Consider the following 57,671-nt stretch of genomic DNA (forward strand, 5'->3'; position numbering starts at 1 on the left):
GCGAATCCCCGCTCGACGAGCAGGTCGATACACTCCAACGTGGGAGTTTCGTAACTAAATCTCTTCATTATTCTTGTGATTGATATAGGCACGTAAACGAACAAGCCGCGCGTATCGACAGATACACGCGGCCAGCTTAGCCGGATATTTCAAAAACAGGATCGTCCGATAGCGAAACGCTATCTCATGGGGGGGGGAATTTGCACGCCCTTATCCTGCCGCGGAGCGCGGCAGGACTTCATCGGTGTATCGTTTCGGGCAAGCACGGCCGCAAAGGTAGCTAAAAATTCCCATCCAACCAAATGATTCTCACCCGCAACGCTTTTCGGGCACACGATCCGGGCCGGGGTCGCCCGGCAACCGCCCGCAAAAAAAAGAGGCCCGCCGCAGCGGACCTCCCTCTCCCGGCCGGGGGCCGGACATGGCTTGAACGATTATTTTTGCTCGCCGAGGATACGCATCGCAACGTCGAGAATCGTCGTGTCGTCCAACGTGACTACGCCGCCGTCGGGGCCGGGTTCGAAATGCACACCCACGCACTCCTTGGCCTCGTGCTTGCCGCCGAAGTAGTTGCGGACGGTGTCCACGTCGATTCCTAACTCATCTGCAATGCGTTGCGAGCTGCCGCTGGGCAGCCTGTCCTTGATCCGACGCAATTCGTTAAAGGTGATAATCATATCGCTTGATTTTAAGTTGAGAGTTCCTGACAACTAAGATAGCACTATTTTATCGAACTGCAAAATTTCTGCCCGAAAAAAACGTAACCGGAACGAAATGAAAACGAAAGGTGCAAAACCCCGTCCGTTTTTCGGATGAATACAACTGTTTCGTGCCTTTTTTGGACACTAAGCGGCAGCGAGGAAGGGGGGGGGCAATACGCCGGGCGGGATTGGCAGAGGCGACGCGAGGCAGATGGCAGGTGGCTGCAAGGCTGGCAGGAGGGCGGCTGGCAGGGCAAGCGGCTGCGAGGCTGGTGAAGACTGTGGAGAGGGACAGGACAGGAGGAGGCAGAGACTATAGTTTTCGGGCAGCAGCTTGCGGAGGGACGCGATCAGCGGGCCTTCGCGGGGCGAGGCTGCGGCCCGCCGGTTCTTCGAGCCGAAACAAGGCAAACCCTATTGCGGCCCGCCGACCTGACGGTCGAAAAAAATTGCAGCCCTCGCAAAACAGCGAACCGCATATCCTCCGCAAGAGACCTTGACAGCACCCTTTCCGCCGCAGGCGGATATAAGTCCCCTCCGAGGAGGGGATTTAGGGGTGGGTCAGATTTGCAAACGCGGCCTTGGCCGCGAGGATTCAACGGTCAGAGGCGGACCTGCGCTATCGGGACGCAAGACCGTTCGTATTTTCGAATCTTCCGGGCCTCCGCTGCCGGAGGCTGCTGCCCGCAGGTTCTTCAAACCGAAATTCCTTGCCCTTTCTTTAAAAGAAAGGGCGAAAGAACCGCGCACGCAGAAAACGGCGGTCGGCCGTCCTCCGCCTCGCTGAACGGGCACGAAAGCTAAAGCATATCGCACGCCCGTTCCGGGCGCTCGGCGTCGGACAGCCGCAAGTCCCGCCGTTTCCAGAAGTGCGCGAGCAGGTGCGGTGCGCGGCGCCGCAGATATTGATTGTAATGGTTAGGGCGACAGTCTGCGAGAAATCCCTTCGGAAAGTTTTCGGGCAGCAGCTTGCGGAGGGACGCGATTGAGCGGACCTGCGCTATCGGGACGCAAGACCGTTCGTATTTTCGAATCTTCCGGGCCTCCGCTGCCGGAGGCTGCGGCCCGCCGGTTCTTCGAACCGAAACAAGGCAAACCGTATTGCGGCCCGCCGACCCGAAGGTCGAAAATAAACGAGACAAATCGGCCCGCACGGTTCGGGAAGCCGCAATCCGGACAAGCCAGCAGGCCGACAACCGAGGAGACCCGACAGACCCTTTCCGCCGCAGGCGGATATAAGTCCCCTCCGAGAAGGGGATTCAGGAGTGGATCAGATTTGTTATTTCGGCGGCACGCCGCAAGGATTCGGCAATCGAGCGTGATTCAACGGTACTGCCGCTCGCACAGCTTCGATGATGGAGCAAACCTGCCTTTTCTTGAATAAATTTCGATCCATACTATCCCTTCCCCCCGTCCGCAGACACAAAAACGATCGCCGCCCCGGCAAAGGGCGGCGAAAGGCGTAACGCATCCGAATGCGAACCGTTATTTGGGTTCGACGTAGAACTGGAAGATCAGCGGCGCGAACGAGGGTATCTCGGTGGTTACGGTGGTCGTGGTGGTCGTGGTCGAATTGTAATTCGAGCCGTAGTAGTCTCCGTAGTAACCGCCGTAATAGTCGCCGTAGTAATTACCGTAATAATTGCCGTAGTAATTATCGTAATAGCCGCCGTTGTAGCCGCCGTAATAGTTGTTGACGTAATTGAGGTAGTTGATGTAGTCGAGCGAACCGGCCGAACTGCCGCCCGAAGTGGAGGTCGAGGTGCTTCCGCTCTTGCCCGACGATCCGTAGGCGTTGGTCGAGGTGGTGATCAGCGTCGCCCACTGGCCGTACTGGAGGTGCGGCACGGTGTAGTAGAACGCCTGGATCAACCCGCCCGAGCTGGGCGTATAGGAGAGTGCCGATCCGGCCGCGTAGCCCTTGTCGTAGATCAGCTCCTTCACCTCGTCGATGTTCGTGTCGAAGATGAACCCGTCGAGGAAGCGGCCGATGTACCAGATTTTAGCCGTGCCGTCCAGCCCCACCGAGTCGGCCTGGAGGTTGGTTGGGTCCAACCCGATCCCGGCGTACTCCTTGTCCGCGTGGAAACGCTTGACCAGCGCCTCGGAGATCTTCCGGTCCAGATCGGGATCGTTGTAGGGCGCATACCCCACGTTGTAAGGCTTGGGGAAGGTGAAGCGGTCGTTATTCGGGTCGTAGCGGTAGTTGACGTAGAGCTGCGCCACCGTGTCGCAGGCCGACACCCAGCGTTTGGAGGCGGGGTTGTAGGGGTGGCGCGGGTCCGAGGTCTCCTCCGGAATCTTGTTGTCGGTGGTGTTAAAGGTCTCCCGGCCGCCGTTCCGGTCGCAGAAATCGTCCACCTCGTTGCCCTCCACGCGCAGCGGGTTGTCGACCGTATCGCGGATCTCCATCGTCACGCGCATCGGCCGCTTGGCCGCCAGCGTGGCTCCGCCCTCGTAGCCGCCCGAGCCGGAGACGCCGTTTTCGCCGATCAGCAGCGACGGCAGGTAGAGCACCACGCGGGACCCTTCGCGCAGCCGGATTTCGCGCGAATCGAAGCCGCGCTCGGCAGCATACTTATTATAATAGTTCTCGCTCAGCGTAAGCGTGCTGCGCATGGCCAGATAGGCCCCCTCCAGCAGGCCCGAATTGGTCGAGCCGCAGAAGCGGTAGTAGGGCACGTAACGCGTGTATTTGGTAAAGGTGTTCAGGAGCTTGGCTTCGTCGGCGCTGCGCGTGAGCACCACGTTGCCGCTCATATCGCGCCCCGAGAAGTCGAACGATACCCACATGTCGCCGTCACCGATGGGGTTGGACTCGTTGCTGCCCGGCTGGAGCACGTCGTAGTAGAACCCGGAATCGCCTACGGGCAGGAAGTTCTCGGAGACGTACTCCGGCGCATGCTGCGTCACCCACGCCTCGAGGGACATGGATTCGTACCGGTCGTAGTTCTCGTCCTGCTGCTCGGCACACGAGACTAAAACCGCAAGGCCGGCCATCGCCGCTGCATAAAGCCAACTTCTGGTCAATTTCATATTGAGATGCTTGTTTTTACTCCACACTGTTCACGGTAAAGAAGATCGCCACGGGGCTTTCCCGGGGGATGATGCTGAAATTCTTGTCCCCGTAGGCCATGTTGTAGGTCATATAGGCCTCGACCTGATCGCCCTGACGACAACCCACTAACGCCAGATAAAGCCCCTTTATTATGTCGGTCGAAGCCATGTCGACGGCCAGCGGGGTGAACGACCACTCGCCGGGCGTCAGGCCGATGTCGTAGAAAGCCTTTTCGAGCAGCGGATCGTTGGTGAAAAAGGGGATCGTCTTTTCGGTGATCGTCGAATAGTTCGCAAACAGGTAGGCGCGGAAAGTGATCGTGACTTTCGACTCCTCGGTCACGACAGGCCAGTTGACCCGGTCGGGGTTGTAGTAACTTTCGATGTAGCGGTAGACGGCATCCCCCGCCACCGTATAGAACGGCAGCTGGCTGTTCTCCTCCAGCTCGGCCTCGGACACCAGCCGCGGGGAGTGGCTCGAGGTGAGGAACGAGACGATGCGCTTCTGCTGGTCGGGCAGAATCTCGTCGTCCTGCTCGCAGCCGGCCAGCAGCCAGGGCGTCAATAGGAGAATGGCTAAGAGTCGTTTCATCGGCATATAGATCGTGCAAATTTACAAAAACAATCCGATTTACACCCTAATTAACGCAAAAATTCGCCGGCGCGACATTCCGACGGCTCCCGAACGGGCAAAAAAAAGATAGCCGAAGCTATCTGCGTTCCTTGAGATAATCCCGATGCGGGTCCTTGAGCCGCTGCACCCTGCGTTCCCGAAGCGTATAAACGGCTACGGTGACCAGGAGCGCTCCGGCAAGAACCCCCAGAAGAATCAGGATAAATCCAACAGGCACTTCTTCCATGATAGATAAGTCGGTTTGGCTGCATCTGAATTGATGCAACGAAAGTAGATCAAATATTTTGCCAAACCAAGTGAGAATGATTTTCAGAACGAAATGGGACCGTTTTGCAGCATTTCGGGCAAAATACGCTTTTTACAACCTTTTCAGAGCCGTTCGCACGATCTGCTCGACGGATGCCTCCGGAGACTCGCGGATCACGGTCCGGAGCACCTTTTCGGCCGCGGCCTTCGCAAAGCCCAGCATGACCAGCGCGGAGAGCGCCTCTTCGGCCGCTTCGGCGGCGGGCGCGGCTTCCGCCGCATCGACTGGCCCGGCCGCGGCCAGCTTGCCGCTCAGCTCGACGATGATCTTCTGCGCAGTCTTCAGCCCCAGCCCCTTGACGTTCTTGAGCAGCACGGCGTTCCCGGCCGCGATGATCCCCTGCAGTTCGCGCGGCGAATAGGTCGAAAGGATCATCCGGGCCGTGTTGCCGCCCACGCCCGAGACGCTGATCAGCAGGCGGAACAGCTCGCGCTCGGCTTTGGTGGCAAAGCCGTAGAGCAGCTGCGCGTCCTCGCGCACGATGTAATGGACATAGAGCCGCGCTTCGCGCGCATGTTCGATCGCGGAATAGGTTTCCAGCGAGATGTGGAGCAGGTAGCCCACCCCGCCCGCGTCGAGAACCGCATGGGTCGGGGCCGCTTCGGCGACCGTGCCGCTGATATATTCGTACATACAGATCGTTTTTATCGGGTTCGATCCCGCGATATGGGCCGTCATTCCACGGCGTTTCGGACTCTTTTTCGCGCTTCGTCCGTCTTGGAAGTTCCGCGCCGCCGGAGCGGCTTTGCCGGCCCGTCCGGAATCGTTGCACCGAAACAGGGGGTCGCGTTCAAATTTTATCGGGAACGAGGCAAAAATAAAGATTTTTCTTTATCTTTGTGGCTCAAAAGCAGAATAAATCACTAAAAACGCAGAACGATATGAAAAAAACGCTTTTTACGGCTGTCGTCGCTGCCCTCGCCCTGACGGCCTGCGGCACGCAGCCGGCCGAGACGGCGGCCGCGGAGGCGGAAACCCGCGAAGTGGGGACGAGCGACATGGCCTACGTGCAGGTCGAGGCCGTGCTGGCGCAGTGCGATCTCTATCTGAACGAGGGTGCGGCTTTGCAGGAGAAGACCCAGAAGGCGCAGAAGAGCTGGGCGCAGCGTGAGAAGAACCTTCAGGCCGAAGCCGCCCAGCTGCAGGAGAAGTACCAGAAGGGGCTGATCACCACGCTCGACGCGCAGGCCAAGCAGAAGAGCATCGAGCAGCGCGCGGTCTCCTATCAGAACTCGGCTCAGAAAGAGGCGCAGGCGCTCGACGAGGAGAATTACGTCTTCACCAACCGCGCTCAGGACCTGTTGCAGCGCGCCGTGCAGGCCGTCAACGCCGACCGGAAGTACAAGCTGATCATCAACGCTTCGGCCCTGATCGACGCCGATTCGACGCTCAACATCACCCCCGCGGTGCTGGCCAAGGTCAACGAGTTGTACGCCGCCGAGAAGAAAGAGAGCAAGAAATAGGGGTTTTCCCCGCCGCAAGGCAATCCGGCTTTCCGTTTTCTGCGGGAAGCCGGAATTTTTTTATACATTTGTCCTGTCAAATCCGGATAGCAGCCGGGAGGCCGATGCCGTGCGTGGGAAAGGATGTGTGCCGCATGCGGCAGAGGGGCCGCGGCCTGCCGCCACGCCCGACCGCGCCCCGCCCCGTAAGGAAGCTATCCGCCGAAAACAGCAAGCAATGGGTTTCGTACCGTTCACGTTCGTCGATCTGATCGACATCATTCTGGTCGCCGTGATCATGTTCTGGATCTACCGCATGACCAAGGGGACCAATGCCCCCTATATCCTTTCGGGCATCATCGCCGTCTACCTGCTGTGGGTGGTGGTGCGGACGATGAACATGGAGCTGCTCTCGACCATCCTCGGGCAGCTCATCTCGGTGGGAGCCATCGCGCTGATCATCGTCTTCCAGCCCGAGCTGCGGCGTTTTTTGCAGATGATCGGCATGCGGCAGAAAAACTTCAACTTCATCACCCGCTTTTTCTCCACGGGCGAAGACCGCGTGCAGACCAACGTGATGCCCATCGTCACGGCGTGCCGCGAGATGGCCGAGACCAAGACCGGAGCGCTGATCGTCATCGGACAGCAGAGCGACCTGACGCTCATCGCCGAGGGCGGCATCGCTCTCGACGCCCGGATCTCCACCCCGCTGCTGAAAAACATCTTTTTCAAGAATGCCCCGCTGCACGACGGCGCGGCGCTGATCGAGGGCGACCGCATCGTGGCAGCCAAATGTATCCTGCCCGTGACGCAGAGCGCCGTTCCGAAGTCGTACGGCACGCGCCACCGTGCCGCCATCGGCATGAGCGAAATTTCGGACGCCATCATCGTCGTGGTCTCCGAGGAGACGGGCCATATCTCCGTGGCGCAAGGCGGCCAGCTCAACAAGGACATCGACCCCGTACGGCTGCAGCAGATCCTCCAACGCTACCTGACGGTCAATTCGCGCAAGCGCTCCAAAAAAGAGGTGGCCGAATAGTTCGGCTGCCCGGCTGGCGGACGAGAGGGGGGGGGCATGGGGCAACGCAACCGTCCTGCACAGTCCGACCGCACATTTCCAATTTCCAGCGTCTTACCGAACGGTCCGGGTTCCCGACCCGACGGTTTCACCCGTTTCGCCCGTTTCATCCTTCACGATAACCCAAATCCTCCCCCGTGATCCGCATCGAAACACCCCGTCTGGTGCTGCGTTCGTGGCACGACGACGATCTGCCCGCTTTCGCGGCCATGAACGCCGATCCGCGCGTCATGGAGTTCTTCCCCTCTCCGCTCACGCACGCCGAGTCCGCAGCCTTTCTCCGCCGTCTGCGCGAAGAATCCGCCGCAGAGGGTTTCGGCGTATACGCCGTCGAACGACGCTCGGACGGGGAATTTCTGGGTTTGACCGGACTGCACCGGGTGACTTTTTCGGGACCGCTGCACAATCAGGTGGAGATCGGCTGGCGGCTGCGGGCCGAAGCCTGGGGGCAGGGTTATGCCTCGGAGGCTGCTCGCGCATGCCTCGATCGGACGGCGGAACGCGGCATCGGAACGGTCGTCGCTTTCACTGCCCTCGGAAACCTCCGCTCGCAGCGGGTCATGCAGCGTCTGGGCATGAAGCGTGTGGGAGAGTTCGACCATCCGGCGCTGCCGGCCGGCCACCCCCTGCTGCGGCATGTACTCTATCGCATCGGTCTCGATAAATAGATCGCAGGGATAAGGCGGTTCGAGCATCATTGCCGATACGCACTCCGCGACAAGAATATCTTCCTGCAACGGCAAAGCACCGTTCCTCTCCCCGAACGCAAGCATACCCCGATAAGGTCCCCGGCAGTCCCACCCGAACTCCTTAGTAAGGAGATGGCAAGCCTCGGCCACACTACCCGAGCAGTCCGCTCCCTCCTTCATAAGAGATGGGAAGCCTGCAGCCCCTACCCGGGCAACCCCCTCCCCTCCTTTGTAAGAGAAAGCAAAACTCGGCAAGCCCACCTCCCGAAACAGCAGCCCCACCCGGACCTCTTCCCGAAAAACACGACAAGCCCCGGGCACTCTACCCAAGCAACCCCTCCAGAACTTCTTCGTAAGAAGATGGCAAACCGACAAACCCCTCTCCCCTGCCGGACCTTTTCATAAAAGCCTCGGCCACCCCTACTCCGAACAGTCCTTTCGAACCTCCTAAATGATAAGGCGGCAAGCAACCGCAACGCTCACACTCAATTTATAAAGGCGTCCCCGGCAAAGGTACGCCCGCAAAAAAGCCCGTGGAAAAATCCACGGGCTTGTTCTTTCCGGCTCAGCCGAAACTATTTCGGAAGCTGCTCTTGCCGCCCTCCCTTATTCGGCAGGCTGCTCGGCGGGTTCGGCAGGCTCGGCGGGCTGCGCTGCGGGAATCTCGGCCTGCGGTACGGCGGGAGCCGACTCCATCACGCGCTCCTGAAGCGCCTTGGCATCCTTCGAAATCTCCGAATTGCTCTCGGCCACCAGCCCCTTGTCCATGGCCAGCGTCGCTACGAGGCTCAGCACCACGATGGCGATGGCCATCGACCAGGTGAACTTCTCCAGGAAATCCGACGTTTCGCGCACGCCCATCACCTGGTTCGATGCGCCGAAATTGGCGGCCATGCCGCTCTTGGGATTCTGCACCAGCACCGCCAGGATAATCAGAATGCTCGCAATGACGATCAGGGCAATGCAAATCGTGTATAACATATCGTAGAAATTTTAATTGTTATTCGCTATTCGGTCAATCAACTCGGCAAAGTAAATACTTTTTTCGGGATTTAGCAAACTTAATTTGCGATAAATCGCTATGGCCTTGTCCGAAAGCCCCTGCGCGAGATAGATTTCGGCCAGCTGCTCGCTGACTACTTCGTCCTCCTCCTCCAGATCGGGCGCCAGGCGCACCTCCCCGTCAGGACCCTCCTCCGAGGCCACGATGCGCAGGTCCTCCTCGCGCAGGAAGCGGTCGATCAGTTCGTCGGGCGACACCCCGGTCATGGCAGCCGCGTCGATCGACTCCGCGCACAGAACGCTTTCGGCCCGCCACGGAGCCGTGACGGCCAGCCGCGCGTCCGCACGGCCCGTCGCCCGCTGCCGCAGGATGCGCGCCGGTGAGAACCACTCGCAGCGGGCGACCCATGCGTCGAGCTCCGCCTCCGAAGGAATTTCGGCGTGAGGGTCGTACAAGCACTCTTTCAGGTCGGCCATCGCAGCGCAGGGTTTACCAGTTGGAGGCCGAAGCCTGGAAGATGTCGGTGACGATCTTGTCGACGATCTGCGGAATCAGCTCGCCCTCAACCTCGGTAAGCAGCTTGGTCGAGTTGTAATCCTCGTAGGCCGAGAAAGTCCGGTTCCACGACGCCTTCTCGTCGACGGCGTTCGTGAAACGCACCTTGACGGTGATCGTCAGCCGGTTCAGCAGCGCGTAGTCGTCGCTCGACACGGAGGCCGTGACGGAGGTGTAGTTGACGATCTCGCCCTCGAAGGCGAAGTCGCCGCCCTCCTCGGTCTGCGTCAGGCGCGTACGGCGCGAAAAGATGTCGACCAGCGCGTCGGTGAGCGTCGAAGAGAGGATCGGCGAGACCATCGTGGCGTTGTTCGGGAAGTAGGCCACCGAAAAGGTCTTGGCATCGGGCGGAATCGAAGCGCCCGACAGGGAGTACTTCACGGCCACGCCGCAGCCGCTCATCGCCCCTGCCAGAAGCAGCAGCGAAAACCGGAAGGCGAGTGATGAAAAAAGCTTTTTCAATTCTTATTTTTTTAATTAACCCCACTTGCGTGGGCTTTTCCTCCTCCTCATAAGGCATAGCCGAATAAATTCGTCTCTGCGCTTATTTCGTGCGTCGGTTCTTAATTCTTAATTGTCCTCGATGCCCAGCTCCTTGATCTTGCGGTAGAGCGTCCGCTCGGACATGAACAGCTCGGCGGCGGCTTCGCGGCGGCGGCCGTTGTTGCGGCGCAGCGCCCGGAGGATCTGCTCGCGCTGCATGTCGGCCTTGGTCATGCCGCGAGGCGGTTCGTCGGTCACCTCCTCGCTCTCGGCAAACACCGGAGCGGAGGCGGGTTCGCCGCCGGGAACGTATGCGCCCGGATAGGAGGCGTTGTGGACCGGGGCCTGCGGCACATAAGCCGAGCTTTGAGCCGTGGTCGGCAGCAGCGCCTTCACGTCGCGGACCGGCTCGCGGAAAGTCGCACCCTGCATCAGCTCGGTCATCATCCGCTTCAGGTCGTTGATGTCGGAGCGCATGTCGAAGAGCACCTTGTAGAGCAGTTCGCGTTCGGTCGACATATCAGCGTCGAACCGCGGCCCGGCGGGCATCGGCGCTCCGCCCGTCTGCTGCGGCAGGTACTTGGCCAGCACCCCGGGGGTGATCAGGCGGGTCTGTTCGATGGCCGAAATCTGTTCGGCAACGTTTTTCAGCTGGCGGATATTGCCCCGCCAGTAGTAGTTCTTCAGCATCTCGCGCGCCGCATCGTCGAGCGTGACGGCGGGCATGCGGTACTGCTCGGCCACGTCGGAAGCGAACTTGCGGAACAGGAGCGGAATATCCTCGGGCCGCTCGCGCAGCGCCGGAACGGTGATCGGAACCGTTCCCAGACGGTAGTAGAGATCCTCGCGGAAGCGGCCGTGAGCGATCGCCTGCTGCAGGTCGGTATTGGTGGCGGCGACCACGCGCACGTTGGTCTTCTGCACGCGCGACGACCCCACGCGGATGAACTCGCCCGTCTGCAGCACGCGCAGCAGGCGCGCCTGCGTGGGCAGGGGCAATTCGGCCACCTCGTCCAGAAAGATCGTCCCCCCGTCGGCCTCCTCGAAGTATCCCTTGCGGGCTTCGAGCGCCCCGGTGAAAGCCCCTTTCTCGTGGCCGAACAGCTCCGAGTCGATGGTCCCCTCGGGAATCGCGGCGCAGTTGACGGCGATATATTTATTGTGTTTGCGCGCCGAGAAAGCGTGGATCACCTGCGGGAAGAACTCCTTGCCCACGCCGCTCTCTCCGGTGACGAGCACCGTCAGGTCGGTCGGGGCCACGCGCAGGGCGACCTCCAGTGCCCGGTCCAGAAGTTCCGACGTGCCGATGATGCCGAAACGTTGTTTTACGGTGGTTATCTGCGTCATTTATCGGTTTGGTTCGGGTTGTGTACGCCGTCCGCACGGAGTTCCGGCTGCGGGGGCGGCAGTAGTTCGTACCGCGGATGCGGGCTGTGCGGCAGGGGCGTCGGTGGGCGCGGCGGGTGTGGCGGCGGGTGCGTCCGAAGCAGCCGAGGGTTGCACGGCGGTGTCGGCCGGGATGTTGGAGGCGGCCGGGACAGCGGATTGCGCGGCGGGATTAGCAGCCGAGGATTGCACGGGGGCTACCCGCTGCCCGACAGCGAGGGCCTGCGCGACGGGGACCGCCTGCCCGTCTTCGGGCTGCGCGTCGGTCGCGGGCGTCTGCAACGCCTGCCCGGTCGGCTCTTCCGAGGCTTCGGCCTTCCGCTCCTGCATCTCGTGCCAGTAGCCGAACGCGATGGCGGCCACGGCAAGCCCCGCCGCGAGGATCGCCAGCCACAGGAAGCGGTCGAAACGGCGGCGCGGCGGACGGTCGACATAGCGGTAGGCATCGGTGGTCTTGTGCGGCTTGCCGTATTTCAGCCCCCGCACATAGGGTTCGGGATTCATCTTCACCGACGGCGACACGCGCGGATCGGCAAAGGCCGTCTCCACCGCTTCGGCCACCTTGTCGGGACGGATCGCCGAACGGCCGTTCGGGTTCTTTGACGCTGCGGCAGCGGATTCCTCCGACGGCCCGGCAGTCGAGGCGGACGGCCCGGAGGTTGTTTCGGACGACCCGGAGGTCGCGGCCGATTGCCCGGAGGTCGCGGCGGACTGCGTGGCGGCGTGATCCGCAACGGATTGCTCCATCGACCCTTCCGGGAAGGTCTGGAAGACATCGGCAGCGTTTTGCGGCGGAACCTCCGGCGCGGGCCGGTATTCGAAAGCGATGGTCGCATTGGGTCCGGGCGAGAACACGCCGAACCCTTCCAGTTCGCAGGGCTTGCCGTGCTCGACGGCGTGGCGCACCTCGAAGACGAAGCGGTCAATCTCGCCGGCAGCTTCCAGCTCGCCCAGCCCCTCCTCGCGCAGTAATCCCCGCAGAACGCCGTCGTCGCGTTTGAGCAGTTCCGAAAACAGCACGCTCACGCCCGGCTCCTTGACCAAGAACGCCCCGAGCTGGGGAACGACCAGCCGCTTGTGCGATAGCAGATATTTCGAAAGGATCGAGTTCAGCACGACGGATCAACTAAAAATTATGGGTCAAAATTACCCTTTTTAGCAGAAAAAACCAAAATCGCGCCGACTTTTTCAAAATAATCGGTCAAAGTGTCGCCGAACCGGAAAATAATCGTTTACTTTGCATCCCGCTTTTTTCGCAAATCCGGCCGAGCTACTTTGTCCCGGATTTTGCAATGTAGCGAAGACGGATCGAAATTTTAGTACCGAACGAGCCATGAAAGACAAGTACATCGACCTGATCGAACAGTCGTTCGATTTCCCGCAGGATGAGTTCACGGTCGAAGACAACGAGCTGAACTTCCACGACATTCCACTCATGGAGTTGATCAAACAGTACGGAACTCCGCTCAAGATCACCTACCTGCCGAAGATCTCCCAACAGATCAACCGGGCCAAGCGCATGTTCAACGTGGCGATGGCCAAGGTCGACTACAAAGGGTCTTACAACTACTGCTACTGCACCAAGTCGAGTCACTTTTCGTTCGTGCTGGAGGAGGCCATGAAGAACGACATCCACCTGGAAACCTCGTCGGCCTACGACATCCACATCATCAACGCACTCTACGAGGGGGGCATCATCGACAAGGACCGCTACATCATCTGCAACGGCTTCAAGCGTCCGCAGTACGTGGAGAACATCGCTCAGCTGGTCAACGACGGCTTCGTCAACACGATCCCCGTACTCGACAACAAGGAGGAGCTGGACCTGTTCGAGGACGCCTTCACCAAGAAGTGCAAGGTGGGCATCCGCATCGCCTGCGAGGAGGAGCCCAAGTTCGACTTCTACACCTCCCGGCTGGGTATCCGCTACAACGACATCGTGGATTTCTACAAGGCCAAGCTCAAGAACAGCAAGAAGTTCCAGCTGAAGATGCTCCACTTCTTCATCAACACCGGCATCAAGGACACGGCCTACTACTGGAACGAGCTGTCGAAGTGCATGAACGTCTATTGCGAGCTGAAAGCCATCTGCCCCGAGCTGGACAGCCTCAACATCGGCGGCGGCTTTCCAATCAAGAACACGCTCAACTTCGAGTACGACTACGAGTACCTGACCGAGGAGATCGTGGCGCAGATCAAGAGCATCTGCCAGCGCAACGGCATCGAAGAGCCGAACATCTTCACCGAGTTCGGCTCGTTCACCGTCGGCGAAAGCGGCGCGGCGCTCTACTCGATCGTCAACCAGAAGCAGCAGAACGACCGGGAGAACTGGTACATGATCGACTCCTCGTTCATCACCACCCTGCCCGACACGTGGGGCATCAACCAGCGCTACATCATGCTCGCGGTGAACAACTGGGACAAGGAGTACCAGCGCGTGTTCCTCGGGGGACTGACGTGCGACAGCGAGGATTTCTACAACTCGGAGTGCCACACCAACGCCATCTTCCTGCCCAAACTCGAAGCGGGCAACACGCAGTATATCGGTTTCTTCCACACGGGGGCCTATCAGGAGTCGCTGGGCGGCTTCGGCGGCATCCAGCACTGCCTGATCCCCGCGCCGAAGCACGTGATTATCGACCGCGACAAGTCGGACAACGAGTATTACACGCGTCTTTTCGCCAAGGAGCAGTCGTACCGGTCGATGCTGCGAATACTCGGGTATTAACGCGCGCAATTCGGACAATCATCAAGCCCTCCTCATCAAAGGAGGGTTTTTTGTGGCGTTCTTTCGGGCAGCAAAATGCAATGCCTCGGGCATTGCCGCGTTGTCCGGCTCGCGCCGAATGCCCCCCGCAGCCGGACAACGCGAATATTCCCCAGATGATCAGCTGCCGAATTGCATGTTCGGCAGCACGGATAACGCGATTGCCTTCGCCCGCAAGCGTCCCGGACAAGCCCGCAGCAGCAGGAAAGCCGAATCGCAGCCGGACAACGCGATTTTCCCGCAGGCAAGTCGGCAACCGAATCGCATCATCGAAAGCACCGGGTAACCCTAAACAAAAGCCGCGGCATCCCTGCGGCGGCTTGTTATTCGGACGAACGGGGTTCAGACCCCGAACAGGAACGAGAACGGTTTGGCCGACGGCTGGAATTTGCCCGTGGCGTCGCCCGTATAGACCTGCCCCTCGGCCAGGCGCAGCACCCGTTCGGGCGTGCCGGGAGCCAGGTCGACCGCCATAAGGTCGACCCAGAAGGTCTCCATCGCCAGCGTCGGTTCGAAGTAGTAGACCCGGTTTTTCTGGTCGCAGACCGTCCGCCAGCGCGTCGAAGAGATATAGGGTTTGTCGGGCGTGGAGATTCCGTAGGGAACCGAGACGTTGCGCATCACGGACAACACGGCCGGAACGGCGATCCGCGGATCTGCGCTCCGTTCCACGGCATTGATGTAGAACGACGCGCGCACGAAGCGGTCCGACGACCGGTTGGTCCCGGGCAGCATCGCAAGGCCGCCGATCTGCTTCCAGTAGTCGTTGATCGCCAGCTGCCGATCGTAGACGGGCGAATTGGTCAGCACCTGATACTCCCGGCCGTGATGGATCGTCAGCTCGCCGTCGAGGTATTCGAAGATGGCGCTGTCGCCCGAAGGGTCGGAAACGGCCAGATGCAGGGTCGACTTCTTGCCGCCCGGCAGATCGGGCGCATCGATGCGGAACGTCTCTTTTCGCAGCTCCGCGACCGCCTCGTCGACCGTGGCGAAGTTGTCCAGCACATACTGCGTCCAGATACTCAGTCCCATCACCGGACGCGTATCGTCCGGCCGGTCGTAAACCGTCTCGGGCAGGAAGAGCAGGTTGGCGACCAACCCGGCTTCGTTCATGCCCTCCGTAATGCCGATGTCGTAGCCCGCGGCCGAGATCGAGCCGTATTTCGAGGTCCAGAAGATGGTGTTGTCGCTCCTGGCTCCGCGACGATCGACGCCGCGCGGGAAGAGGTAGAGGTTGGTGTGCAGGTCTTCGGCCCAATCCATCGTGCGGCCCGTGGCGGTCATTCCGTCGGGACCCAGGTAGACGGCGCGCGTACAGGCGTCGGTGCGGAGCGGAGCGGCGGCCAGCGCCGCGAGACAAAGAAGGCTTGCGAGTTGCATTTTCATAGGTATTCCGTTTTTGGTTTGGAAATCCCCTGCAAATAGGATGCTGAAAGGGAGGAAAAATCGTTATTTGTAACCCCCGCACCCCCTCCGAATCGGGAAATGTTGGTATCTTTGCCCCATGCAGATCCACAAAGCCGAATTTCGCTGTTCGTCCGAGCGCATCGGACAGGTTCCCAAAGACGACCTCAAAGAGATCGCCTTCATCGGGCGCAGCAACGTGGGCAAATCGTCGCTGATTAACATGCTCACCGGGCGCGCCGGGCTGGCCAAAGTCTCGGGAACGCCCGGCAAGACGCGGCTTATCAACCACTTCCTGATCGACGGTCGGTGGTATCTGGTCGACCTGCCGGGCTACGGCTACGCCCGCACATCGAAGAGCCGGCGCGACGAGTTCGCCAAGATCATCACCGACTACGTGCTCCGCTGCGAGAAGCTGCACTTCCTGTTCGTGCTGATCGACATCCGGCTCGAACCGCAGAAGATCGACCTGCGCTTCATCGAGATGCTGGGCGAAAACGGCGTCCCGTTCGGAATCGTCTTCACCAAGGCCGACAAGCTCTCCGCTACGCAGGCCCGCCGCAGCGTCGCCCGCTTCGCGGAGGCCCTTTCGGAGCAGTGGGAGGAGCTGCCGCCGATGGTGGTGACCTCTTCCGAAAAGGGGACCGGGCGCGAGGAGCTGCTCGAGCGGATCGGCGACTGCCTCGACGCATAGTCCGGCCATCGCATCCGCCGCGAAATCCTACCCCGGAACCCTACCCCGAAGCCCCGCCCGCCTTTCCGAAATTTTTAACCGATTGTTGAAAAAAGCCCGCCCGCCCGGCACGTTTTTTCGTCGCATTATCCTATCTTTGCATCGTCAAAATCCCCTTACCCTATGGCTATCCACAAAATCAAGATTTTCGCCGGCCGCGGCTCGGAGTACCTGGCCGCCAAGATCGCAGCCAGCTTCGGCACGACGCTCGGTCAGTCGGAGGTGCTGCAGTTCAGCGACGGCGAATTTCAGCCCTGCTACAACGAATCGATCCGCGGCTGCACGGTTTTCATCATCCAGTCGACCTTCCCGCCCTCGGACAACCTGATGGAGCTGCTGATGATGATCGACGCGGCGCGCCGCGCCTCGGCCTACAAGGTCGTGGCCGTGATCCCCTACTTCGGCTGGGCGCGCCAGGACCGCAAGGACCGTCCCCGCGTGCCGATCGGCGCCAAGCTGGTAGCCAATCTGCTGATGGCCGCAGGCGTCGACCGCATCATGACGATGGACCTGCACGCCGACCAGATTCAGGGATTTTTCGACGTCCCGGTCGATGCGCTCTACGCCAGCGGCATCTTCGTGCCCTACATCCAAAGCCTGCATATCGAGGACCTCTCGATCGCCGCACCGGACATGGGCGGAGCCAAGCGCGCCAATACCTACGCCAAGCTGCTGGGCACGCCGATCATCATTTCGCATAAGGAGCGCGCCAAACCCAACGTGGTGGGCAAGATGACCGCCATCGGCGACGTCGAGGGGCGCAACGTGCTGATCGTCGACGACATGATCGATACGGCCGGCACGATCTGCATGGCCGCCGACATGCTCATGTCGCGCGGGGCGAAGAGCGTCCGCGCCGCCATCACCCACCCGATCCTCTCGGGTCCGGCCTATGAGCGGATCAATGAGAGCGCACTGCAGGAGGTGATCGTCACGGACACCATCCCCCTCAACCCGGACAAGGACCTGCACAAGTTCACGGTCCTCACGATCGCCGACATGTTCGCCGACGTGATCGAACGCGTCCACAACTACAAGGAGATCTCCTCGATCTTCTTCAAATAGGCGCAACCTGATAAATATAAGGGGCCGGCAGCATTGCCGGCCCCTTTGTTATGGGGAACCGATCCGTCACTTCACCCACTTGGGATAGTCCGTCTGCATGGTGGCGTAGTCGTCCAGCAGCGTGCACGAACGGAACGTGCCGCTGGTCGAGGAGGCGGGAACGGCCGGGAACGCATCGGGGTATTTCGAACGCTCGTAAAGGTGCACCTTCGCCCCGTCCACCATCGTATAGGGCGACTCGCCCTTCCAGGCCGAGCAGAGGCGGAAGGTCTGCGTGCAGGCCGTGATCTTGCGGCAGTTGTCGAACAGCGACACCGGAACCGACTCGATACCCGTGCAGTCGGCGAACGTGAAGTTGAACTTGACCGCATCGGGGCACTTGTCGAACAGCCCCTCTGGAATGCTTTCGATCGCTGCGCAGTCGATGAACGTGCTCTGGAAACTCTCGATCAGCGGACACGGATTGAACAGTCCAGCGGGAATCGTCCTGAGGGCGAAGCAGCCCGAGAAGGCGAAAGCCACGCTTTTGGTCGCGCCGCACCCCTCGAACAGATCGGCCGGAATCTCGCGCAGCGCCTCGCAGGCGTTGAACACGTTGGAGTGATCCGTGACTTTGGGCATTTTGGCGAACAGCTTGCCCGGGATGGTCTCGATCTTGCGGCAGTAGGCGAATACGCTCCCCAGCTTCTCGACGTTCACGCAATCGTCGAATAACCCCGCGGGAACGCTCGTCAGGCCGTCGCAGTCGTTGAAACACGAACTCAGATCGGTCACGGCCCCGCAGCCGGCGAAGAGGTCCGCCGGAATTTCGCGCAGCGCGTCGCAGCCGTTGAACGCTTTCGAGAACGTGGTCACCCGCTCGAACGAACCCTCCGACACGGGCGAGGGGATCGACTCGAGCGCCGCGCAGCCGAAGAACGCATATTCCATGCTCTCCAGCCCCGTACTGCCCCACGCCTCGACGGCTTTCAGCCGGGGCTGCAACTGCTCGTTGAGCAGGATGGCCGAAAGGGCGGGCACATGGCCCTGCACCGCCACCGAATACTTTCCGGCCCTGGCATAGCTGTGCGTCGGATGACCCGTCGAAAGGCCGTCGATATTAGCGGCGAAAGCCTCCACGGCTCCGTCGCCCCAGTCCACCGAGCAGTCCACCTGTCCGAAAATCGGAATGGCCGCCGCAGCGCCGTCCGCCTCGATCTCGACCCGGAAAATCAGCGCGCCGTTGCTCTGCGACACGGCGAGCGAAGCCGACACATCGGGCGTCGCACCCGTGATGCGCACCACGCCCCTGCGCTGCGGACCCTGCCGGTTGTCGCGGGCCTGCAGCGTAATGCGCTCGCGGAAAGCCGTCACCTCCAGCCAGTCGGGTTTCCCGGCGACCTGCCACGTTCCGTCGGCAACCACCGCCACGTCGACCGTGCGGCCGCTCACGGGGAATACGACTTCCTGTTCGGCGAACGACAGGCTCGTCGCAAGGGGGGGGGTATTCCCGCCCGGTTCTTCCGGATTCATCGCATCGTCGTCGCTGCTGCATCCCCACAACGTCATCGCTAAAGCAAGGGCAAATAGAATCTTTCTCATCGCTTCGTCATTTTAAAGGTTACTATCGGCAATCCGGCCAGCCGGCCGGATACAGCGACAAGGTAGACAGAAATCGCCCTTTTCGGAAAAAACCGCGGTGGACAAATAGTAGACAAAGGCATTTTTATCTATTTTTACGGCATGAAATACCTCCTCATCTTGGCGTGCGCGCTGCTCGGCGGCTGCTCTTCGTCGGGCGGCGATCTGCAGGCGAACTGGGTCCCGATCGACGGGATATACGACGCGCTGGCGCAGCAGCTCGAAAATCCGCCCGGCGAAGGCCGGTCGGCCGAACTGCTCGACAGTATGCGGCTGCGGCGCGACCGGCGCCCCGGCGTGCAGGCGCTCGTCTGGCGCACCCGCTACTGGGAGGCCCGCATGCTGGTTCCGCAAGGTCGCTGGGACGAAGCGCTCGCTCTTTTGGAGCAGGCCGCCCGGGAGGTCGACGCCTCGAAATACGCCTACGACCGCATCCGCATCCTAAGCCTCGAGAGCCAGATCCGCCTGCTGCGGGGCGACTACCCGGCCAGCTACCGCGGCTACCGCGAGACGGGCGACTACTACCGCCGCGTCGGGGACAACCGCATGCTGGCCAGCATCTACGTCAATTCGGGGGTTATCATGCAGGCGCTCGCCGACTGGCAGCGGGCGATCGAGTTCTTCGAAAAGGCCGACAGCCTCTTCGCCCTCTCGGGCGCAGACGCCTACCGCATCAAGAACCGGCTGAACTTCTCCAACGCCCTCTACCGGCAGGGCGAGCGGGAGAAGGCGGTCCGCATGCTCGACACGCTGCTCCGAACGCCCGAATGTCTGGCCGACACGCTCTTTCGGATCAACGTCCTGCTGTCGCACTGCTCCTACGCCGAGACGCACCGCGGAGAGGCTGCCGAGGCGTACCGCCTGGCGCGGTTGTGCGGCGACGGCAAGCTGACGGCCAAAAGCGCCGCCAACCTGGGAATCGAGCGGCTGAACGAGGGACGCCCCGAAGAGGCGCTTCCCCTGCTGCGGCAGGCGCTCGACTACGCCGCGGCGGCCGAAGACAACGAATTTCTGCTCCCGGCACTGGAGAACACGGCCCGGGCGCTCTACGCCACGGGGCGCATCGACAGCGCCTACCGCACGCTCAACGAATTTTCCGCCGCGCGCGACTCGCTCGATGCGGCCGGCAGTCTGGCCGAAATCCGGCTGATGGAGAACCGCGCCGACATCGAGCAGTACGAAACCCGCCTGAGCTACCTGCGCGAGCGGGCTACGTGGCAGCGGCGGCTGACGGCGCTCATCGTCGCCTCGATCGTCTCCCTGGCGGCCTTCGTCTGCTACGTCTTCTGGGAACGCCGCCGCCGGGAACGTATTCTCAAGCAGCTGCGCGAAACGGAGAACAAGGAGCTGAACATGCGATTGGAGCACGAACGGCTGCGCAGCGAACACCTCCGCCGCGAAGTGGACCTCCGCAACCGGGAGCTGGCCGACCGCGTAATGGCGATCAACACGCGCAACCGCATGCTCGGCGAGTTGCAGCAATGTATCGAAAAGGAGCGGGCCGATGCGCAGCTCCCGGCCGCCGTGGCCAGCCGTCTCGAGCGGTGCATCCGCCTGCGGCAGACCCACCCCGAGGAGGAGGACGCCTTTTTCCGCGTCCACTTCGAGGGCATTTACCCCGGGTTTCTGGAGCGGCTCAAGCAGGCGCACCCCGATCTGACGGAGCACGAACTTCGCTTCTGCGCCTACCTGAGGATGGGCATGGAGAACAAGACCATCGCCCACCTGCGTTCGGTCCAGCCCGACAGCATCAAGAAACTGCGCTTCCGCATCCGCAAGAAGCTCGCTTTCACCGCCGACTGCTCGCTCGAGGAGTATCTCCACGCCGTATAGAAAGGGGCCGGACCACCGGCCGCCACCCGGTATCCGCCCCCCTGTTCTCGGCATCTGTTATCTATCCTGCTCCGCTCCAACGCGCTCTTTCCGACCGCCTGGCTTTGGCCGGCCTTGGCCACTCGACCGCTCAGGCCGCCCGGGCCCGTGCTGGCTCCTCTGCTCCGCCGCTCAGGCCGCCCGGGGCGGTCCCGCGCTGTCCTTTCCGCCCTTATCCGCTCCAGCCTTATTTCCGCGCCCGGCCGTCCCCGTCCGGCCGCTCCCCTACCCGTTCTCCCGCTCGGCCTTGCGGCTGCGGACATACTCCGTGGGCAGGCAGCCCACGTGCTTCTTGAAGCTGGTGGCGAAGTACGACGGCGAGTTGAAGCCCACCATCGCGCTGATCTCCGCGATGGAGTGTTTGCGCTCCAGCAGCAGCCGGCAGGCGTAGTTGAAGCGAATCTTGCGGATGAATTTGGTGGCCGACTCCCCCGTAATGGACTTCATCTTCAGGTGGAGGTTCGAACGGCTCATGCAGAGCGCCTTGCTGAAGTCGTTCGACGAAAACTCTTCGTTGTCCATATTCTCCTCGACGATGCGGATCGCCTTTTTGAGAAACTCTCCGTCCATCGAGTTGGAGGTGATCTTGTCGGGGTCGATCTCCGCGTCGTCGGAGTAGTAGTGACGCATGCGGTAGCGTACCTTCAGGAGGTTCTGCACCTTGGCCCGCAGCAGCGACACCGACAGCGGCATCGGCAGGTAGCCGTCGGCTCCGGCCTCGATGCCCGTGATCTGCTCCTCGACCCCGCCGTCCGGGGCGAGCAGCACCACGGGGATGTGGCACGTGCGGATGTTCTGCTTGACGGCCTGACAAAGTTTCAGCCCGTCCAGCCCCGGCAGGATGCGGTCGGCGATGATCAGGTCGGGTTCGAAGGTCTTCAGCTTCTCCAGCGCCTCGTTGCCGTCTGCGACCACCAGCACGTCGTAGTGGCGCTTGAAATGGTCGGCGATGTAGCGGCACACCTCCGCATTGGGTTCGGCCAGCAGGATCGTTTCGCGCTGACGCTCCGCCTGCTCGTCGGCGGGAACCAGTTCCGCACCCCCGTCGCCCGACCACTCGTCGGGCAGAAACTGCTCGGCGTCGCGGATGATCGAGCCGCGCACATCGTCCTCGCGGGCGCGCTTCTCCGCGGGGTAGACCTCCAGATCGGCAGGCAGCGTGATGACGAACTCGCTGAAGCGGCCCGGCTCGCTCAGCAGCGCGATGGTTCCCTGGTGCAGTTCGACGATGCGGCGCACGATCGAGAGGCCCAGCCCGCCGCCCGAAGCCGATTCGTCGGCCTGATAGAAGCGGTCGAAGGCGTGCCGCTGCTGCTCGGCGGTCATGCCCGAGCCGCTGTCGCGCACCGAGAGGCGGAACGCCCCATCGACGCGCTGCAGCGCCACGCGGATGATGCCGCCGTCGGGGGTGAACTTGAATGCGTTGGACAGGAGGTTCGTGAGCATCATTTCGAGGAACATGCGGTCCACGGGCAGCGCCTCGCCCCGCAGGTCGGAGCTGAGGATGTAGTCCATATCGCGGTTCTGCGCCACCTCCTCGAACATCGAGAAGACCTCCCCCACGATGGCGTCGACGTCCTGCACGGCGACCTTCATGCGGAAAACGCCCAGCTCGGCCTTGCGGTAGTCGAGCAGCTGGTTGACGATATGCAGCAGCTTGAGGCTGTTGCGGTAGATGTAGTTCAGCCGCGAGGCGACGTACTTGTCCGCCGTGCCGTGCTCGCGGATCTCCTGCAAGGGCGAGAGAATGAGCGTCAGCGGCGTGCGCAGTTCGTGCGAGAGGTTGATGTAGAAGCGGATCTTCTCCTGGCTCAGCTCGCCGATCTGCTCCTTTTCGCGCCGTTCGAGTCGCAGTTCCATCTTCATCTTCAGCCGCCCCAGCACCGCTGCGATCACCCCGCCGATGGCCCCGAGCAGGAGCACCACCCACAGGATGCGGGCCGCGAGCGTCTGCCACCACATGGGCAGCACGCGGATGTCCACCGAGGCGATGTCGTCGCTCCAGCGGCCGTCGCTGTTGGCGGCCCGCACGCGGAACGTGTACCGGCCCGGTGGGAGGTTGGAGTAGGAGGCTTCGCGGTTGGCGGTTTCGTACCAGCGGGTGTTGAAGCCTTCGAGCTTGTAGGCGAACGTATTGCGGCCGCCCGAGAGGGGATTCACCGCCACGAAGCGCACCGAGAAGATGTTCCTCACGGAGGGGAACGCCGCCTCAAGCACGCGGCCCAGCGAGTCGCGCTCGATCCTTACGCGGCGGTCGTCCGCCGCATCGGCGACCTCCACGCCGACCACCTGCGCCGCGGGGGCGAAGGGGTTGTCGACCAGCTCGTGGGGCCGGAACCACGTCAGGCCCCCGATGCCGCCGAAGTAGAAGACCCCGTCGCGCCCCTTATAATAGGCGTAGGGGTTGAACTGGTTGTTGGCGATGCCGTCGCGGCTGGTGTAGGTGCGCAGCGCATTGCGCTGCACGTCGAAGCACGCCAGTCCGCCGTTGGTCGAAATCCACAACCGCCCCAGCTCGTCCTCCAGAATGCCGTATACGATGTCGTTGGGCAGGCCGTCCGCCACGGTGAAGCGCGTGAAGGAGTGCTCGTGCTCGTTGAAGCGGTAAAGCCCCGAGCGGGTCCCGACCCAGATGTTGCGGCGCGCATCTTCGGCCACGCACATAACGGAGAGCTCCTGACCGAGGGGGGGGGAGAGCGTCTGGTCGCGTCCGCTCAGCGGATCGAGCATCCGCACCTCGTGCGTCTCGGGCAGGTAGAGGTAAAGCCCCGAGGCGGTTCCGATCCAGACACGGCGCTTCGAGTCGCGCAGCAGCGTATTGATCTGCAGCGAAGCCAGGCGGGGCTGGTAGTCGGCGCACGGATGACGCCCGAAAATCCCCGCAGCGGTGTCGAACGAGAGCAGGCCGCTCAGCGTTCCCACCCACAGCGTCCCGTCGCCCCCATCGAGCAGGGCGTAACAGCTGTTGTTGATCGGAATGTCGGCATTGATCCGGTAGTGGCGCGTGCGGCGCGTGGCAATCTCCATGCGGCTGAGTCCCCCGGCGTGGGTTCCGATCCAGAGGTTGCCGCGCCCGTCGGGCAGGATGCACTTGACGTTGTTCGACAGCAGCGCGCCGTTGTCGGCGTTGTACTCCGTGAACCGTTCCGTCGGGCGGTCGTAGCGATTCACCCCGTCGTCGTTGGTTCCGATCCAGAGCGAGCCTGCCGGCTCCTCGACGATACAGCTCACCGTATTGTCGCCCAGCGAGTTGCGCGAGGGAATGTTCCGCAGGATGCCGAAGCGCCGCGCCAGCGGGTGGTAGTAGTTCGCACCGCCGTAGTAGGTCCCGAGCCAGACGCCCTGCTGGGAGTCGATGAAGATCGAGCGGATCGAATTGTGGCTCAGCGATCCCGGCGAGGCCGTGTGGACCCACTGCTCGAAGCGGCCCGTCCGCGGGTCGCGGATCGACAGACCGTCGAAAGTACCGATCCAGAGCCGCCCTTCGGCGTCGGTTTTCAGTACGCGGATGTAGTCCGAAACCAGCCCCGGGTGCTCGGCAGCGGTGTAGTGCGCCGTGACCTGCAGCGCCTCATCGAGCCGGTAAAGCCCGTTGCCGTGCGTCGCGGCCCAGAAGCCGTCGCCGTCGGCGATGATGCTCGCCACGTCGTAGCGCGCCATCTGCGACAGTACGCGCACCACGTTGCCGTAGGTGGCCGAATAGGTGTAGACGCCGTTCGACGTGCCGACCAGATAGCCGTCGCGGAAAGGGCAGAGCGTGTGGACGCTGATGCCCGTCAGGTAGGTCTTGATCTCCATCGTGCGCGTCGCGCGGTCGAAGAGCACCACCCCCAGATCGGTGGCCAGCAGCAGCTTGCCGTCATCAAGGGCCGCCAGGTCGAAGACCTGCATGGCGCGCCCCTCCAGCCCGAAATTCTCGAAACGGTCCGTAGCGGCGTCGTAACACGAAAGGCCCGACGAGGTTCCCGCCCACATCAGCCCGCCCTCGGCCAAAAGGGCGTTGACGTAGTTGTCGCCCAGGCTCGCGGCCGAGCGTTCGTCGTGGCGGAAAACGGTGAAGGTGTAACCGTCGTAGCGGTTCAGTCCGTCCTGCGTACCCAGCCAGATGCGGCCCAGCGCATCCTGCGCGATCGCCAGTACGGTACTCTGCGACAGCCCCTCGTCCACCGACAGGGAGCTGAACTCGATTCGGGCGGCCGAGACGGGAAGCAGGGCGAACCACCCCGCCGCCAGGAGCCAATATTTGATTTTCGTCATAGCTTATCCGTATGACCGGCCTTCCGGAACGCCGGTTTATCGGATAAATATAGCGATTTTTTTGCAAATACGGGCCGGGGTGCCCGATTTTTCCCGGGACACGAACGACGGCGGCCGGTCCCTGCTGCGGGACCGGCCGTCATACGTCCTTCGGATCGAAAGGGCGGAGATGCTCCCGCCTGCGGCGATCGCCTCAGCGCACCGACACGGGAAGTTCGTCCACCAGTTCGCGCGCGCCGTCCGGCGTGCAGACCACGGTGCTGCCGCCGATTTTCAAGGCCGGGGTGTTGTAGAGCACGGCGTTGCCTTTTCGGTCCGTCACCGTGAGCGAGGCGGGCCGGGCCGCGTTCAGCTCCGCTTCGATCCGCCATCCGCCGACCGTGACGCGGCCCGCGGCGTCGCGCGTCAGTTCGAGCGGCGCGGCCCCGTCGGGCGTGATGCGGAAGACGGCCAGAAAGCGCTGGGCGGGGGTTTTCTCCGCCGTCAAGAACTCGGCGTGGCCCTGTTTTTCGTAGACGAGCGGTTTGCCGTCGGCCCCGGCCCGCTGTTTCCAGTTGACGGCCTCGCTGAAGAAGCGGTCGTGCACCTCCGTGCGCAGCTCCCCGTCGGTAAAGAGATCCATGCGCCCCGCGGCGGCGTGGTTCGACGCCTCGACCGCCCGGTCCGAGAGCTGCCGCAGCCCGTTGCGGCTGTGCAGCAGCCAGGTCCAGACGACCGGTTCGCGGGCCGCAAGTTCGTCGTAGATGACCACGATGTCGGGTTTGAGGAAGAGGAAGTGGCGGCGGAAGCGTGTAACGCCCGGATCGCCGATGCCGTTTTCGGGCGTCAGCTCCACCCCGGCCCGCTGCATGCGGTCGATCCAGAACGGGGTGCGCATCTCATCGTAGGCGTGCGTGGCGTCGCCCAGCGTATAGGTCAGCGCCTCCGTGTCGGCCCAGCGGGCCAGCCAGCCGTAGCCGTTCTCGCCGATGACCTGCGCAAGGCCGTCGGCCAGAATCGTATTGTGGCCGCGCGAGCGGTAGTGCAGCAGGGTGTGCCGGTCGCTGAAATCGGAGTAGTAGCCCGTGCCGCCGAAGAGGGGACGGCCGCCGTAATTGATCGTGAAGCCGTTGTGCGCGGCGTGGGCGTGTCCCGTCGCCCCGAACGGCAGCGCGAAGAAGGCCGCCATCAGATCGTCGCGGCAGTCGGCCGGATCGGTGTGCATCAGCGAAAAGCCCGCATCGGGATAGAAGCGCGAGGTGTTCCGCCGCGGCGCTTCGGGAGCGACCGAATCGACCGGCTTGTCGGTCAGGATGCGGTAGAGGCGGAAGGTTTTGGCCCGGTAGAGGTTCTCCGGATCGTCGCCGATCAGTTGGTCGGCATACCACCGCGCCTCGGGGCTGTTCAGTTCGCGGGCCAGCGCGTCTGCAAACCCCATGTACTGCGCCGGGGGATTCTTCAGCTTGTCGTAGTCGTCGCCGAACTCCGTGGCGCTCGACCCCTTGGGGAACGAGTAGACGAGGAACCCGGGCAGCTTCTCGAACCACGGCAGGTCGAAGAAGTCGACGCCCGTGAGGCGCGTCAACACGAACGGCACGTAGACGAACGTCACCAGATTGGCCTCGAAGTAGCTGTTGCCGTCGTGCCAGCCGCCGTCGTCGCCGCCCAGGATCGGGAAGCGGCCGCACCACACCTCGTAGCCGTAGCGCACCCACTTCTCCGCCTCGGGCAGGTCGCCCAGCGTGGCGATGGCCGCGAAGAAGAAGTTGCGGAAGGTGTGCTGCCAGACATGGTTGTCCATCGAGTGGCACTCGAAATCGCGGACGTACTGGCGGTAGAAGTGCTCGCCCCGCACGCGGATCGCATCGAGCACCAGCTCCCGTTCGCCGCGGGTCATGTAGTCGCAGGCCGTGTCGTAGGCCACCGCCAGCCCGTACATGATCGCCGAGCGGTTGAAATCCTCCGACGTGGCGTCGCTGTCGACGGGCAGCGCCGCGGCGTGCAGCGCGTGCCGGACCGCTTCGCGCGCGAACTCCGGCTCACCCGAGATGAGGTAAGCCAGCGAGCAGTCGACCGCGGGCTGGGTGACCACCTCGCCAAACTTGTGCCACATGAAGCGGATCATGGCGTTCTTCTGGAAGGGGGTCATGCCCGTCGTGTCGCGCGGCCGCGTCGGGACCACCGGAACCACGTCGCGGCCTAACTGGCTGCGGGCCTGCCGCACCAGTCCGCGGGCCTCGGGGTTTTTGCGGGCCCGCTCGCGGAACGCCTCCACGGCATCGCGCGTCACGTAGAGGCGGTGGTGCGGCGCGGAGGCGATCCGGCGCACCAGCTCGTCGGCGGTCGGGGTCGCAAAGGTGCGGGCCGAATCCGGCACGACGAATCGATAGGTGTCGGAGACGGTCGCCTCGCGGCCCGGGACCGTCGTCGTCACGCGCCAGTACCAGCGGCCCGCCGCAAGCGGCGCATGGGGCGTAAAGACGGCCCACTCCTGCTCGGAGACGGTGGTACAGTCGGACCGAAAGTCGGGCGCGGAGGATAGCTCCACGCGGTAGAGGGCCTCTTTTTCGTCGCCCGCGGGCCACAGGAGCGCCGGGGGATTCTGCCGCACCTCCACCCCGCCTGCGGGCGAGGCCCAGGCGCGGTAGCGGGGGCGGAGCGCCGTCTTGTCGAGCCGGATTTCGGCGGGCGGCAGGTCGGCGGAACGGGGTTGGGTCTGTTGCGCGGAAGCTGTGCCGGCGCAGGCGAGCGCGGCGGTCAGCAGCAGGAGCGATTTCATGCTTTGGAGGTTTTGAAGAGTTCGGCCAGCCGCACCGTGCGGTTGCGCACCAGCGGGCGGGCCCAGAAAGCGATGCTGACGATGTAGCTGATCGTCAGACAGATGAACAGCAGCGCATAGCGCAGTCCCACCAGATCGCCCAGCCACCCCACCACGAGCGGACCGAGCGCCCCGCCCGCGATTCCCGAGCAGAGGATGCCCGCGAACGAGCCGTGGTAGCGCTCCACGGAGTTGAGCGCCGTGGACATGACGATCGAGAACATCACCGAAATCGAGAAGCCGACGGCCGGAAAGGCGTGGACGGCCATCGCGGCATTGCCGAACAGCGCCGTGAGCAGCGAAGCGACCGCCAGCGCGCCCGAGACCTTGAGCACCTGTTTCGAATCCCAGAGTTTGAGGGCGAAAAGCCCCACCAGACACCCCACGGACATGAAGCCCCAGAAGCGGCCCACCACGGGAGCGCCGACGGTCTGCGGATCGAGACCGTGGTACTGGCGCAGGAACTCGGAGATCCAGTTGGCCACGCCCTGCTCGGAGGCCGTGTAGGCCAGCATGCCGAAGAAGAAGAGATAGACGTATTTGTTTCGGAGCAGTTCGCGGTAGGAGTGCAGCCCGCCGCTGCGCTCGTCCTCCTGCAACTCGATGCGCGGGAAGCGCACGCAAAGGACTACGACGATCACCGCTGCCAGGATCGCGGCGAACAACCAGTAGAGCGACGTCCACGGCAGTTCGGGCGGGGTCAGCCGCTGGAGGAGGGCCGCAAGGCCCGTCAGCTCCCGGCCCGAGGTGAGCCGCTCGACCAGCCCGGCGTAGACGAACGGACTGACGAACGACGCGGCCCCGAAGACCAGCTGCCCCATCACCGAGAAGAAGGCGAAGTTCTCCTCGCCGCCCGCCACGCGCGTCAGCGGGTTGATCGTGGTTTGCAGCATGGCCATGCCCAGCCCGATGGTGAACGACGAGGCCAGCAGCACGGGGAACGAGGGAAAGAGCGCGAAGAGGAGCGATCCGAGCAGCGGCAGGGCGAACCCCGCCGCGAGGACCGTCTTCTGGCTGAAGCGCTCGATCATCAGCCCCGCGGGAATCGACATGATGCCGTAGGCGACGAAGAACGACATGGGGATGAAGCCCGCCAGCGCGAGGTGCGTCAGGTTGAAGTTGTCGATAATGTCGGGAATGAGCGGCCCGATGATGTTCGTAATGAACGAGATCACGAACCAGAAGCCCATAATCAGGGCGACGATGGCGTAGTTGCGTTTCATGCTCCGGTGTTTTCGTGCAGAAACAGTCCCGCCGCACCCAGACAGCCCGCGCTGTTGCCCAGCTCGGCGGGCACGATCTGCGTGTGAGAGCCGCATACGGGCATCGCATAGCGTTCGACGCGGCTGCGCAGCGCCTCGAAATAGAAATCGCCCGCCTCGGAGATGCCGCCACCGACGACCACTTTCTGCGGCGCGAAGAGGTTGATCATCGAGGCGATGCCGTGCGCGAGGTAGTCCCAGTGCTCCTCCAGCGCCTGAACGGCCGCCGGAACGCCCTCCCGGTAGCAGAACACCACGTCCTTGCCGTCGACCTCCGCTTCGTTGCCGTCGCCCGCCAGCTCGCGGAAGCGGCGCACCAGCGCCGAGGTCGAGGCGTAGTGCTCCAGACACCCAACGCTGCCGCAGGCGCACCGCTCGCCGTCGCTGCGGACGGTGATGTGGCCCATCTCCATGCCGCGGTCGCGGTAGCCGCGGTAGAGGCGGCCGCCGATCAGCACGCCGCAGCCGATGCCCGTGCCCACGGTGACGAAAACCACGTCGTCGGCCCCTTTCGCGGCCCCGAACAGCGTCTCGCCCAGCGCCATCATGTTGGCGTCGTTGCTGGCGCGGACACGCAGCCCCGAAGCGGCCTCGATCGAGCGGGCCAGCTCGATATGTTCCCAGCCGGGGATGTTCTCCGCACCGCCCACTACCGTCCGCCCGTCGGGCGAGACGACGCCGGGCGTACCGACACCGATCCCCTCCAGGTGCAGCGACTCGCAGGCGGCGAACTCCTGACAGCTCGCAACTCCGCGCAGCAGCTGGTCCATGACCGACTGCGCGCCCTCCGAAGCGTTCGTGGGGAGTTTGCCGCCGAAGCGGAACGCCCCGCACGAATCGACCACGGCGTACTTCACCGAAGTGCCGCCCAGGTCTATACCGATCGCATACCGTTCCATCCTCAGGCCCTTTCCACCCAGACCGGCGTCGACCAGCCCCACTGTCCGTCGCGCTGGCGTACGCGCACGTAATAATAATCGGTATCGCGCTCGGGCGTGTCGTCGACCAGGTAGTGGCCCACCGTGAACCCCGTCTCGGGCACGGCGCGGCTGAACTGCACGGCCTCGGAGAGCCAGCCGCGCAGGAAGTGCGCGCGGGCGCCGGCGAACAGCTCGTCGAGCGTATGTTCGTAGGCGTGGCCGTTGAACTCGGCGACGATCTTCGCGCTGCGGGGCATCTCCACGTCGAGGATCACGCCCTGCATGGCGGGGGTCATCACGTTGGGGTTCTTCGAGGAGTACATGTCCAGCGCCACGCTGCGTTCGTCGCGCCCCAAGACGCGGTTCACGCGCGTATGGAACTCCGTCTCGCCGGGCTGCGGCGAGGTGAAGGCCGCCCCGCGGAAACAGGTCTGCAGGTCGTCGATGCGGCCGTCGGTCAGGCGCACGCGGCCCTGCCAGCGGACGTACTCCTCCTCGCGGTTCCAGCCGAAGTCGATCTTCACTTTGGCGCGCACGACCTCGCCCTCGGGCGCGGCGATGCGGTGCGGAGCGCCCAGGCGGGCGATGCACTCGCCGTTCTTGATGATATCCACGTAGTCGATCTGGTTCTGCGCCTCGACATTGAGGTAGATTTCGCGCTTCCCGGCCCGGATCACCTCGCCCGGAAGCCCCTCGTTGACACGAAGGTCGATCTTGATCTTGTCGCCCGTCACGCCGCAGACGCGGCGCCGGCCCATCGCCTCCCAGATCGCATCGCGGTCGAGCGACGGAGCGTAGACGCCGATGCGGCCGTCGCCGTAGCTGCCGGGGTAGCCGGCGTGCTGGTCGGTGGAGCACATCAGGCCGAACTTGTGGCCCTGCTCCAGTCCGTAGAGGATCGAACCCTCCCAGACGCGCGGACCCATGTCGTGCAGGTAGTTGTAGTCGCCCGAATCGCTCTCGGCCAGGCCGTGGCGCGAGAACATCTCCACGAACGGCGTCTGCCGGTCCTCGCGGAACGCCGCCCAGTTGTAACCGCGAAAGCCCGTGATATAGCCCATGTGGTGGGGCGTGATATAGACGTTGTAATCCTTGAGCTTCTCTTTCAGGTCGGGAACCGACTCGCACTCCACCAGCGGGGCGTTGAAGTCGTGGAACAGCGCCACGTGGTCGCCGTGCTCCATGCTGTGGCACTCGTAGGAGGGGAAGGTGAGGAACTCGCCGGGACGGTTAGCCGCCTCGACAGCCTTGAGGTACTTGTCGTAACCGCCGCGGCGCAGGCGCCTGAACGCCTCGGTGTGGTAGCCGATGACCCAGCCCAGCCGGGGGTCGTTCTCGCCCGGAATGTCGGGCCAGAGGGCGTGGGGCGTCACCGACGCGAAATCGAGCTGCTGTTCGGCGGCGGCCAGCGCGTCCTTCAGATCGCCGTGGCCGTAGGTGACGTTGCAGTGGTTGTGCACGTCGCCCCAGAACACCTTCATGTCCTTGAGCGAAGGAAAGCCCTTCTTCACGTGGTCGGGCAGCGACTTCGTGTCGCCCGTAAAGGAGGTGCAGCCGGGGATGGCGCTGACGGCCGCAAGCCCCAAAAGGCTCCAGCCGGAAGTTTTCAGAAATTCTCGTCTATCCATATCATAACGCGAGTCCGACGAATTGGTTAGTGGTTTCTCGGTGCAATTTCAAAGATAAAAATCCGTCGGACTCACGTTACGGCGTTTTGCAAACGCCGATTTCCATCTTTAAAATCCCTCTAAATCTCTCTTTGTAAAAGGAGACTTACTATTTTTGGTTGTATATGTTTTGTGTCCGTCCGTGATGCTCGTACCGCAAAGAGCCGGTAGATTTCTCGAATCGAACGTCTTTGGGTCTTGTTAACGTCAACCCGCTTCGACCTGCCGGAGTCTCGCGGCCTTTGGCCGCGTATTCAATTCTGACCCCACCCCCGACCCCTTCCTCGGGAGGGGCGAAGAACCTCAGGTACGAGGTTCAGCCTTTTAGGTCCGGTTTTGCGGCTCTCTGAACCGGCGGGCCGCGATTCTATTTATCTGTTTTCGACCTTCAGGTCGGCGGGCCGCAGCCTCCGGGCGCGGAGGCCCGCTCAAGCGCGTTCCTCCGCAGGCTGCCGCCCGAGCCACACCGGACATTCTCCTCAAGCTGCATCCCTGCCAATCAGGCATCGGAATTTCCAGGTCGCGTCCGCCTTTCGCCGCCCGCTCAAAGGTTCTGCGCGCCCCGGAAGAACTCGTACTCCTTCTCGTCGGGATCGGTGTCGCCGCACTCCTGCTGCAAGGCTTCGAGCTGCCGGTGCAGGTCGGCGCGGACCTCGGTGTAACCGGGGTCGTTGTAGACGTTCTGCATCTCGTGCGGGTCCTTCTTCAGGTCGTACAACTCCCACTCGTCCACGTCGTTGTAGAAGTGGATCAGCTTGTAATCGGCCGTACGCACGCCGTAGTGGCGCTTCACGGAGTGCCACGAGGGGTATTCGTAGTAGTGGTAGTAGACCCCCGTACGCCAGTCGGCGGGGGTCTTGCCGCCGGAGGTCAGCACCCCACGCAGCGAGCGGCCCTGCATGTCGGCGGGGACCTCCAGCCCGGCCATGTCGACGAACGTGGGGGCCAGGTCGATATTCATCGCCAGCGCGGCGGAGCGCGACCCCGCCTCGACGGCCTTCGGATAGCGCACCAGCAGCGGCGTGCGCTGGCACTCCTCGTACATGAAGCGCTTGTCGAACCAGCCGTGTTCGCCCAGGAAGAAACCCTGGTCGGAGGTGTAGACGATGATCGTGTTGTCCAGCTCGCCGATCTTCTCGAGATAGGCCATTAGACGCCCCACGTTCTCGTCCACGCCCTTGATGACGGCGCAGTAGTCCTTCATGTACTGCTGGTACTTCCAGCGGACCAGCTCCTCGGGCGAGAGCGTCTCCCGAATGCGCCGCCACTCGGCGATGCGCGGGGCGTAGGCCTCGTTCCAGCGCGCCTTCTCGGCTTCGGTCATCCGGTTGTAGGCCGCCTGGTACTGCATCACGCTGCTGCGCCAGTCGTTGGCGCGCTTCACGTCGTCCTTGTTGGCGTCGCCCGAGTCGTCGAGCGCATAGGATTGCTCCAGCTCCTCGGGGCCCATCAGCTTGAGGTCCCACTCGGGCCACATGTCGCGGCCGATCTCCATCGCCTGCTCGCGGGCGGCCGTGCCGCGGCCCGCATAGTCGTCCACGAGGTTGTACGGTTCGGGGAAAACCCGGTCGTCGTTGATGCCCAGATGGCGCTGCGCGGGCATCCAGTTGCGGTGCGGCGCCTTGTGGTAGTAGAGCATGGCGAACGGCTTCGCGGGGTCACGGTGCTTCAGGAAGTCGATCGCCTTGTCGGTGATGATGTCCGTTACGTAGCCCGGGCAGGTAATCTCCGCCCCGTTCTCGATGAACAGCGGCGAGTAATATTCGCCCTGCCCGACGAGGATGCTCCAGAAGTCGAAGCCCTGCGGTGCGGAGTTGAGATGCCACTTACCGATCATGGCCGTCTGGTAGCCCGCCTCGTGCAGCAGTTTGGGGAAGGTCTGCTGGTCGCCGTCGAACGTGCGCGAATTGTCCGTGAAGCCGTTCACATGGCTGTATTTGCCCGTGAGGATGCAGGCCCGCGAGGGACCCGAGATGGCGTTGGAGACGTAGCAGCTCTCGAAGAGCATGCCCTCGCGCGCCAGCCGGTCGAGGTTCGGGGTCTCGACCAGCAGGCTGCCGTAGCAGCTCATCGCCTGTGCGGTGTGGTCGTCGGTCATCATGACCAGAATGTTGGGGCGCTTGGGCTGCGCGTCGCTGCAACCCGCGAGGGCTGCCAGCGATAACGGCACGGCGGCGTAGCGCGCCCCCTGTGTCAGGTAGGAAAAGTTTCTCATGGATCGGGTTATGTCAGGTTGTTCGTTGCTGTTTCATAAGGCGTTGCAGGCCGGTCCGCGCGGTCACTCCGCGGCGAAAGGCGCCGTGTTGCGGATCAGGGGCTTGTCGCCGGTGCGGACGGCCCAGGCGTGCATCTTGCGGCGCAGGCGCTTGAGTTCGGGCGCGTAACGGCGGTCGACGGCCAGGTTGACCATCTCGCCCCGGTCACGCTCCAGGTCGTAGAGCTGTTCGCGGTTGCGGCCCCACTGGTAGAGGACGTATTTGTAGCGCCCCTCGATGATGCTCCAGCCGCGGATGCCCGCGCCCGAGAGCAGCGTTTCGACGAAAACCTCGTCGTGGAGCGTGCGCTGCCGCCCCTCGGCCACCGGACGCAGGCTGCGGCCCCGGTAACGGGCCGTGTCGAGCGCGACGCCCGCGTAGTCGCAGACCGTGGCGTAGAGGTCCAGCCCCACGCTCGAGAGCGCCTCGTCGTTGCGCTCGCCCGCCAGACCGCGCCCCCGCGGCGACTTGACCACCAGCGGCACATTGACCACCTCCTCGAACAGCGCCCACTTCTGGTTCCAGCCGTGGGCGGCCACTCCGTCGCCGTGGTCGGAGAGCAGGATGATCGCCGCATCGTCGTAGATGCCGCGGCGCTTGAGCACCTCGACCAGCCGGCCGATCTCTCGGTCGACACGCTCCACCAGCCGGTAGTAGGCGTAGAGGTAGCGCCGCCAGTCGTCCTGCGTATAACTATATGTGTCGTGGTAGCGCGGCGAGGCGTCGTGTTCGAGGCGCAGCGCCTCCGATTCGTAGGTCGAGGGCATGAAGTTGGCCGGCAGGTTGGGACAGTCGGCCGTTTCGAACGGATTGAGTTCGCCGTACTGCAAGGTTTCGAAGCGGCCGTATTCGCAGATTTCGTGGGGATCGAGCAGCGAAGCGACCAGAAAGAGCGGTTTTTGTCCGTCGTAGGCCGCCAGCGCCTCGTCGCAGGCGTCGGCCAGCGTGGGGTCGTGCATCTTGGCGATGCCCCGGAAGCCCGTCCCCTCGGCGGGCAGGTTGACCTCCGGCACGTGCCACTTCCCGGCGTAGAGGCATTCGTACCCCGCCGCGGCGATGCGGTGGCCGATCCCCTGCCGCATGTCCTCGTCGCGGGGCCGCACGGCGTTGTCGGTGGCCCCCACCTCCGAGGGCATGCGTCCCGTGATGAGCGAGGCGCGGCACGGTCCGCTGAGCGGGTAGGGGCAGTAAGCGCGCGTGAAGCGCACCCCGTCGGCGGCCAGCGCGTCCATCGCCGGGGTCCTCACATAGGGATTTCCGGCGGAGGACATGGCCCCGGCGGTCTGCTGGTCGGTCATGATGACCACGATATTAGGGCGGAGGGATTCCGACGGCTTCTTCGGTGCGGCGGCACGGGCGTCGGCGGCGGCAAGCGCCAGCGTGGCGAGCGAGCCGGCGAAGGCCGGCGCACAGCAGTTTTTGAGGTTGGTCATAGGTTCGGTCGTTTCGGTTTCGGGCCTTTTCAGGCAAGAACAAAATTACGCATTAAAAGCGCGCACGCACCTGCCGATTGTCGCCAAAAACGCCACGCGTGTGCAAAAGCCTTTCGTTTTTGTAGAATCGAACCTTAAATTTGTCCTACCGGAGGGGTTCGAAGGGGCGGATAGGACAAATTCGGCATCGGGTTGCACAAATTTGAGAGCCTCCGGAAAAATATTGCACAAACTTCCGTCATTTGTGAAAGCGCGATCGGCCGCCTTGCCCTACCTTTGTACTGTCGGGAGCGGCCCGTCCGCCCCGCCGACCGAAACCACCCGCCATGAAAACCTTCCGACTGCTTCTCATCCTGCTGACCGCCGCGCTCTGCGGACCGCGGACCCTGGCCGCGTCCGCCCCGGCCGATGCGCAGGCCGACACCACCCTCTTCGCACTGCTCGATCTCACCCGGCCCGGGCTGGAGCGCGTGGCCGAACGGCACGCCGCGGGCGACGACCGTGCGGCCGCCGAGGCGCTGCTCGACTACTACCGCACGCGGCAGGGGGTTCGCTTCCCCGACGTGGACCTCGGGCACGTCGTACTTCCGGACGAGGAGCGGCGCTGGGCCGACGAGGGGCTGGAACACCGCTTCTTCGTCCATGCGGGCTACCAGCCCTCCTATTTTTACGGGGAGGATATCGACTGGCAGCTCTGGCCCGTCAGGGACAACGAGCTGCGCTGGCAGCTGCACCGCATGAAGTGGTGGGTCCCGATGGGCAAGGCTTACCGTCTCACGGGCGACGAGCGCTACGCCGCGGAGTGGTGCGCGCAGTACACGGACTGGATGCGCAAGAACCCGCTGACCGCCTACGACGAGCGGGAGGTCCGCAGCTGGACCGAGGCCGACAACGTCTACTTCGCGTGGCGCCCCCTGGAGGTGAGCGACCGGCTGGAGTTCCAGATTCACCAGTTCCTCTACTTCCTGCCGGCCGAAGCGTTCGACGCCGATTTTCTGCTCCGCTTTCTGGAGAACTACCACCGCCATGCGGTCCATATCACCCGCCACTTCTCCGAAAAGGGCAACCACCTGCTCTTCCAGGCGCAGCGGCTCATCTTCGCCGGGGTCTTCTTCCCCGAGTTCCGCGAGGCGGCGGCGTGGCGCGCCACGGGCGTGGAGATCCTCAACCGCGAAATCCGCAAGCAGGTCTACGACGACGGCATGCAGTTCGAACTGGACCCCCACTACCACCTCGAGTCGATCAACATCTTCTTCAAGGCGCTGCAGCTGATGGACGCGAACGGCTACCGCGGCGATTTCCCCGCCGAATACCTCGCCACGGTCGAACGCATGATCCGCATCCACATCGAGTGTCTCTTCCCCGACTGCACGACCCCGCTCTTCAGCGACAACCGCCAGCAGGGGAAAGAGGTGCTGACGGCCTGCTACCGCGCGTGGGCCGAGGTCTTTCCCGATAATCCCGTCATTCGCCGCCTGGCCACCGAGGGGCGCGAGGGCGCGCTCCCCGACCACCTTTCGCAGGCGTTCCGCACCTCGGGATTCTACGTGCTGCGCAACGGCTGGGACGCGGAGGCGACCGTGATGATCCTCAAGGCCGGGCCGCAGGGGTTCTGGCACTGCCAGCCCGATAACGGCACGTTCGAACTGTGGTCGCGCGGACGGCAGTTCTTCCCCGACTCGGGCAGCTACGTCTATGGGGGCGACAAGGAGGTGCAGGCGCTGCGCGACTGGTTCCGCCAGACGCAGGTGCACAACACGCTGACCCTCGACGACCGCAACCTCGCCCGCACCGATTCGCACTGCACGGCGTGGAGCACGGAGGGCACGAGCGACCGCCTGACGGTCGAGAACCCCTCCTACGAGGGACTGACCCACCGCCGGACGGTGTGGTTCGTCGACCGCCGCTTCTTCGTGCTGCTGGACGAGGCCGCGGGCGATGCAGCGGGAGAGGTGGCGCTGCACTACAACCTCCTGGAGTGTGACCCGGCGGAGGACGCCGCGGCGTGCCGCGTCGAGACCCGCTTCGGGGACGGCAACGACCTTACGATGCAGGTATTCGGCGCGCAAAAGGTAAAGATGGAGCGCCGCGAGGGGTGGGTGTCGCGCACCTACCGCCAGCGCAACCCGCGGCCCGCCTACGCATTCACCGCCCGCAAGCAGCCCGGCAAGCGCGTGCGCTTCGCCACCGTGCTGCTCACCGGCGCGGACGCCGGAGCGAAGGTGCGCGTGAAGTTCCGCGGCGCGGACACCCTGCGCTTGGAGATCGACGGAAAAAACTACGAACTCAAATATTGACCTGAAAACCGACCGAACCATGAAAAAATTCGTACTGACACTCGCCGCAGGTCTCCTGCTGGCCCTCGCCGCCGGGGCGGCTCCGAAGAGCGCCCATGTCGTGGGCGACCCGGCAGCGCTTTACGACCTGCTGGACCTGGAGCGTCCGGGGATGGAAGCCGTGCGCAAAGCGGTCGCCAAAGGCGACTTCAAGGCAGCCGACAAGGAGCTGCTCAAGTACTTCCGCAACCGCCGCGGCATCGTGCAGATCGACGTCGACCTGGATAACGTCACGATCAAGAAGAACGAGCAGCGCTGGGCCGACGAGTCGCTCGAGCACAAGTTCTACGCCCACAAAGGATATCAACCCTCCTACTTCTACGGCGACGACATCGACTGGCGCTACTGGCCCGTGAAGGACAACGAGCTGCGCTGGCAGCTCCACCGCCACTACTGGTTCATTCCGCTGGCCAAAGCCTACTACCTCACGCGCGACGCCCGATACATCGACGCGTGGATCGACCAGTACACCGACTGGATTCGGAAGAACCCGCTGGACGGCGTGGAGCGGCTGCAGGCCGCCGAAGCCCCGGCCGAAGAGATCGCCGCCGAGAAGGAGAACATCCGCTTCGCCTGGCGGCCGATGGAGACCGGACGCCGCCTGCAGGACCAGATCGCCGAATTTGCGCTGACGATCCAGTCGCCGCGTTTCACGCCCGAATTTCTCAATCTCTACCTGCGCATGTTCCGCCAGCACGCCGACTACGTGCTCCACCACTTCTCCAAGCAGGGCAACCACCTGCTTTTCGAGGCGCAGCGCATGCTCTATGCAGGCATCTACTTTCCGGAGTTCCGCGAGGCGGCCGAGTGGCGGCGTAGCGGCGTGGAGATTCTCAACCGCGAGATCGGCGTGCAGGTCTACCCCGACGGCATGCAGTTCGAACTGGACTACGGCTACCACCTCGCCTCGATCGACATCTTTTTGAAGGCGCTGAACATGGCCCGCTCCAACCACATGGAGTCGGAGTTCCCGGCCAGCTACATCGAGGCGGTCGAGAAGATGACCGTCGTGGCGTTCAACCTGCTCTTCCCCGACTACACCAACCCTATGTTCGGCGATACGAAGCGCCACGACAAACAGTCGCTCACGCGCCAGTTCCGCAACTGGGGCAAGGTGTTCCCCGAGAACGAACAGCTGCCTTGGTTCGCCACGAGCGGCAAGCGGGGCACGATGCCGCCCTACACCTCGCAGCAGTTCCCCGCCTCGGGCTTCTACGTGCTGCGCACGGGCTGGGACATGGCCTCGACGGTCACCGTCGTCAAGGCGGGTCCTCCGGCTTTCTGGCACAACCAGCCCGACAACGGCACATTCGAGTACTGGCACAAGGGGCGCAACTTCTTCCCCGACTCGGGCAGCTACGTCTACGGAGGCGACAAGGAGGTGATGGCGCTGCGCAACTGGTTCCGTCAGACCCGCGTTCATAACACGCTCACGCTCGACGACCGCGACCTCGAAAAGACCGATTCGAAACTCCTGCTCTGGAAAACGGATGGGGAGATGACCGTGCTGGTGACGGAAAATCCCTCCTACGAGGGGCTGCGGCATCGCCGCTCGATGTTCTTCCCGGGCGACGGGGTGCTCATCATCGCCGACCAGGTGAGCGGTCCGGCTACGGGACGCGTGGGCGTGCACTTCAACCTCTGCCCCGGCAAGACCGCGCTGGACAAGGACGGCACGCTGCGCACGCTCTTCGACGACGGCAACAACATCCGCGTCAAGACCACGTGCAGCCGTCCGGCAGGCATCGTCATGCAGGAGGGCTGGGTGTCGTACGCCTACCGCGAGCGGGAGGAGCGCCCGGCCTACGCGGTCGAGGCCGCGAAGAACGACGGCGGGGATATGCTCTTTATCACCGTCATCGCGCCCGACGACGAGGCGCACCGCGGCTCGGTGGCCATCGTCTCGAAAGACGCAACGCTGGGCGACAGCCTCTCGTTCGCCGTGCGCGTGGGGGCGAAGGTCTATGAGCCGGAGTATACGTTGAAATAGATGACGCTGGCTCGGGGCGCAGCCTGCGGAGGAGATGAATTGTGGCAGCCTGCGGAGTGTCGCTTGCGCCTGTCTGGTTCCGTAGACGTAATCTCTTGGTTTGCGGTCGCAGCCTGCGGATAATACGCGATAAGTGTGCCTCTTATCGACGGTTTGGTGTATGTCCGTTCGGGCTGCAGCCTGCGGAGGGACGCAACAAGCGGGCCTTCGCTGGGCGAGGCTGCGGCCCGCCGGCCTAAAGGTCGAAAACAGGACAACCCCAAATGCTGGCCACGCAGCGACCGACAGCGACCGACACCTAAAAAACACTACGATATGAAAACCCTATCCACCACCGCCCTCTTCCTGGCCGCGACGCTGGCGACCGCAACCGGCCTTGCCGCCGAGCCACAACCGGAACTCGAACCGTTCCCCGCGCGGGTCAACGTGCAGGCCGACAGCGCCCGCACGGAGCAGATCGCCGACGGCGAGTGGGTCGCCGTGGGCATCCGCAAGCCGGAGTCCATCCGCCGCGACCGCACCCGCCCCTACGAGGGTCGTCCCTCCTGGCGCTTCGAGCTGGGCCGCAGCGACAACACGCTCTCAGGCTACGCCCCGGGCGAGACGAAAGGGCGCGCCGAGCTTAGCTACTGCTACGCTACGGCGGCCGATTTCGCTGATCTGACAGCGCAGGACTACGTCGACGCGCAGAAGATGAAGACCGTCTACCACCACGGCAAGGGCATCTGCCCGCAGGGGTCGAAGTGGACCTACACCTTCGCGGTTTACATCCCCTCGACGCTCAGCCCCGACGTGCAGACCATCTTCGCCCAGTGGCACGGCATGCCCGACCGCACGCTGGTCACCGCGCCCGACGGCCAGGTGCGCCGGCTGTCGGTCGCGGAGTTCGTCGCCATGCAGGACACGGTGGTTATCAAAAAGGACACCGCCTACGAGCGTGTCGCGGGGCGTGACAAGCGGGGCAAGGAGGTTTGGAAAGCGGGAAAACCGACGGGCTGGAAGGTCGAACAGGGCGGCTATCCCCCGCTGGCATTCGGATTTTCGGGCGGCTGGTTCTACATCAAGGCCAATTCCGACCGCCGCTGGTTCACCGACAAGTCGGACCGCTGCAACGCCAATCCGGAGAAAGCGGGCGTGCTGAAACCCGTCACCTCGGAGTTCAAGTCCTCGACGATCGCCTACCGTCTGCCGTTCGGCGACTTCCCCAAAGACAGGTGGGTTCGCTTCACCGTCGAGGTCGACTGGACGCGCTACGGGGGCGCGGCGCAGAGCGTCGAAGCCCCGGGCCGCCTCGATGTCCGCATGGCCTGGGACGACAGGGAGGAGCATATCGTCGATAATGCGCAGGTGCTCATCGGCCGCAACGACGAGGAGGGTTACTACTTCAAATACGGCATCTACCGCGTGGGCGGCAGCTCGGAGCCCGTCTGCTACAACCTCGCGGGTTACACCCAGCAGCCGCGCTGATTACGACCGATCCTGAAAAAGCCGGATGCCCTCGCAAAGAGGCATCCGGCTTTTCGATTAAGGGTTGAACGGTCAGAACACGACCCGCCGCGTCTCTCCGGCCCGCAGATCGAGCCGCTGTTCCCGCCCCCGGTAGCGCAGGCGGCACGCACGGTCCGAATCGCTCGTCACCGTGGCTTCGGTCAGCGCGCCGCCCCTCCAGACGATGCCGATCTCGAAGCCGCCGCGGGCCCGCAACCCCCGCACCTCACCGTCTGTCCACGCCGCAGGCAGCGCGGGCAGCAACTCGACGAAGCCGCGGTGGCTTTGCAGAAGCATCTCCGCGATGGCCGCCGTGGCTCCGAAATTCCCGTCGATCTGGAACGGCAGCGCGTTGAGCAGATTGCGGTATACCCCGCCCTCCGCGGGACCCGGCTCGACGGGATCGGCCGGGCGCAGCAGGTTTTGAAGCGTCGCCCAGGCCCGGTCGCCATCGAGCAGCCGCGCCCAAAGCGCCGTTTTCCACGCCATGCTCCACCCTGTGGTCCTGTCGCCCCGTTCGGTCAGCGATCGGCGCGCGGCGGCAAACACCTCGGGCTGTTCGGGGGTGATATCGGCGCCCGGATAGAGGCCGAAAAGGTGTGACACATGGCGGTGCTGCGGCTCGGCCTCACGGTATTCGCAGTCCCACTCCAGCAGCTGCCCGCGCGAACCGATCCGGTAGCCGCGCAGCCGCGGAAGCTGCCGCCGCAGCGTGTCGAGCAGCGGATCGGCGATCCCGAGCGTGTCGGCCGCGGCGATCGTGCGGGTGAACAGGTGGCGCACAAGGGTCTGATCCATCGTCGGACCCGCGCACAGCGACGCTTCGCTGCCGTCGGGCATCAGAAAGTGGTTTTCGGGCGACGTGCCGACCCGGGTCACCAGCCGCCCCTGCCCGTCGTCGGTCAGCCACCCCGAACAGAAGCGGGCCGCCCCGGCCATCAGGGGATAGTGCTCGCGCAGAAACGCGCGGTCGCCCGTGTAGAGGTAGTGTTCCCAAATGTGGTTGCAGAGCCACGGTCCGGCCATGTTCCAGAAAAACCAGTAGACGCAGCCGTCGCTGGGATAGCCCTCGCGCCAGAGCGAGACGTTGTGGTGGATCGTCCAGCCGGGCAGTCCGTACATGTCGCGCGCGACCGCCCGTCCGCTGTCGGCGATCTCTCCGAGGAAGCGGAACAGCGGCGCGTGGCACGCCGAAAGGTTGGTCACCTCCGCGGGCCAGTAGTTCATTTCGAGGTTGATATTGAGCGTGTAGCCCGAGTTCCACGGCGGGATGACGCGCTCGTTCCACAACCCCTGCAGGTTGAGCGGCTGCCCGTCGCGCGAACCGGAAATCATCAGGTAGCGCCCCATGCGGAACAGAAGCGCCGCCAGCCCCGGATCGCCGCTTTCGGGGACATTCCGCAGGCGCTCGTCGGTCGGCCGATCGCTCCCGGCCGACGGCAGGGTGAGCGTACAACGGTCGTAAAAGGCGCGGAAATCGGCCGTATGAGCCGCCCGGAGCGTTTCACAGGTCTGCCCCTCCAGCAGGCGGGCCTGCCGGGCGAGCAACCGTGCCGGGTCCAGCCCTTCGCGGCTCGGACTGCGGCCGGGACCGTTGTAGGAGGTCGCGGCGCCGAGCACGAAGGTCGCTTCGCGGCACGCCCGGACACGGATGCAGCTGTCCGTCAGCGACCACTCCCCGTCGATCGAAAGGGGCGTGAGCATCGCGCGGAACGCCATGCCGCCGCCTGCGAGCCGGTCGCCGTAGAGCACCTGTTCGCGGCGGAGCACCCGCCCTTCGGCATCGAAATACTCGAGATGCAGGCGCTGCGTTCCGGCGGCAGCGATCGCCTCGACCGTCCGGCGCTGCACGTGCTCCGGAGCGCGGCCCGCCATCGTCAGCGCTCCGTCCGCGGCGCAGACCCTCACCGGATGCGGCGAGGCCATACGCACGTCGAAATCCAACACGGGCCGCTCGGCGCGCAGGTGCACGACCACCACCCCGTGCGGATGCGAGGCGAAGATCTCCCTAACGATCCGCACCCCCTGCTGCACGTAGGAGGTCGTGACCACTCCCTCGCGCAGGGAGAGCGCATGGGTGTAGTCGCTGACGGGACCTTTCATGCGGAAGTCGATCCGCACATCGCCGCAAGGCTGGTAAGCCTCGTTCAGCCGCCCGATCCACGACCGGACCGCGACCGAATCGGCCTGGGCGTTGCGGCCCGCACGCAGCAGGGCCTCGACCTCGCCCAGACGGTCGGTCAGACGGATGCCCTGCACCGACCGCTCCGGTTCGCCGCTGTACAACGTATTCTCGTTGAACTGGATGCGCTCCGACGCAGTATCGCCGAAGACCATCGCGCCCAGACGGCCGTTTCCCACGGGCAGCGCCTCCTCCCACACCCGGGCGGGGGAGGCGTACCACAGACGGTCGTCGTCCTGCGCCCGCAGCGGAAGCGCCGCGCCCAGCAGGGCGGCGCACAGGAGGTAACGGAGCGCACTCATGGCCGGGGCGTCAGTCGGATCGTGTAATTGCGGCCCTGCACGGTCTCGATACCGAGGATAGTCGCCCCGTCGGCATGGGAGACCTCCAGCGGACCCGCTTCGCAGGTCGCGTCGTAAAGCCCCTCCAGCCACAGACGCGTGGCGTGCGGCGCTTCGGGCACAACGACCTGCTCCTCGGTCAGCTCGCCCATGTGGCGAACCGCCGGGCGGCGCATGTCGGGTTCGCAGAGGGTGAGGCGCGCGCCCTCCCCCTCCGGCTGCCAGACGTACGCCAGCGGAATGTTCACCCGCACGACGGGAAGCGCGTCGTACTCCGCTCCGGCGTCGTAGAGTGCCGCGCAGACGATCCCCCGCTCCCGGTCGCGGACGACGTGCGCGCCGTCGTCCTGCCGGAGCACCTCGAGGGGGCTGTCGTCGCTCAGCAACCGCTCGGCGGCCGCACGGTCGCCCTCCGGAAGCATGTAGTAGCGGTAGCCCGCCCCGCGGGGCGCCGGGCCGTGGTCGATGAAGGCGCGGGTGAGCGGCCCCGCCCGCTCGAGGGTCGGCACGGCGTCCGGCACGGCGAAAAGCATCCCCGTCCCGTCCGAGAGCAGCGTGCCTGCGGCCGTCGGCTCGGTCTGCTGCGCGGCATCCGGCGACTGGAAGAGCGTGGTGACGGTCGGATGCACTGCATCGTCGCTGCGGATGTCCGAACCCAGGCAGAGCACCGTTCCGCCGAGGAAGAAGACCGACTTGTTCGCCCGCAGCGTGCCGTCGTAGGCGCAGTCGTGCAGGCGGAAGGAGAACATCGCCGCGCCGTCGGCCGCCACGCCCGCCAGGAACGTCTCGTCGGAGAAGTTGCGGTGGTCGGAGTACCCCTTGCGGTGGCGCTTGCCGACGATTTCGTCCGCAGAGAGGCGGATGGCCGTCGTCCCGGGAATCAGGCTCCAGTCGAAGCCCGCCGCCTCGGGGCGGAACGAACGCCGGCCGCTGTCGAGATCGAACCACTCGACCTGCCCGTTGGAGAGGCAGCGACCCGAGCGGTTCTCCGTGGCGGAGGATTCGTAGTCCCAGATGTAGCGGCTGAACCCCTTGACGTTGAAGTGGAAGCGCGCGTCTTTTACCACCAACAGCCCCGAATAGGGCATGAAGAGCGCCCCGCACGGAGCCGCCTCGGGCTCCACCCCGCTGCGGACGGCGCGCATCAGCAGCTCGGCCTCGCCCACCGTCGCCGTATAGGAGAGGTCGGAATCGACCTGATCCATCACCCGCCCGACCGCCTCCGGATAACGCTCCGCGAGCCGCCTGACGGCGGCCAGCAGCTCGGCGTCGGGTTCGGGGAAGGCATAGGCCGCATAGGCAAAGGCGGGCAGCAGCTCCTGCAGCACCTCCTGTCCCAGCGGGAAACGGCCCGTCGTGCCGGCCGGCACGTGCAGTCCGGCCGCGAGGAAGCGGTAGGTCAGAAGCCCCCGTTTCAGCCGCCGGAGCGTCGCATCGGACAAGGCATAGGGCGTATCGTGGAGCAGGTAGGCCGCCAGCGCGCCTACGTAGAGGGCATGCGGGTAGTAGGCGCTGTTGTAAGGTCCGCGGTGGTGGTAGCCCGAGCCGTCGGCCTTGAGCGTCCCGAAATAACCCGGGCCGTAGTCGAGCGCACTGTCGAGGTAATCTCGGAGGGCCGTGAGGGCCGCCGAGCGCTCGCGCGCGTCGGGCAGCAGGAGCGCATAGACGAGTTTGGGCAGCGCCAGCGCCCGCAGGTTGTCGGCCACCTCGCCCGGATGGTCGGGCGTAAGGTAGCAGATGCCGAACATCGTCAGCCAGCGCAGCGTTTGCAACTCGCGCCGCAAGGTCGCGGCGGGCAGGCGGTCGCGCAGCAGGAACAGGGAGTGGAAATAGCCCGCGCTGCGCAGCTTTTCGAAGCAGAGCGACCCCAGCGCGCTGCCGTCGGCCCACCCCTGGTCGGCGAACCAGTCGTAGACGGCCAGCGCCCGGCGCAGGCTCTCACGGCTGCCGTTGCGGCGGTAGTCGAGCGCCAGCGGAAGCAGCACGCGCTTGTTCACGTCCATGAAGTAGCGGGTCTTTTCCCCGTCGATCGTCGCGGGCGTGCGCATCGGATAGAGCGGGCTGCGCAGATCGAGCCGCATCCCCTCGGCAACCCCTTTACGGATAAAGCCGGCTTCGTGCCGCGCACGCCGGCGGACCCACTCCTCGCCGGACAGCTCTCCGGAGCCGAGATACCACGCCTCCAGCCGCCGCTCGATGCGGGCGATCTGTGCGGGCGGCGCCATGACGGTTTTCGCAAAGTCCGGCTCCGCGCGGCGGTACTTCATGAAGTCGGGAATCAGGCTGAAATCGGTCCGGCGGACCGTCACCTGCGCGTCGGACATCTTCTGCCACGACACGGCGGGCGTGAACTCCATGCAGTCGAGGAAGATACGTCCGCCCCCTGACGCCGGGAAGCGAATCTCCGCGGCGGCGAGCCTCTCGCCGCGCGGCAGGCCCATGTCCTCGCGGAACTTGTTCCACACGCAGCGCCAGCCGGTGAAGTCCAGCCCGCAGGCGACGCTGCACGCCTCCCCGCCTGCGGCGTCGCGGAAGACGATGCGCAGCGGCTCCCGGGAGGGGCGCTCGTTGTAGATCCAGAGGGCGACACCGCCGTTGGGCGACGCGGACGCTTCGGCAAGTCCCTGCGGGGAGCCGATGCGCACCACCGCGCCCGGCTGCCAGTCGATGCGAAGCGAGCGGCGGCCCAGCTTGTAGTGCGCCCCGGAGTAGCTCAGGCGCGCCCGCTCGGCGCTCCACGCAGCGGCCTGCGGGGTTTCGAAGGAGTAGAGCTGCGCGTGGCCCCGCAGGGCAAACACGGCGAAGAGGAGGAATAGAAAGAGGTTTCTTTTCACGGATACGGTTTATAAGCCGGACGGCGCGTCGAGCGCGCCGTCCGGCAGGTTTGAAACAGGAGTTAAGGCAGGGGCGGACGAGCCGTCCCTGTCCCGAGCGGCTATTGTGCCCAGCCGGGGTTCTGATCGAACTTGGGCATGATGTCCAGCTGCGTCTGCGGGATGGGCATCAGCTCGTTCTTACCCTCCTGGGTGTAGTCGAAGATGATGTAGGTGGCGTTGGTTGTGGAGGCCCAGTCGGCCACCTCCTGCGCCGTGGTGCGGATGGTGTTGTAGTACTCGCCCCAGCGGATCAGGTCGCTCTTGCGGTGTCCCTCGAAGCAGAGCTCGTAGGAGCGCTCGCGGCGAATGGCGGCCCGCATCTCGTCCTGCGAGAGGTTCGAGAGGTCGTGGCGCGTGTCGCCGTAGGCGCGGCGGCGCACCTTGTTGAGCGCCGAGTGGGCGGCTTCGGTCGGCCCCTGCGACTCGTTGAGCGCCTCGGCGTAGAGCAGCAGCAGGTCGGAGTAGCGCAGCACGTACCAGTTGACCGTCGAGTTGTAGTTCTGGCTGTACAACGGCGAGTTCTTGGCGTACTCCTCGATGTCCCACTTGGCCGGGGTGTAGCGGATGCGCAGGTTGTCGCGCTTCTCGTCGGTGATCTCCTGCTTCTTGCCGGTCTTCTTCTCCGTGAAGTCGGCGGCGATCTGGAGCCACTCCATGTAGTTCTGCTTGCCGTCGGTGTCGATTACCGTGTAGGTCGTCTTCACTCCTTCGACCGAGATGGTCACCTCGCCCTTGAAGCCGTAGCAGTAGTCGGCCACCGAGAGGGCGCGGCGCGGATCGTTCGGTTCGAGCGTCTCCCACTTGCGCACGAACGGATAGACGATGCGCCAGCGGGCCTGGCAGGTTCCGCGGTTGCCGACCTGCGAGGTGATCACGCCGTTCCACTTGCCGATCATGCCGACCGGGTCGGACGATCCGGTTTTGGAGTTCCAGTAGAAGGAGACCTCCACAAGGCTCTCGGTGGGGTCCCAGACGCTCGCGCCGGCATTCTCCCACACCTGGCGGTAGTTGGGCAGCAGGTCGTGGTGGCCCGATTCGACCACCGTCTTCGCCGTCTTGGCGGCCTCGGCCCACTTCGTCTCGTCGCGGACGGGATAACCGGCCCACGTGGCGTAGACCTTGGTCAGCAGACCCAGCGCGCCGCCCTTCGACATGCGGAACGAGTTGTCGGTGCGCACATGGTCATCGTCGGCCCACGGCAGCACCGAGGCGGCGTATTTAAGGTCGGCCTCGATGAACTCGTAGACCCGCTCGGGTGCGGCCTGCTCGAAGTAGTCGTTGGGCATGTACGACTCGGCGGTGGTGGTTACCAGCGCCACGTGCCCGAACCAGCGGACCAGCTCGAAGTAGTAGAGCGCACGCAGGGCGCGGGCTTCGGCGATGTAGTATTCGCCCAGCTGCCGGTCGTGTGCGGACCAGTCGCTCATGCTGTTCTGGATGGTTTCGATGCAGCTGTTGGCGTTGTAGACGGCGTTGTAGAGGGCGTTCCACGTCTGGGCGATCTCCTTGGTGGAGGCGTTGTGGAAGTTGGTCGGAATCTCGCGCGGCGAGGAGGTCACCTTACCCTCGACCTGCGCCAGGTCGGTTCCCAGCGTGAAGAGCAGCGAGAGGTGGTAGCCGTAGAGATACTGCGAGGTCATCGACTGGTAGACGCCCAGCAGCACCAGTTCGGCCTTTTCGGCGTTGTCGACGAAATCCATCGGCACTTCGACCTTCGACTCCTCGTCCAGCGAACAGGAGCTCAGGAGCAAAGCGGCGGCGGAGAGTATGAATAAGAATTTTTTCATGGTTCTGCGGTGTTAAAGGGTGAGATCGATACCGAAGGTGAAGACCTTGCTCTTGGGATAGGCGCCCCAGTCGAGACCGGGCGTGGTGGGGCTCGACGACGCGACGCTCACCTCGGGGTCGTAGCCCGAGTAGCCCGTCACGACGAAGAGGTTCTGCGCCGAGAAGTAGACGCGCAGCTTGCTGACGTAGATCTTGCGCGTGAGGCGCTGCGGCAGCGTGTAGCCCAGCGTCAGGTTCTTCAGACGCAGGAACGAACCGTCCTCGATGAAGCGCGAATAGACCTCGTTCTTCACGTAGCCGTCGTACTTGGGAACCGAGTTCGAAGCGTTGGTCGGCGTCCAGCGGTCGGCCACCTCGGCCATCATGTTGTAGTTCTTCTCCATCGTGGTATTGCTGTACAGGCGCGTGGCGTTGTAGATGTCGTTGCCGTAGTTGAACTGGAACATGAAGCTAAGGTCGAAACCCTTGTAGTTGAACGTGTTGGTGATACCGCCGAAGAAGAGCGGCGTGCCGTTGCCGATCTTTGTGCGGTCGGCCGTGGTGATCTTGCCGTCGCCGTCGATGTCCTTGTACTTGACGAAGCCCGGGCCGAAGGAGTTGCTGCCCGCGTGCTCCGACATGTCGACCACCCCGTCGCGCAGCACCAGTTTGCCCGCACCCTCGTTCCATACGAAGTCGTCCGACTGGTAAACCCCGTCGAAGACGTAGCCGTACATGTCGCCCAGCGCCGAACCGACCTGCGCGATGTAGTCGTTCACGTAGTCGGACGACCAGCCCGAGTTGAACAGGCGCGACTGCTCGCCGCTGGAGAGCGCGCGCAGTTCGTTCTTGACGAACGAGATGTTGAAATTGGTGGTCCAGCGGAAGCCGCCGCGGGTGTTGAAGTTGGTCGACGACAACGACAGCTCGATACCCTTGTTGCGGATCTTGCCGATGTTCTGCCACTGCGAGGTGAAGCCCGTCACGCCGGGGATCGAAGCGTTCATCAATAGGTCCTTCGTGTCCTTGAGGAAGAGGTCGGCCGTCAGGTTGAGGCGGTTGTCGAACAGTCCGAGGTCGATACCGAGGTTGGTCGACTGCGAAGCCTCCCACTTCAGGTCGTCGTTGGCCAGCTGCTTGGGCTGGAGGGCGATGATCTGCTCGGTTCCCATGCCGATAGGGACCTTCTTGTAGAGCATCAGCGAGAGGTAGTTGGTGATGCGGTCATTACCCACCAGACCCCAGCCCAGACGGAGTTTGAGGTTGGAGATCGTGCGCTGGTTCTTCATGAACTTCTCCTCCGAGATGCGCCAGGCAGCCGAGAACGAGGGGAAGAAGCCCCACTTGTGGCTGTCGCTGAAGACGGTCGAACCGTCGGCGCGCACCGTCGCGGAGAGGAAGTAGCGGTCGCGGTAGTTGTAGTTCACGCGGGCGAAGAACGAGAGGAGCATCGACTCGGCGTAGTTGGTGTTCACCTCGGTGGGTTTGGCCCCCATGCCGAGGTTGTTGTTGCCCAGGTTGTCGAACGGGAAGTCCATCGCCGTGCCCTTGAGGTACTCCGACGTGCGGCCCGAAATCTCCTGACCCAGCATCACGTCGAAGGCGTGGCCGTTCTTGCGGGCATACTTGTAGGTGAGCAGGTTGGAGTTGGACCAGCGCATGTCGCGGCCCATCTGCGTCGAACCGTAGGGGGCGTTGTTCGAGATCGCCTGACGCGACTGCTCGTGGTAGAAGATGTCGGTGCGGTAGTTGGCCACGTTGTAGGTGGCGGCGGTTTTCAGCGTCCATGCCTTACCGAGCTTGAACGTGAGGCCCATGTTGGCGATCCACTGCTCGGTGCGCTTCTTGTTGGTCACGTTCTCGGTCTGGATGATCGGGTTGACCTGCGCCAGGTTGCCCGAGGTGTTCTCGGCCACCAGCGGGTCGACCGCCGTAGAGAGCATCTCTTCGTCGGTCATGTTCAGACCGCCCGTGGGACGCGCGCGGAGCACGGTTCCCAGCATGTTGAAGCGGCCCTGGTCGCCCGACGTACCCACGCCGCGCTTCTCGGTGTTGGCGTAGTTGATCTTGATGTCGGCGGTCAGCCACTTGGTCACCTTCTGGTTGAGCGTGGCCTTGGCCGTGACCTTGTTGAAACCCGAGTTGTTGAAGATGCCGTTTTCGAGGAAGTCCGAGAACGATACGCTGTAGCGCGTGTTCTCCGTACCGCCCGAGAGCGAGACGTTGTGATCCTGCGACCACGTGGGGCGGAACACCTCGCCCTGCCAGTCGATACCCGGGTAGTTGAGGTAGTCCTCGGCGGTCTGGTAGCGGTAGGGAACCCCCTTGGAGTCCGTACCCTGCCGCCAGTAGGTTCCGAAGCCCGACTCCTGCTGGAACTTGGCGAACTCGTAGTTGCTCAGAAGGTCGAGCGTCTTGGAGATCGTCCGGTAGCTGGCCGAACCGTTGTAGGTAACCGTAGGCTTGCCCACCTTACCCGACTTGGTGGTCACCAGCACCACGCCGTTGGCGGCGCGCGCACCGTAGATGGCCGCTGCCGAGGCGTCCTTGAGCACGTCGACGTTCTCGATGTCGGAGTTGGAGAGGTAGTCGATGTTGTCCACCTGGAAGCCGTCGACGATGTAGAGCGGGGCGGCATCGCCGTTGACCGTGCCGATACCGCGGATCTTGATCTCGAAACCCGCTCCGGGCGTACCGTCGGACGTGGTGATCTGCACGCCGGCCAGCTGTCCGCCCAGCGCTTCGAGCACCGAACCCGACTTGTACCCCTCGACGTCCTTGGCCGAGACCGACGAGATCGAACCCGTCACGTCGGCGCGCTTCATGGCGCCGTAACCCACCACGACGACCTCCTCCATGAGGTTGGCGTCGGGTTCGAGCTTGATCGCAAGCTCGGTTCGCGTACCGACGCGCACCTCCTGCGTCTTGTAGCCCAGGTAGGAGATCTGTAGCGTGGCGTCCTTGCGGATCGGGAGCGTGAAGCGGCCGTCGATGTCGGTCGATGCGCCCTGCGTCGTGCCGCTGACGATGACGTTCGCGCCGATGACGGGCTGGTCGTTCTCGTCGACCACGCGGCCCGTGACCTTGTTCTGCGCCGATGCCCCGAGGGTCAGCACCAGGGCCATAAGGGTCAATAAGAGACCCTTATGAAGCCCGGCGGCGCGTTTGATGATATTTTGCATAATCGAATGTTCGTTTAGATTAGAAATTCTCGTCCAGCCAGACGGCCACACCGATCAGGTTGCTCGTACCCCCCAATTCGCCGGTGTTGGCGGTCAGCGTGTAGGAAGCCTGGAACGTCAGAATGCCGTTCACCGCCTCGCCGTCGCTCCTGATCCACGCATTGGGACGGATGTAGACCTGGTTGTTCATCGTCGGGTCGAAGTAGCCCAGCTTGCGGTTCATGTTCTCGGGCGTATCGGCGCTGCCGGCGTCGTTGTAGTAGTTGAACGGGCTGCTGTTGGACGGGCTGGTCACGCCGGAGGGCGAGTAGCTGTTCCAGAGCTGCTTGATGGTGAGCGTGTTGTCGTCGGCCAGTTTACCGCCGTAGGGTTTCACGCCCGTTTCAAGCCCCTCGTAGAGGAAGCAGTTCTGACGCCAGCGGATCATTACCTTCGAGGCGTCCGTTCCGGCGGCATAGACCGGCAGAATACCCGTGAAGCCGCCCTTGCGCGAGTTGATGCGGTGGACGAACGGGGTGTATTCGATCTGGTCGCTCTTGGCTTTCTGACGCATCATGACAAAGACGATCGTCGAACGCGACACGGCGGTTTCGCCCTCGCCCAGGGTAGCGGTCACGCGGACGTAACCGATCTGGCCCCAGCGGTTGCCGCGCATGCGCAGATGCAGGTCGCCGTTCTCGTCCACGTATTGCAGGCTCGTATCGCCCGGACTCTGGAGCGCCCAGTTGTGCACGACATCCAGCTTGAAGACGGGTTTGCGGCCGTTGAAATCGTTATAGCCGTCCGCCAGCGCGATCACCTTGTCTTCGTTCTTCTTGCCGTCGCCGTCCCAGCGGAACTGGTCTGCGTTCTCCTCGGCGGGCAGGCCCAGGTTGTTGCCGTAGCCGAACTTGTGGAACATGTTGGGGTTGGCCTCGACGCTCAGCGCCAGGTTGGCCACAGTCGGGTTCTCCGGATCGCTCTTGGGGTTGGCAGCAAAGACGGGGATCGTGTACTGCCCCACCGGAATGTCGTTGCCGCGGGCGATGGTGATCTTGCCGGTCTGCTTGTCCAGCGCGATGCGGCCCTCGAGCGCCTCGGGCAGCTCGCCCAGCGTGAAGGTCACCACGTCGCCGACGAAGCCGGCCTTCTTCTCGACCTCGAACTGGCAGAACTCAGTCATCTTCGAGGCGGGATAGGAGAACGTCTTGGGGTCGATCGGGGTGATGTAGGGCACGATGTCGACCGTATAGACGCCGCGCAGTGCGACGGCTTCGCCGTGGCTGAACTTGTTGGAGACGGCCAGCGAGATTTCGTAGGAGGTGTCGGCCTCGAGCGTATGACCCTGCGGCAGCGAAATGACGCCCGTCGCGGGGTCGACTGCGAACTGGTCGGTCGAGGGGGCCACCGAGAGAATCTCGTAGTGCACCTCGTCGGCCGAGCCTTTCAGCACGGGCACGTCGCTCTCGAAGGCGGCGGCCACCTCGGCCGTACCCGGATTGCGCTCGTAGGTGATGCCCAGCGGGCGGCTGTTGACCTTGATCGTCAGCGCGTCCTTGTAGTCGGCCGAACCGGCCTTGGTAGTCAGGCGCAGCACCGGACGGTAGATGCCGGGAGGAATCTCGCCCTTGAACTTGAGGTTGGCCGAGATAACGCCCGCCGGGGAGATGGCGAAATACTCCTTTCCCTTCTCCTGCACCAGCGCATAGGCGTTGAACGACACCGCCTCGTCGGCGGCCTCGACCTTGGCCGTGCCCCACGAGATGCGTTCGGCGTCGTAGTCGGCCTCGATCAGCGAGGGGGTGACGATGATCTGCTCGGGGGTGGCGGGAACCATGTGCACGCTCAGCACGTCCGGAAAGACGATGCGGCCGCCGCCGGCCAGGCACGAGATCGTGAAGCGGTACGTACCCAGGGGCAGATTCTCGCTGTCGGCGATATTGAGGTAACCCTCCGACGGATTGACCGTGAAGCAGGGTTTCTCGTCGGTGAACGGCGCGCCGTCGAGCGTGATGGCGTCGATGGCGAACTCCGTAGGGGTCACGCCGGAGTAGGTCGGGGCCGAACCGCGGTAAGGCATCCCGGGACCGATATCACCGACCTGTTGGTAGTGGAGCGTCACCGTGCTCTCCGTGTCGTCGTCCGTACACGCCGTGATGCCCAGCGTGCAGGATACGAAGAGAAGCAGCAGGTTGCGCAGGAATGATTGCTTGTTCATATCGGGTTGATTTTTAGGTTACAGCGTGTAGGAAAGGTTGTAGATGCGACCGCCCGCCTTCACCGAGATGCGTGCGCCCGAAGCCGAGAACGCAGGGTCGACGAACGCGGCCTCCACCGTCTCGGACGCGGCGTCCGACGCGGGATAGAGCACCGTGATGAAGCGGGCCGCCTTGTCGTCGGCCGCCTTGTCGAGGTCGACCTGATAAGCCTTGCGCGAAACCTCCGTGTCGAGTTTCACCGAGAGGTGCCCCTCGCGCTCGGTCGTGACGAGCGCCGCGTCGGAGAAAGTGCGCACCAGGAGGTTGTTGCCGTCGTTGAACGCCGTATGGGCGCCGTTGGCCTCCGCGTCGACCACCACCTCCGCATCGGAGCCGGGCAGCAGGTGGAAGTTGAGGTTGACCTTGCCCGCGGCTGCGCCGTAGCCCTCGTCGAGGATGACGAAGAAGCGCTTGTCGACGAACCACACCGAACGGCGGTGCGTCAGATCGGCGTAGGAGGGGTTCTCCAGCACCAGCAGGTCATAGTCGGCGCGCTCCTCGGCCAAGAGGCACTTGCCGCGGCAAGCGGTGACGTTCCGATTGTCGAGCGTCAGGGTCGAGTGGTAGTCCGTGCGCGCATAGGTGTTGCGGTTCTTGTTCGACTCGGTGGTTCCGCCGTAGCTGAACACGCCCGAATCGGGGAAGAACTGGCGGCCGGCGACATAGAGTTCGAAGTTGCCGTTGTCCCACTGGCGATGCCACTGCTCCTTGGGGGTGACCCCGCAGTTGACCAGAGTCATCATCGTTGATTCCGGCGTCCAGCCGTTGCGGATCGTGTAGTGGCCGCCGTCGTCGAAGCACTTGATGCCCGCGGCGGGCGCCTTGCCCTCCGCACCCTGCGAGGCGAGCCACTTCAGCTCCTGATCGTCGGGGAACAGATCGCGGTAGTTGCGCATGTGGCGCAGCAGGATGTTGCGCGTCCACGAGGTGGGGCGCGTGTCGCCGAAGTTGGGCGTCGAGTAGTTGTAGTCGCCCGCGGCGTTGTTATACATAGCGTAGTTGGGATAGATCAGGTACTTCTCCACCTCGACCATCTTGCGCAGCGCAGCGATGTAGTCGGCGGGGAAGCGGCCGGACTGGTTGTTGGCCGCGGCGACCAGCATGGCCTGCCGGAAGCTCTCGATCGAACCGATGTGGTAGTGCAGGTCGTTGTCCTTGAGCCAGCCGTCCGGGTAGTACTGCTTAACGATCTCCTCGTTGAGGATCGTCGAACCGTTGGTGACCCACTCGGCGGCGTGCTTCATCTCGGGGAAGAGCAGACCGGCCAGCGTCACGGCCTGCGCCTGCGAAATGCGGTGGTTGGAATCCTCCCAGTAGTTGTTCTTGATGAACTCGACCTGAAAGGCCAGCCGGTCGAGGAAGCGGGTCAGATAGACCGGCATGAAAGAGTCGGACCAGCGGTAGTACTCCATCAGCGAGCACATGTCCTGCACGCGGGCGGCTACGCTCAGCGGAACCCAGCCGACGGCATCGGCCGGGGGATTGGCCTGCGGATAGCTCGCCGGGGCGGGATGGGTCTCCCACCAGTCGTCGTAGGTGTTCATCCACGAGGTGATGAAGCGCTCGTCGCCGGTCATGTACCACGCTTTGGCCTGCGCGACGAACCACTGGTGGCGGTGCAGCTGACCGCGCAGCTCCTGGTCGCCGTCGGCGTGGAGCGACCAGTCGATGCCGTCGCCCGTCTCGTTCATATAGGAGTAGGGACGGCCGTCGCTGTCGACGAACGTCGAGACCTTGAAGCGGTAGCCGTTCTCCGGCAGGGCCTCCTCGGCCGTGGTCTGCTCGGCGGCGCTGAGGGTCGTACCGAGCAGGTTGACCAGCGGGTTGCTGACGCCTGCGCTGAAACGGTAGTAGTCGCGCAGTGCCAGGGCGGCCTCGCCCCACAACTGCGCCTGCACGGCTGCGCGGACCGCCTCCATGCCGGGACGGTCCAGATCCATCTGCGCGAACAGCTCCTCGTCGATCGTCTCGTCGGCCGGACGGGATTCCTCCCACGGACCTTTCGACGACTGATCGCCCGAAGAGGAGATCGTCTCGTCACCCAGACAGCCCGTCAACAGCAGGGCCGCGCCGGCAACGAGCACGGGAATGCGTAAAAATTTCATCTTCATAAGGTATGATTTTAGGTTGATTGTTTGCATGAACGCACCGTGCGAAGGCCACGCCCGGCGGCGCGCCCTCCACCCGGTGTGCGGTACAGGGATCAGAGCTGCTGCGGATCGATCCCCCGCAGCGTGAGGTAGCGTTGGATAGCCTCCAGGTAGTAGTAGTCCGCGTAGTTGAGCGGCGTGTCGATCTCGCTGTCGGCAGGCCAGTGGCCGACGCTGTGCATCAAAACGAAACCGCCGTTGGTTCCCTTTTCGGCGAGATAGTCGTCGGACGAGAGGTTGAGAAGCAGCGTTTCGGCATAGTCGAAATACGTGCGGCCTTCGGCCTCGGGAACCAGCGTCGAAAGCTCGAACAACGCCGAGGAGATGACCGCCGCTGCCGAGGCGTCGCGCGGAGCGTCGGGGATGTCCGGGGCGTTGTAGTCCCAGTAAGGGATGCGGTCCTCGGGCGTGGCGGGATGGTGCATGATGAAGTCGGCGATCCGCTCGGCGTGGCGCAGGTACTTTTCGTCGCCCGTTTCGCGGTAGCACATCGTGTAGCCATAGAGGCCCCAGCCCTGCCCGCGCGCCCAGGCCGAGGAGTCGGCGTAACCCTGGAACGTGCCGCGGCTCTCGACCGTACCGTCGTCGTTGTAGCTCACCACGTGGTAGGAGCTGGCGTCGTCGCGGAAGTGGTTCCGGAGCGTGATGTCGGCATGGCGCACGGCCACGTCGCGGTAAACGCTGTCGCCCGTATGCTTCGAGGCCCAAAAGAGCATTTCGAGGTTCATCATGTTGTCGATGATGACCGGGTAGTTCCACTCCCCGAAGTCCCACGAGCGGATGACCCCCACCTGCGGATCGCAGCGCGAAATGAGGCTCTTCGACGCCTCGACGATCACCTCGGCCGAGTGCGGATCGCCCAGCGCGGCCTGCTGCTGGCCGTAGGAGCAGAAGACCATGAAGCCCAGGTCGTGCGTACCTTTATAATATTGGATGCCCTCCAGCCGGTCGGTGTATCTCTCGGCGGCGGTGCGGAGCTGTTCGTCGCCCGTCAGGCGGTAGGCCTCCCACAGCGAACCGGGGAAGAAGCCGCTGGTCCAGTCCTTGGGATCGACCTCTTTGAACTTGGGCATCAGCGAACGGGGGAAACCCCGGAGCGTGTCGAATTCGGCGGCGGCCTGCGTCAGCTGGCAGCGGGCATGGTCGATCGCCCGTTTCACGGTGTCGAGCTTCGGGTCGCGGTCCGCGGAACAGGCGGCCAGAAACATCAGGCCGAGACCGAGGATCGGAAGGGAAAATTTTCTCATGTCGAGGTTCAGGTTTTAGTGATAGGTTTGCGGTTTTTCAGCAAGACAAAATTACCCATACCCCTTTCAACGCAGGCCGAAGATTGCGCAAATGATCTTTAAAAGCGCTCAATAAAACTTTGATTTTGTCCAGCCCGATGCGGAATTTGTCCAATCGCCCGCCGCGCCCCGCAAAACACGCGTCCGGGAAGCGTATTTTTCGCGCGATTCGGCGGTCGGTATCGAAATTCTTCCTATTTTTGTCTTTACAACAACCAATCGAACGACATGATGTATCCGCTCTTTTTAGGCAAGCTCGGCATGACCGAGGTGCTGATCATACTCGTCATCGTAGTGATCTTCTTCGGCGGGAAAAAGATCCCCGAACTGATGCGCGGCATGGGCCGCGGCGTGCGCGAATTTAAGGACGCGATGGAGGCCAAACCGGGCGATGAGCCCCGGGCCGGAGCTTCCTCCGCCCGGCAGGACGCCGGGGAGGCTGCGCGGCA

At 63.7% G+C, this 57,671-nt stretch carries 36 protein-coding genes and 1 pseudogene; 11 read left to right on the forward strand and 26 right to left on the reverse strand.

Annotated features, from left to right (window positions below; genetic code table 11):
- Positions 1-434: 434 nt before the first annotated feature.
- From ACMO9O_RS09085 to ruvA, 5 genes are all read right to left on the reverse strand, one after another.
- The gene (locus ACMO9O_RS09085) at positions 435-677 is read right to left on the reverse strand and encodes a hypothetical protein (protein WP_009596558.1); all 243 of its coding nucleotides are present in this window, start codon (positions 675-677) and stop codon (positions 435-437) included.
- Positions 678-2,186: 1,509 nt separating this feature from the next.
- On the reverse strand, positions 2,187-3,737 hold the full coding sequence (locus ACMO9O_RS09090; protein ID WP_418983552.1) for a hypothetical protein: 1,551 nt from the start codon (positions 3,735-3,737) through the stop codon (positions 2,187-2,189).
- 16 nt (positions 3,738-3,753) lie between these two features.
- A complete protein-coding gene (locus tag ACMO9O_RS09095; RefSeq protein WP_418983553.1) occupies positions 3,754-4,350 on the reverse strand; it encodes an FKBP-type peptidyl-prolyl cis-trans isomerase in 597 nt (198 codons plus the stop codon).
- Positions 4,351-4,468: 118 nt separating this feature from the next.
- Entirely contained in the window at positions 4,469-4,618 is a 150-nt protein-coding gene (locus tag ACMO9O_RS09100; protein WP_418983554.1) for a hypothetical protein, read from the reverse strand.
- 132 nt (positions 4,619-4,750) lie between these two features.
- A complete protein-coding gene (gene ruvA, locus ACMO9O_RS09105; RefSeq protein WP_418983555.1) occupies positions 4,751-5,332 on the reverse strand; it encodes a Holliday junction branch migration protein RuvA in 582 nt (193 codons plus the stop codon).
- Between the two features lie 248 nt (positions 5,333-5,580).
- Between ruvA and ACMO9O_RS09110 the strand changes: the two genes are divergently transcribed.
- From ACMO9O_RS09110 to ACMO9O_RS09120, 3 genes are all read left to right on the forward strand, one after another.
- Positions 5,581-6,162 carry an OmpH family outer membrane protein gene (locus ACMO9O_RS09110; RefSeq protein ID WP_418983556.1) on the forward strand — a complete coding sequence of 194 codons (582 nt, stop codon included), beginning with the start codon at positions 5,581-5,583 and terminating at the stop codon, positions 6,160-6,162.
- Between the two features lie 217 nt (positions 6,163-6,379).
- Positions 6,380-7,180, forward strand: coding sequence for a diadenylate cyclase CdaA (gene cdaA / locus ACMO9O_RS09115; RefSeq protein WP_418983557.1), 801 nt, complete (start codon positions 6,380-6,382; stop codon positions 7,178-7,180).
- 176 nt (positions 7,181-7,356) lie between these two features.
- A complete protein-coding gene (locus ACMO9O_RS09120) occupies positions 7,357-7,887 on the forward strand; it encodes a GNAT family N-acetyltransferase (protein ID WP_418983558.1) in 531 nt (176 codons plus the stop codon).
- Positions 7,888-8,514: 627 nt separating this feature from the next.
- Here ACMO9O_RS09120 and secG read toward each other — a convergent pair.
- The 5 genes from secG to ACMO9O_RS09145 form a co-directional block, all read right to left on the reverse strand.
- Positions 8,515-8,889, reverse strand: coding sequence for a preprotein translocase subunit SecG (gene secG, locus ACMO9O_RS09125; RefSeq protein ID WP_418983559.1), 375 nt, complete (start codon positions 8,887-8,889; stop codon positions 8,515-8,517).
- A gap of 12 nt (positions 8,890-8,901) precedes the next feature.
- Positions 8,902-9,387, reverse strand: coding sequence for a hypothetical protein (locus tag ACMO9O_RS09130; protein ID WP_418983560.1), 486 nt, complete (start codon positions 9,385-9,387; stop codon positions 8,902-8,904).
- Between the two features lie 13 nt (positions 9,388-9,400).
- Positions 9,401-9,928, reverse strand: a complete 528-nt coding sequence (locus ACMO9O_RS09135) for an LptE family protein (RefSeq protein WP_418983561.1) — start codon at positions 9,926-9,928, stop codon at positions 9,401-9,403.
- A gap of 108 nt (positions 9,929-10,036) precedes the next feature.
- Complete coding sequence (locus ACMO9O_RS09140) at positions 10,037-11,296, reverse strand: sigma-54 interaction domain-containing protein (RefSeq protein WP_418983562.1); 1,260 nt, start codon at positions 11,294-11,296, stop codon at positions 10,037-10,039.
- Positions 11,297-12,451, reverse strand: a complete 1,155-nt coding sequence (locus ACMO9O_RS09145) for a hypothetical protein (protein ID WP_418983563.1) — start codon at positions 12,449-12,451, stop codon at positions 11,297-11,299.
- A gap of 217 nt (positions 12,452-12,668) precedes the next feature.
- Here ACMO9O_RS09145 and ACMO9O_RS09150 point away from each other — a divergent pair, with 217 nt between their 5' ends.
- Positions 12,669-14,063 (forward strand): arginine decarboxylase, encoded by a 1,395-nt coding sequence (locus tag ACMO9O_RS09150; RefSeq protein ID WP_418983564.1) that lies wholly within the window; start codon positions 12,669-12,671, stop codon positions 14,061-14,063.
- A 381-nt stretch (positions 14,064-14,444) separates the two neighbouring features.
- On the opposite strand, the gene ACMO9O_RS09155 is transcribed toward ACMO9O_RS09150, so the two are convergent.
- Positions 14,445-15,488 (reverse strand): linear amide C-N hydrolase, encoded by a 1,044-nt coding sequence (locus ACMO9O_RS09155; protein WP_418983565.1) that lies wholly within the window; start codon positions 15,486-15,488, stop codon positions 14,445-14,447.
- Between the two features lie 118 nt (positions 15,489-15,606).
- On the opposite strand from ACMO9O_RS09155, the gene yihA reads away from it, so the two are divergent.
- Together yihA and ACMO9O_RS09165 are read left to right on the forward strand one after the other, a co-directional pair.
- A complete protein-coding gene (gene yihA / locus ACMO9O_RS09160; RefSeq protein ID WP_418983566.1) occupies positions 15,607-16,200 on the forward strand; it encodes a ribosome biogenesis GTP-binding protein YihA/YsxC in 594 nt (197 codons plus the stop codon).
- Between the two features lie 162 nt (positions 16,201-16,362).
- Positions 16,363-17,304, forward strand: coding sequence for a ribose-phosphate diphosphokinase (locus ACMO9O_RS09165; RefSeq protein ID WP_418983567.1), 942 nt, complete (start codon positions 16,363-16,365; stop codon positions 17,302-17,304).
- A gap of 66 nt (positions 17,305-17,370) precedes the next feature.
- Here ACMO9O_RS09165 and ACMO9O_RS09170 read toward each other — a convergent pair whose 3' ends face one another.
- Positions 17,371-18,885 (reverse strand): leucine-rich repeat protein, encoded by a 1,515-nt coding sequence (locus ACMO9O_RS09170; RefSeq protein WP_418983568.1) that lies wholly within the window; start codon positions 18,883-18,885, stop codon positions 17,371-17,373.
- A gap of 141 nt (positions 18,886-19,026) precedes the next feature.
- On the opposite strand from ACMO9O_RS09170, the gene ACMO9O_RS09175 reads away from it, so the two are divergent.
- Positions 19,027-20,757, forward strand: coding sequence for a hypothetical protein (locus ACMO9O_RS09175; protein WP_418983569.1), 1,731 nt, complete (start codon positions 19,027-19,029; stop codon positions 20,755-20,757).
- A 264-nt stretch (positions 20,758-21,021) separates the two neighbouring features.
- On the opposite strand, the gene ACMO9O_RS09180 is transcribed toward ACMO9O_RS09175, so the two are convergent.
- The 7 genes from ACMO9O_RS09180 to ACMO9O_RS09210 all read right to left on the reverse strand — a co-directional run bounded on the left by ACMO9O_RS09180 (position 21,022) and on the right by ACMO9O_RS09210 (position 35,387).
- Positions 21,022-25,053: a hybrid sensor histidine kinase/response regulator transcription factor gene (locus tag ACMO9O_RS09180; RefSeq protein WP_418983570.1), complete on the reverse strand. Its 4,032-nt coding sequence runs from the start codon at positions 25,051-25,053 to the stop codon at positions 21,022-21,024.
- Between the two features lie 193 nt (positions 25,054-25,246).
- Positions 25,247-27,811 carry a DUF4962 domain-containing protein gene (locus tag ACMO9O_RS09185; RefSeq protein WP_418983571.1) on the reverse strand — a complete coding sequence of 855 codons (2,565 nt, stop codon included), beginning with the start codon at positions 27,809-27,811 and terminating at the stop codon, positions 25,247-25,249.
- The gene (locus ACMO9O_RS09190; protein ID WP_418983572.1) at positions 27,808-29,073 is read right to left on the reverse strand and encodes an MFS transporter; all 1,266 of its coding nucleotides are present in this window, start codon (positions 29,071-29,073) and stop codon (positions 27,808-27,810) included. The genes ACMO9O_RS09185 and ACMO9O_RS09190 overlap by 4 nt, the downstream gene beginning before the upstream one ends.
- Positions 29,070-30,011 (reverse strand): ROK family protein, encoded by a 942-nt coding sequence (locus ACMO9O_RS09195; RefSeq protein WP_418983573.1) that lies wholly within the window; start codon positions 30,009-30,011, stop codon positions 29,070-29,072. Before ACMO9O_RS09195 ends, ACMO9O_RS09190 begins: the two co-directional genes overlap by 4 nt.
- A 2-nt stretch (positions 30,012-30,013) precedes the next feature.
- A complete protein-coding gene (locus ACMO9O_RS09200; RefSeq protein ID WP_418983574.1) occupies positions 30,014-31,660 on the reverse strand; it encodes a Tat pathway signal sequence in 1,647 nt (548 codons plus the stop codon).
- Positions 31,661-32,243: 583 nt separating this feature from the next.
- Positions 32,244-33,914 (reverse strand): sulfatase, encoded by a 1,671-nt coding sequence (locus ACMO9O_RS09205; protein WP_418983575.1) that lies wholly within the window; start codon positions 33,912-33,914, stop codon positions 32,244-32,246.
- 63 nt (positions 33,915-33,977) lie between these two features.
- A complete protein-coding gene (locus tag ACMO9O_RS09210; protein ID WP_418983576.1) occupies positions 33,978-35,387 on the reverse strand; it encodes a sulfatase in 1,410 nt (469 codons plus the stop codon).
- A gap of 326 nt (positions 35,388-35,713) precedes the next feature.
- Between ACMO9O_RS09210 and hepC (ACMO9O_RS09215) the strand changes: the two genes are divergently transcribed.
- The 3 genes from hepC (ACMO9O_RS09215) to ACMO9O_RS09225 all read left to right on the forward strand — a co-directional run bounded on the left by hepC (ACMO9O_RS09215) (position 35,714) and on the right by ACMO9O_RS09225 (position 41,180).
- Positions 35,714-37,684, forward strand: coding sequence for a heparin-sulfate lyase HepC (hepC, locus tag ACMO9O_RS09215; protein ID WP_418983577.1), 1,971 nt, complete (start codon positions 35,714-35,716; stop codon positions 37,682-37,684).
- A 19-nt stretch (positions 37,685-37,703) separates the two neighbouring features.
- Positions 37,704-39,713 (forward strand): heparinase II/III family protein, encoded by a 2,010-nt coding sequence (locus ACMO9O_RS09220; RefSeq protein WP_418983578.1) that lies wholly within the window; start codon positions 37,704-37,706, stop codon positions 39,711-39,713.
- A 315-nt stretch (positions 39,714-40,028) separates the two neighbouring features.
- Positions 40,029-41,180 carry a heparin lyase I family protein gene (locus ACMO9O_RS09225; RefSeq protein ID WP_418983579.1) on the forward strand — a complete coding sequence of 384 codons (1,152 nt, stop codon included), beginning with the start codon at positions 40,029-40,031 and terminating at the stop codon, positions 41,178-41,180.
- A gap of 72 nt (positions 41,181-41,252) precedes the next feature.
- Here the strand turns inward: ACMO9O_RS09225 and ACMO9O_RS09230 are convergent, their stop codons facing one another.
- The 7 genes from ACMO9O_RS09230 to ACMO9O_RS09260 form a co-directional block, all read right to left on the reverse strand.
- Positions 41,253-43,685 (reverse strand): glycosyl hydrolase family 95 catalytic domain-containing protein, encoded by a 2,433-nt coding sequence (locus tag ACMO9O_RS09230; RefSeq protein ID WP_418983580.1) that lies wholly within the window; start codon positions 43,683-43,685, stop codon positions 41,253-41,255.
- A complete protein-coding gene (locus ACMO9O_RS09235) occupies positions 43,682-46,558 on the reverse strand; it encodes a chondroitinase family polysaccharide lyase (RefSeq protein ID WP_418983581.1) in 2,877 nt (958 codons plus the stop codon). Before ACMO9O_RS09235 ends, ACMO9O_RS09230 begins: the two co-directional genes overlap by 4 nt.
- A gap of 101 nt (positions 46,559-46,659) precedes the next feature.
- On the reverse strand, positions 46,660-48,387 hold the full coding sequence (locus ACMO9O_RS09240) for a RagB/SusD family nutrient uptake outer membrane protein (protein ID WP_418983582.1): 1,728 nt from the start codon (positions 48,385-48,387) through the stop codon (positions 46,660-46,662).
- Between the two features lie 12 nt (positions 48,388-48,399).
- The gene (locus ACMO9O_RS09245) at positions 48,400-51,549 is read right to left on the reverse strand and encodes a SusC/RagA family TonB-linked outer membrane protein (RefSeq protein ID WP_418983583.1); all 3,150 of its coding nucleotides are present in this window, start codon (positions 51,547-51,549) and stop codon (positions 48,400-48,402) included.
- A gap of 19 nt (positions 51,550-51,568) precedes the next feature.
- Positions 51,569-53,746, reverse strand: coding sequence for a surface glycan-binding family protein (locus ACMO9O_RS09250; RefSeq protein ID WP_418983584.1), 2,178 nt, complete (start codon positions 53,744-53,746; stop codon positions 51,569-51,571).
- Positions 53,747-53,764: 18 nt separating this feature from the next.
- A complete protein-coding gene (gene hepC, locus ACMO9O_RS09255; RefSeq protein ID WP_418983585.1) occupies positions 53,765-55,891 on the reverse strand; it encodes a heparin-sulfate lyase HepC in 2,127 nt (708 codons plus the stop codon).
- 98 nt (positions 55,892-55,989) lie between these two features.
- Complete coding sequence (locus tag ACMO9O_RS09260; protein WP_418983586.1) at positions 55,990-57,183, reverse strand: glycoside hydrolase family 88 protein; 1,194 nt, start codon at positions 57,181-57,183, stop codon at positions 55,990-55,992.
- Between the two features lie 267 nt (positions 57,184-57,450).
- Here ACMO9O_RS09260 and tatA point away from each other — a divergent pair.
- Positions 57,451-57,597 (forward strand): annotated as a pseudogene (gene tatA, locus ACMO9O_RS09265) (twin-arginine translocase TatA/TatE family subunit); the annotation flags it as partial.
- Positions 57,598-57,671: the final 74 nt, after the last annotated feature.

This window comes from Alistipes sp. (genome assembly GCF_048465635.1).
In the GTDB taxonomy this organism is placed as follows: domain Bacteria; phylum Bacteroidota; class Bacteroidia; order Bacteroidales; family Rikenellaceae; genus Alistipes.

What these genes read in the sequence shown, in the direction of transcription:
- ACMO9O_RS09085 (WP_009596558.1), bottom strand. Translation starts at nt 677, where the DNA reads ATGATTATCACCTTTAACGAATTGCGTCGGATCAAGGACAGGCTGCCC.
- ACMO9O_RS09090 (WP_418983552.1), bottom strand. Translation starts at nt 3,737, where the DNA reads ATGAAATTGACCAGAAGTTGGCTTTATGCAGCGGCGATGGCCGGCCTT.
- ACMO9O_RS09095 (WP_418983553.1), bottom strand. Translation starts at nt 4,350, where the DNA reads ATGAAACGACTCTTAGCCATTCTCCTATTGACGCCCTGGCTGCTGGCC.
- ACMO9O_RS09100 (WP_418983554.1), bottom strand. Translation starts at nt 4,618, where the DNA reads ATGGAAGAAGTGCCTGTTGGATTTATCCTGATTCTTCTGGGGGTTCTT.
- ruvA (WP_418983555.1), bottom strand. Translation starts at nt 5,332, where the DNA reads ATGTACGAATATATCAGCGGCACGGTCGCCGAAGCGGCCCCGACCCAT.
- ACMO9O_RS09110 (WP_418983556.1), top strand. Translation starts at nt 5,581, where the DNA reads ATGAAAAAAACGCTTTTTACGGCTGTCGTCGCTGCCCTCGCCCTGACG.
- cdaA (WP_418983557.1), top strand. Translation starts at nt 6,380, where the DNA reads ATGGGTTTCGTACCGTTCACGTTCGTCGATCTGATCGACATCATTCTG.
- secG (WP_418983559.1), bottom strand. Translation starts at nt 8,889, where the DNA reads ATGTTATACACGATTTGCATTGCCCTGATCGTCATTGCGAGCATTCTG.
- ACMO9O_RS09130 (WP_418983560.1), bottom strand. Translation starts at nt 9,387, where the DNA reads ATGGCCGACCTGAAAGAGTGCTTGTACGACCCTCACGCCGAAATTCCT.
- ACMO9O_RS09140 (WP_418983562.1), bottom strand. Translation starts at nt 11,296, where the DNA reads ATGACGCAGATAACCACCGTAAAACAACGTTTCGGCATCATCGGCACG.
- ACMO9O_RS09150 (WP_418983564.1), top strand. Translation starts at nt 12,669, where the DNA reads ATGAAAGACAAGTACATCGACCTGATCGAACAGTCGTTCGATTTCCCG.
- ACMO9O_RS09155 (WP_418983565.1), bottom strand. Translation starts at nt 15,488, where the DNA reads ATGAAAATGCAACTCGCAAGCCTTCTTTGTCTCGCGGCGCTGGCCGCC.
- yihA (WP_418983566.1), top strand. Translation starts at nt 15,607, where the DNA reads ATGCAGATCCACAAAGCCGAATTTCGCTGTTCGTCCGAGCGCATCGGA.
- ACMO9O_RS09165 (WP_418983567.1), top strand. Translation starts at nt 16,363, where the DNA reads ATGGCTATCCACAAAATCAAGATTTTCGCCGGCCGCGGCTCGGAGTAC.
- ACMO9O_RS09170 (WP_418983568.1), bottom strand. Translation starts at nt 18,885, where the DNA reads ATGAGAAAGATTCTATTTGCCCTTGCTTTAGCGATGACGTTGTGGGGA.
- ACMO9O_RS09175 (WP_418983569.1), top strand. Translation starts at nt 19,027, where the DNA reads ATGAAATACCTCCTCATCTTGGCGTGCGCGCTGCTCGGCGGCTGCTCT.
- ACMO9O_RS09180 (WP_418983570.1), bottom strand. Translation starts at nt 25,053, where the DNA reads ATGACGAAAATCAAATATTGGCTCCTGGCGGCGGGGTGGTTCGCCCTG.
- ACMO9O_RS09185 (WP_418983571.1), bottom strand. Translation starts at nt 27,811, where the DNA reads ATGAAATCGCTCCTGCTGCTGACCGCCGCGCTCGCCTGCGCCGGCACA.
- ACMO9O_RS09190 (WP_418983572.1), bottom strand. Translation starts at nt 29,073, where the DNA reads ATGAAACGCAACTACGCCATCGTCGCCCTGATTATGGGCTTCTGGTTC.
- ACMO9O_RS09195 (WP_418983573.1), bottom strand. Translation starts at nt 30,011, where the DNA reads ATGGAACGGTATGCGATCGGTATAGACCTGGGCGGCACTTCGGTGAAG.
- ACMO9O_RS09200 (WP_418983574.1), bottom strand. Translation starts at nt 31,660, where the DNA reads ATGGATAGACGAGAATTTCTGAAAACTTCCGGCTGGAGCCTTTTGGGG.
- ACMO9O_RS09205 (WP_418983575.1), bottom strand. Translation starts at nt 33,914, where the DNA reads ATGAGAAACTTTTCCTACCTGACACAGGGGGCGCGCTACGCCGCCGTG.
- ACMO9O_RS09210 (WP_418983576.1), bottom strand. Translation starts at nt 35,387, where the DNA reads ATGACCAACCTCAAAAACTGCTGTGCGCCGGCCTTCGCCGGCTCGCTC.
- hepC (WP_418983577.1), top strand. Translation starts at nt 35,714, where the DNA reads ATGAAAACCTTCCGACTGCTTCTCATCCTGCTGACCGCCGCGCTCTGC.
- ACMO9O_RS09220 (WP_418983578.1), top strand. Translation starts at nt 37,704, where the DNA reads ATGAAAAAATTCGTACTGACACTCGCCGCAGGTCTCCTGCTGGCCCTC.
- ACMO9O_RS09225 (WP_418983579.1), top strand. Translation starts at nt 40,029, where the DNA reads ATGAAAACCCTATCCACCACCGCCCTCTTCCTGGCCGCGACGCTGGCG.
- ACMO9O_RS09230 (WP_418983580.1), bottom strand. Translation starts at nt 43,685, where the DNA reads ATGAGTGCGCTCCGTTACCTCCTGTGCGCCGCCCTGCTGGGCGCGGCG.
- ACMO9O_RS09240 (WP_418983582.1), bottom strand. Translation starts at nt 48,387, where the DNA reads ATGAAAAAATTCTTATTCATACTCTCCGCCGCCGCTTTGCTCCTGAGC.
- ACMO9O_RS09245 (WP_418983583.1), bottom strand. Translation starts at nt 51,549, where the DNA reads ATGCAAAATATCATCAAACGCGCCGCCGGGCTTCATAAGGGTCTCTTA.
- ACMO9O_RS09250 (WP_418983584.1), bottom strand. Translation starts at nt 53,746, where the DNA reads ATGAACAAGCAATCATTCCTGCGCAACCTGCTGCTTCTCTTCGTATCC.
- hepC (WP_418983585.1), bottom strand. Translation starts at nt 55,891, where the DNA reads ATGAAATTTTTACGCATTCCCGTGCTCGTTGCCGGCGCGGCCCTGCTG.
- ACMO9O_RS09260 (WP_418983586.1), bottom strand. Translation starts at nt 57,183, where the DNA reads ATGAGAAAATTTTCCCTTCCGATCCTCGGTCTCGGCCTGATGTTTCTG.